Here is a 46,868-nt window from a genome sequence, read left to right on the forward strand (position 1 = left end):
TTCATTGGAAAAGAGTAGTTATCAATAACCTCTTTTTGAAACTCTTCATACTTTGATTTGATTGTATCTTCCTTTAAATAATTCATATATTTACTAGGTCTTGAAAGTCTTAATGCTAAATATTGACAAGAACAAGCCGATAATAAGTATCCTTTGTCCTTAAATTTCTTAGCCTCATAAATCCAATCTTCAATACCCTTTCCCATTATTTCATATTCACCAAAATAAACTTTGGACATTTTCCATTCTTTATTACTGTCTTTCAATAAATTAACCATTATGAGTATATTATTAGCACCATTCTCAATAGTATAGAATGATGTAAATGCATCCATTTTATTTGTAGGTAGTGTACATGCATATCCATCAAAATCTGGAAGGAAAACTGTAATATTATCATTGTTTGAAACTGTATACAATTGTTGTAATAAAATTGGATTATTCTTTTTAAACAAATCCTTTGTTTGCATTATGTAATCTAAACTACTTTTATCAAATTGTTGATTATCAGTAATTAAACAAATATCTTTGATCATATTTATATCCTGATTTATAATTCCTTTAAAGAATTTATCAATAGTTTTTTGTGCAGATGTTTTTATTTCAGTATCTATATCATCATTATTATATGTTTTCATCGTAGATAATGTACAACCTGTTAATAGTGAAATAGCCAAAACTAAAACTATAAATTTGATTCTCATATATAACCTCCTAAATTTCTAGAAATAAAACTGGATTAAACATTAATACCTTATGATAATATGAACTTACAACCTCTGCTCATGGCTGTGAGCTTGCAAACATCTAATGCAGTGGTAACTCTATAAGCCAAAAGCTGTGTTTGTGTGAAGGTACTGTATAAAATGTATACCTCTCTCTAATCTTGTATAGATTCCTAATTTATCTATTGATTCATTCTACTCAACTTATCTCCCTAACTATACATAATTTCTATAATTCTATCCAATAACGTAATATCTTTTTGCCTGAAGAATCAGATATAACTTCATTTTCTAATTTCCCACCATTGTTCTCAATTACTTTAGAAGATCCTATGTTATCACGATCACATGTTACCAAAACTTTATCCATTCCTAATTCTTTTGCCCTCCTTAATGTTAATTTTAATAACATACTGCCATAACCTTTTCTTCTAAGTGGAGGTGGAACATCATAACCAATGTGACCTCCTTCTTTCTCCAAATGAGATACTAAATATTGTCTTAATCTACTTACTCCAAGGATCATTTCATTATCATCAATTAACCAAAATGTAATTGAAGGTACATGTCCTGTTTTTAAATTTTCTCCTTTTGAATATCTTTCTACCTTATCCATATATGCTTCAAATGTTTCTTGATACCTTAACTCTTGAACCTGTTTGTAATCTTCAACCATATAAGAAAATGCTATTTTCATATCATCAGTAGGTTCTATTAACCTCATTTAATCCCTTCTTTCTACACATCTTTTGTTATTAGTTGTCTCTACTCTCAATATATCAAAAGGAACTGTCCCTAAAGATTACAAATTATCAATTAATTTTTTTACAGGTTTTATAAATCCTAAAGCAAAGAACAATATAAATATAATACTAAATCCAACTGAAATTATTATACTTATTGAAATAAATTCTGCTAATATACCACCTATTGCCATTGCCATAGGAACTAGTGACGATGATAAAGTTCTTCTAAAACCAAATACTTTTCCTCGCATGTCATCTGAAACTGCCGCTTGCATAGTTGATTGAATTATTGAATTAATAATAGCAACAGAAAAACCGTTAATGAATAATAAGATTACAATAATAAAATAGTTAGGAACGTGTGGAAGTATTCCCATAGCCAAGCCATTAATTAACCCTCCAGCAATAAAAATCAATGACTTCTTAATATTACTCAAATCAACAATAGACAGGATTAAGAATCCTAAAAACATTCCTCCAGTTGAGAATGCCATTGCTACCCCGTATCTCTCTGGTCCAAGATATTGTTTTGAATTGAACAATGGGAGCAATAAAGTAATACCCATGATAGCAAAAAAGTTAAGAATAGCAATAGTAATATATAAATACTTAATACCTTTATTACTCTTTACATAATTGAACCCTGATTTTAAATCTTCAAAAAATTTAACTTTATTTATATCCCTCTTCTTATTTGGGATCTTTATAAACAACTCAGTACAAGCAGAGAAAATATAACTTATACCATTGATTAAAAACATGATAGGTGCACCTATTAAATGAAATAAAAATCCCCCTAAAGTTTTTCCTATAATATCTGTGCCTGTGCTAGCTAACGAAAAAGTTGAATTAGCCTTTACAAGCTTATCCTTTGGTACTAAGTCAGGAATAGAGGATTGTACAGCTGGATTAAAGAAAGAACCACAGATTCCAAGAACTATTCCACCCATGAGTACCATCCAAATCTGAATAAAATTCATAACTGCTGCTACACCAACAAAACTTATTACTATCCCTCTAATAAGATCTGTTACAATAAGTATATTTTTTCGATTATGTCTATCTACATATGTACCAGCAATAGGTGACAAAAACACTCTTGGAATAACTGCCGTTGCCATTAATATTCCCATCAAACCAGTAGATCCTGTTTTAGCTAATATCCAGAATCCTAAGGCTATATCGTATATTGAATCTCCGAAATTAGAAACAAACTGACCTTGCCATAGTAATATAAAATTCATATTCCATAATTTATTTTTTGTCTTAACTATTTTCTTTGAATTACAATTATTAGATTTAGCACTTGCATTATTGTCCATCTTTTCTCTCCTTATAACTTATTTAAATAATATGATTATTTCACTTTTTCTGTCTACTATACTAAGATGTCTCATAACTCATACATTCAAGAACTAAAATTCGTGAATGCTTCTAATATTGTTATGATTTTACGAACTTTAGTTCGCGAAATCTTTCTGTAGTACAATTCCTACTTAATCATTTTATGCAATGGACTTTGTATATTTCTAAGATTATTTTTTTAACATGTGCATATTATCTTCTTAGTTTAAAACTGGCATAACTATAATTTCATATGTTCTATGTATCTAACATGTAAAAAATGATTATAGACAATCCCACAATAACATTATACTCTTATTTACCATAACAGTAAACTGTTAACTATATAACCTTCTTTTTCTGAGAATAAGAGTGACTTAGCCACGTTAAATTGGTTACTCATATATATTTTCTAATGACATCTACCCTAATCAAACAGTAACCAACTGCTCCTAATAACTACATAAACCCATAGGGTAACCTAACTATTTTAATAATTTATTATACAAAAGTATTTATATTATATAAAAAAAATTACAGTAAATTATCTACTGCAAAGATTAAGTAATATATTATATATCAAAAGGAAATGTCAGACTGCATTAAAATTATTAAATGTATTATTTTGTCATTGTAATACTATATTTGTACAGATATTCATTTTCCTCTTCATCAAAAATAGTTCCTAATAATTTTCCGTTGTTCTTTTCTATAATTTTCTTTGAGGCTGTATTGTCTATATTACAAGTTAAAATTACTTCTTCTATTCCTATCTTTATAGCCTTTTCTAAAGCCAATTTTAAAATCTGAAAACCATAACCTCTTTTTCTACAATCTGGTGATATATCATAACCTATATGACCAGCACAATCTACCTCTTGTTGTCTAATTCTCACTACTCCTACAACTGCTTTTTTATCAATTAACCAGAATGTTGAAGTTGTAACATCCCCTTGAGGTAGGTTTTTACCCTTGGAATAATTGTGTAAGTCGTTCAAATAATCTTGGAAATTTTCCAATGCTTTTTTATATTTATTAAAATAATGTTCATCATTTATTTTTCTGTATGTTAGAGCATAATTTTCAAAACTCTTTTGATATTTTTTACTAGGCTTAACTAAAAATAAATCCTTCATAATTTATCCTCCATTTTATATATACAAATCCTTCCCTCAAGCTTTTCAATGTGTTCTTTCATATAGCTCTAGCATTTAAGAACTTTGATTCATGAAATCTTCCTGTAATAGAACCCCCTAACTTCATTATTTTATTCAATGCTTTGTATATTTCTAAGACTATTTCTTGTTACATGGGATACATCTTTGTAGTTCTTTGACTTGAACAACTATAATTTTCTGTGTTTTATTTATCTGACATAAAAAAACTATATAAAATAACACCTAATAACATTGTACTCTCATTTACCATGTCAGTAAACATTTAACTGAATATCCTTCTCTTTCTGCACAAAAAAATTGCAATAAATTAACTATTGCAAAAAGTTAAGTAATATATTAAATAAGAATACTTTAATTTCGTTTTTTATTTGATTTCTTTCATTACACTTACTAAATAAACACAACAATCAAATCCAATGATTGTTGCTTGGTTTTACTCAGTTTGCCGTCCTATTGATTTTAATTTTAGTTCTAATCTCCGATAACTTCTTTTATTTATTTTTTGTTATATTTGTCAGTTTTATGCCTATCATCACAATTCCGCCTAAAATACCAAGTAGCATATCTAGTAATGTATCATTTAAACTAACTTGCATATGCATTTGAAACAATGCATCTAAAATCCATTCGATAAATTCCCAGAATATAGTGGTCGTACAGGTTAATAAAAATACCAATAGAATTACCACTAAAAATGATGGTTTACCTAAAATATCTTTTTTTATAGCACAAGTTATACACTGTATAAAAAAATAGGTTATAGCAACACCACCAAGAAAATGCATTGGTATATCAAAAGATGGAAAAACATTATATATATTCAGTAACAAACTTGATATTACATGGATACTAAATACAGCTAATGGAGCCCAAGCTCCTTTTTTAAAGCTACATATAATCCAATCTTTAATTTGGTATTTTGTTATTTTTAAATTTTTTTTAATATTATTATAATCATAATTTCCTGATAGTTTATTCATAAAAATGCTACCTCCAACTACTATACGCATATTAATAAAAAACAATTAATCTTCAAATTATTAATTATATATCAAAGGAAACAGTTCCTAAGATTATATCTAATAGAGAAGTTAATATTAAATATTAACTTCTCCCAGAAGGTTCATTAACTATTTATTCTCTCATCAATACGCCTTACCATACTGTATGTATAGGGAGTAAAATACTTTAACCAAAATTTATTTGCATTTGGATTAATACTCTCAAAATCCACACCACAGCATTTATAGCCTTCTTTCTTTATTTTTTTAATCATGTAGGCTATTAAATTTTTATATAATCCTGTACCTCGATACTCAGGATATATATAAGCACCACAAATATTAACAGTCCCATCATCATAACATGTAAAATTCTCACCAGATGACATTATTTCTACATAACCAATCAATTTACCTTCAATATTTGCTGTAAAAAACCTTGAATTTCGCTTTCTAGATTGTTCTCTAAATTTTACAATATCAAAAAGTTGTAATGGCATAAAAGTTGGGCTGTTTTCAAGGTGCTTAACTAAATTATTTTTCAGTTCAAGTATACTTTCTATCTGATTCATAGGTATTTCTCTCATTGTAACATTGCTTTTAGCTTCATATGATATCATTTCATTATTAACTGATGTAATAGCATCAACACATCTCATGCCAAATCCATTGCGAAAATATGAATCAATCGCTATTTGATTATGAGCATATACTGCAATAGCATGACTGAATATTCCTTGTTCTACCCAAATCTTTGCAGCTTCTTGATATAACATTGAATAAATGCGTTCTCTATCTTCTTTAATAGCTCCATGCCCATGAATTGGAGAAAATACCCCTTGTACTGTTCCAAAGAAATTTTCTATTGGTCCATAACAAGTAATGAATCCAACTATCTTCTTCTTATCAAGTGCAACGACTCCAAGATTGTTACCTATCATATCAGATAACATATTACAAAACAAATCCTTATAATCTTTTCTGGGTAACTCAATAACAACATTACATTCTTCAGTATATTCAGCTAATGCAATACTAGCGGCTTCTTCAATATGATTACAATTAATTTTTTCAAATATCATTTATTAATTCTCCTTTACTATTCTATTTTCACCTCGATATACAATTTTTTATTATATAAACTTAAACTTTTCATCACAATCACTCCTTTCATTTTCCACATATTTATTTATACAAACTGCTACTTAAATAACAGATTATATTTATCATAAAATCCATTCATTCTTAACTAACCTATAGCTAGGTCAAACCCAATAACATTATACTCTATATTTAATCTAGAACATATTGGATATCTTCAATGAATTTCAATACACCCATTTCAATTTGATTCGTTAACGAATTTAAGTCATCAAAATCTGGATTATCTACCAATACGGACTCAATAATTAAATCAACACCTTTTTCTTCAGGTGAAATTTTGTATTTATTCCAATTTATATCCTGAAGCAATTGACGATATTTTGCTTGAATCTGTCTGTTATTACCTGCAAACCAAACCTCAAATCTACACTTTTCATGAATAAATACTATAGCAATTTTCAGTTTTTTATTTTTTAATGATTGAGGTGTAAAATAAAAAAATGTAATATCCATGTAGCCATGGTATATACTCCCTGATACAATATAATCTGGATGCCTATTTTTTAAATGAATTCTTAAATCCATGATAAAATCCATCAAACCTTTGTATGCTTTTTTTATATCACCATTTTCAATTTGTTTTTTATATTCATTAATATACTTATTTAAAGATTCCATGTAGAATCCCCTTTCTTAAAATACACTTTCCACAACTATCGTCCCTAACAATTTTGCAACCGTCATGATTAGACATTATTAACAGGTTTTACCTTGCGTGTCACCGCAAAGACTTGTCCTAAAAAGCATTATTGTTATAAATAATATAACAGCACAAATGCTTACACAAATCCAAGCACTTATTTTATCAAATAAAAACCCAATTACCATTTGACCTAAAGGTATTGCTCCCATACATATCGATGAATTTACAGTTCCTACTCGTCCCATTATTTCAAGTGGTACTTCCTTTTGAAACATTGTGTTTACAGCTACATTACCAATAATATTTATTACTGCTATCATAAAAGTAATAATTATCAAAGAAATATATGGTATGGTATTGGTATTAAATAAATTCAAATAAACATTTGAAGAAATTACACCAATAATTGCAATAAGTAAAGATGTGATTAGAATATCTAAGTATATAACTTTTCCTATACTTAATCTCCTACAAACAAATCCTGTTAAAAGCGGAGCAATTATCATACCTACTACCTGAATTGACTCTAACATACCGTACTGAATATCAGTTATAAAAAGTATTCTTTTCGAGATATATGGTAAACCAACAGTAAATATTGGATTAAATGCACAATTTATTATTAATCCTAAAAAGATAATATTAACCATTATTCTTTTACTCTTAATAAATTTAATTCCTTCCTGAAAATCTTTTAAAAATCTATTTAAATCTATTTTGCTAGGTTTTTTGTTTGATTTTGGAAAATCTATGAATGTTTCACTAATGGCAGATGCAATGAAACTTATTGAATTAATAACTAAAATTATAAATAAACCATAAAATCCAAATAATACTCCTGCAACAGCTGGAGCCAATAATTGTCCTATACTTAATATAAAAGAATTAACCGCATTAGCATCAACCAATTCTTCTTTTTTGACTATACTTGGAATAGCTGTTAAAATAGCAGGTTGAAATAATAGTGATGCTAATGATGTAATAATTACAAGTGTATATATGCTACCAAGTGTTAAACTTCCATTAATTTTGAATACTACTGCATAAATTGCTATAATCATTCCTCTAATTACATCTAGTAAAACAATTATTCTTTTTCTATCAAACCAATCCACTAAAACTCCAGCAATTGGACCTAAAATAATATTAGGTATCAATGTAACAGCTAAAACAGATGCAAATTTCGTAGCAGATCCTGTTATTTTTAAAACATACAGTGAAAGTGCAAAGTTCTGCATTTGCGTCCCTAGTAATGATACTAATTTTCCAAGCATTAATAATAAAAAGTCTTTTTTCTTTAGAAGCTTTAAATTCATATAATTCATCCCTTTGATTTATCATTTTAATTTATATCCACTTTATTAAACTTAATATAATCTATTATGATTTATATAAAATAGTTGATTGCTGTTATATTCTTATTATTTTACCGTAGTGCTTACGATTAGAATCATATTCCTACCAGTTACTCTTCTTTCATTAAATCGTGTTCTTGCTTCTTTTTCTTATGCCATACTTCTCTTTAGCAAAACTTTCCATAACAATAAATTTGAATCCACAATCCTCACAGTATTCATCACATTTTTTAAAGCCTAATTTACTAAATAGCCTTAACGCTGCTGTATTTTTTTCACCAGTCTCAATATGTATTCTAGATAATTGCAACTCTTTAAAAGCATATTCTATTACAGCTTTAACACTTTTGTAGGCTATGCCCTTATTCCAAAATGTCTTGTCACCAACAACTACTCCTAATTCAGCATCTGTTTTATCTTCATTAAATCCAAATAAATTTACAAAACCTATTTGCCTTTCTTCATTGTTTTCTACTATAAAATATTTATACTCATTAAGTATAGAAGTTTCATTCATTATATTATTATCAAATTTGTCACAAAAACTCTTACATTCCTTTAATAAAGCACTACTATTCACAGGAATCGGTTTTGGATCATATTTATTTAAATCTTCACTAATTGACCAAACAAATAATACCGCAGCATCATCCTCACATATGTCACGAATTTTAATTTCTTTATCTTTGTAATAATATATGATAATCTCCCCCTTATAATATTGTTTAAATTTACTTACTCCAAATAATTTTTTTCAAATTCATCCAAATCTTTATAATACCTAACCTTAGCATTAATTCTATCATAGTTCTTTTTATATTCTTCCATTGCATCATCAAATGCTTTTGCCGACAAGATTAAATTATCCACTTTAATATTTTTCATAAGATCTACTTTGTCAATATTGAATTCGCTATACATCTCGTCATAGAATTGCTGACAACTCGCAGCTGCCATCAACGATAAATAAACATCATTTTTTTGTGCAGCATAATACATTTTATTTTTCCAATTAGAAAAGATTTCTTCATAAGAACCATCAATATTAGTTTCTGAGATTTCCTTCTTTGGAGTAACTTTATCTTTCATTTTCTTTGCAAAATCTTTTACTGCTTGCATTAATGTTGTTGATGTTTCTTTAATCTCTACAACACTCTGTGCTTTGATTAATTTCCAATACACTTCATTAAACCCTATCGGAAGATATTTCATCACAGAAATTTCTTCTGGAATTCTTTTAACACCTCTTTTTATATATGCCTTATTATACATATAAACAGCAAACTCAATATTATTTAGCATCCTTGCTACTGCATATCTGCATTCTCCATATTTATTACTCAGCATTATATCAGCATATTCTTTACTTGCTTCATCAACAAATTTTTCTGCCTTATCATTATCTTTTATTGAATATTCCGTATTTAGCTTACTAAAAACATTCGATCTAAATTCCATATATCTGTTAATGTACTTTTCATCACTGCAATAAACAATATCTAGCTCAAATAATTTTGTAATATAAGGATTATTGTATTCTGCCATTTTCTCTAATTTACTCCATGGAGTACAATATATATCAAAAGCTACATCATCTATAATAAAGCATGATGCTATCTTCCAAGCACTATCATCATTAATAACAATACATAAATCCAAGTCAGATTTTTCATGTATGTCGCCCGAATAAAATGAACCTGCAATTCCTATTAATGCAATTGCACCTGGACAGACATTTTCTGCCTTTTTGATAACCGCTTTAATTATTCTATCATTTCTTTCTTCTAATTTCTTTTTTATATGCGCTTTCATAGCTGTACCTCCAGTAATTCAGGTATATTTTTTCTCCCTTTTATTTTATAATTTATAACCAAAGTAAATCTCCAATGAGATGTTATTCTACCAAATTCTTTTATGCTAGAAGAAACATTGTCATTTCCCTCGGTTTTTTAAGTAAACTATAGTTTAGTACCCCTTCATATATCAAACTTACTTTATTTAATGTCATATAAATCATCTTCCTTATATAAATATATCTATACCAAGACGTAAGAGACCCTCATCTCTATAGGTGGAGGGTACCGATTAGATTAAACAAATTAATTGACTATCTAATAAAAGTATTAAGCATCTTAACTAAAACATCCTCATTTATCTCTATATTGAAAGCTATATGATACAAAATACCTTCTTTGTATGTAAGAATTTCATCTCCAACAGTATATACTAATGTAATACTATCATCTAGATTATACTTATAATACATATAAGTAAGCGATTCACAAGTAGTATTTTTAAAGTGAATATAACTCATATCATCTTTCAATTTTAGAATTTCAACTTCATTTCCAAATAAATCTTCTTTTTGTTTTATGTATTGTTCTTTTAAGTTCTCAAAGTTATCCTTAAAATTTCTTACCTCATAAGCAGAAAAAATTATAAAATTTCCTCCATCTTTATGATATTGTATTTGCACATGCTGATATGTTTCATCTTCTGTTTTTCCTTTATTCTCAACTACATATATTTCTTTACTACTATAATCAAAAATTTTTTTATCTCTTATTGGCATAAAATTAATTTTTTCATATAGATTTCTTGATATTTTTTGTATGTTGTTCATATCCTCAACTGGCTTATAATAAAAAAACTTATTATCTTTGCTTCCATACAGAATAAATTCTCCTAATTGTCGAGGACTTGCAAACACATCTTCCTTGATTTTCTGTACCTCTTTATTTTTTTGAATAGAAACAACTAGTATAACCATTACTAAAGTCAATATAAAAACAATAAATTTTTTCCTCATTATTTTCATCCTTTCACCCTGTCCACTAATTAAGTTGAATAAATATCTTATAACATTAGGATTTACGAACCCATCTACTTAATCATTTTATCCTCTGCCATCTCTTTTGTTTCAATGTTCAGTTAAGGTATTTCAATTGATATACTATCAGTTTCGAGTATCTTTATGCCATTTTTTTTATCACAGCCTACCGCAATCATGATATTGAATTTCTCTAATTGCTGTATTGCATTTTCATCTGGAACTAAATCAATCACAACAGTTCCTGTACCACCTCCTGTCGGTATATAACTATGATCTCTTCCTATTTCTATAAACTTGTGCCATTCATATAACTCAGAATCAGTAGTATGCCATGTCGTTACATACTCCGCAGGTAATGCTTGAGCTTTGTTTTCAGGATAGCTGCTTATTATGTTGGAAACATTCCACTTTTTAGGAATATAGAAAACAACTCCACCCCAATCATCAGGGTCTACCTCAATCCAAGCAACAATATGTATATGTTCAGGAATTTCCTCAGTACCTTCTATAAATATCGTTCCTTTTACCGACGTATTCATTTTCGTAGAATCGGAATTTACTCTAAAATCTTTAATCTGGATTATATTTTCATTGACTATTGTCTTATCAGAAGTTTTTTTATTTTGATGACAGCTAGAAAAAAGTATAGAAACCACTATTGTGATTAATAAGGCAAGCGGTATATATATGGCTTTTTTTTTCATATTTACCTCCCTATTATAAGTAGAACATTGTATATACTCATATTATATATTAACTTCGTTTTTTGTGTTAGTTTATTTGATATTCTCCATTCTCATAAGAAAGTGGAGTTTCTTTCAAAATATCTTTGAATTATATGCCATATACGAGAAAACTTATCAAAAAGAGCCATGATTAATGATTTGCTAAATGTAATGTAAAGATTACTACTTATCGTGTTGTTTTGGGTATCATTATTGTTTTAACTACAAATGCATATTCGTATTCATAGTTATCCCATTCACAACTCAATCTTAACCCCCTGTATTTATACCCTCTCAAATCCGATTCTAATAACTCTGCAGAAGTTCTTCCGAGTTTAAATGAATAAACATTGCCATCAGATTGTATTTCTCTATAATCCGCTTCACCAAACTTATTTGTACCATCAAGCTCATGTATATAATGGTCATATAGAGTGATCCTTTTAGGTGGTATGTTGTTGAACTCTATCTCTATAGTTTCATCCGCTTTGACTAGAACAAGTTCCGATTGTTCGTCTAAAAGCATCTTGAAAATGTTAGCTATTTTTTCGTTGTCGTTAAGATTATCTTTTTCAATTATTGTCTTATGATATCCAATTGTTTTACTACTACCTGTTATCGTCACATCTGATATATCAAGCCTTCCTTCGCTTTGGCACCCAAAAAATGAAATAATCGCAGTCAAAAAAAATAAAATAATTAACATCCTCTTAAACATAGCCATCCCCCTTCGGCCATCACCAATATAAATATACATCTGACATCATTTCTACAACACCTATTATCTGTAAATTTGTATAGTTATATTTTAACATATTGTTCATTTATTTTTAATGGGCATTTTTGTAGTTTAAACTTTTTTATAATCAAAAGTGCCGGTAAACTTCGTAAAAACAGTCTATTTTTGCACAATCTACCTTTTCAGTGGTTGTTCAACTTTAATCCAACACTTTCAGTTGTTTTCTATAAATGTAATTTTCATGATCATCTTTAATTTCAGTTTTACCAAAACCGTTAGTTTTCCAGAAGTTCTCGTTGCGATGATTAGACACATTTAAATTAATATATACTGCTCCTTTACGAATAATTTCTTGCTCCAGTAATTCAAATGCTTCTTTCCCAAAACCATTATTTCTATATCCTTTATGAATACAGTAATCAAGAATAAAGCATTTCCCATCCTCAGAATTATAAATTACAAAATCTACAAATCCTACATTAATATTTTCTTGATAAAAAAATATAATGTAGAGCGGATCAATAGAACGCTTATATAGATTCATAATGTGATTTTTGTAATTATCCGAAAAAAACCATTCAATACCTTCTTTGGTTAGGGAAGCTCCATATTCAATATTAGGAATGATATCCTCCAGCATATATTCATTTCGTTTCTTCCAAAAATAATCTATATCTTCTATCGTTTCTACATACTCAAATTTAAGTTTATTTTTCATCCTTCTCATCCTCCAAGTATATAAATGATTTCTATTACACTTTAAGTTCTGTGTATGGCTTATCATCATGCTTAGGCATTATTAATTATCTTTATATTAACACTTGTCACTAAAATCAGAACCGTCCCTAGAGGTGTTATAACTATCAAATACTTAACTGCTCTTTACCCTTCAATATAATATTAGCTAAAATCTCTGCATTTTTATAATAATAAGTAAAACATTCATCTCTTTCAATAGATTTATCGTTCAATTCATTTTCTATAAACTCAATACACTCATTTAGGCATGAAAGTATTACATCCCATATGAATTGTTTGTAATCAGGTTTATATATCAATTTATCATAAACATCTCTCAGGAAAATCGTTCGATATTCATCCGTCATATAAAATGGAAATGGAAAAAACTTTTCTGAACCATGTGCTATTAAGCGTGCAACATCCAACGAATATGGCATAATACCTGCAAAAGTCCAATTTATTAAAATAATGCCCTCATCACTTTTTATTGCATTGCACTGCAAAAAATCTCCATTACATAAAGTACGCGGACATACTAACTGTCTGTCTAAAAAAATACGATAAGCGGAAGCTAATGTTAACTCGTTTTTAAGACATTCTCCCCTTTTATTTATTCTTGTCCAGTATCTTTCAAAACGGTTGTCTAGCTTATTTTCTTTAAAGTCACCTTCCTGCCAGTATTGATTAAAAATACGAGAAAGACTGTCAGCACATCCATAAGCCATGTCTTTATTAAACATTCGCAAATCCGTTCCAGCAATATATTCAATTAATATCCACTTTATATTATTAACGCAAGTCCATCCTTCCAGTTTTGGCACAGGTAAGTTTTTATCTGCAAGAAAATTTTCATAAACTTCTATCTCTTTGTCATCAGACTTTTTTAGAATGTATGTCTGCTTATCTACTGTTATTTTATAAACATTATAAGTCCTATCAACACCTTCTCCATTATCGTGAAAACGTTCAATATATATTTGTCCTGCAAGTCCAGGTTTAATTGTTCCCAAAACTGTTTTTAGCATACTTATATGATTTTTATCTGTGATTGTTTCTGTATATACACCTTTCATTGAATATCTCCTTTATGATATATTATTATTATTTAATCAGTAAACACTATATTACAATGCATATTAGAAAAAACAATTTAAAACCTTCTTTCAATCGCTCTCTTTCTTCAAAGTTACGCATAACTCTTGCATTTACGAGCCAAAGTTCGTAAAATTCTCCTTAGTAGAACTCCACCTACTTCATCATTTTATCCAATGGCCTTTGTATATTTGTAAGACTATCCTTTGTAACATGTGTATATATCTCCGTAGTTTTTAGATTTGAACATCATCATACTTAGATGCTATTAATTATCGTTATATCGACATACTCGTCACATAAATTAGAAATGTCCACAGTGGATGCGTGCCATAACATTCATTATTATCATATTTCTTTTCCAACAATAGCCATATATATTACAAATTCATTATCACCATCAACTTTAACTATTTTGTCAATTGTCCTTTGTTTATACGCTGAAATGGCACAACACCCACAACTTATTGCTTCTGATGCTAAATATAGATTTTGACATGCATGTCCAGCTTCTATTGCAATCATCTTGTGAGATACAATATAATATCTATATTCCATTTTATATGGCATTGCTGTCCAAATAAATGTAATCGCACTATTATACATCTGATTAAACATTGCTTTATCTATTTTTTCAACTAAATTTGATTTTGAGTCTATTAATACTAACTCCTTATTATCAGGTAAATATAAATACAAACCTTCTTGTATGTCCTCTACCCTATTAATAAACATGTATGTATTTAAACAATATTTTCCTCCCGCAGATGGTATAGTCCTATGCAAGTAACCATCCTTGTGTTCATTAACTCCACATGTTTCCCATATTAAATATGATAGTTCTTTAAACGATAAGAATTTATTACTAAAATCTCGCGTACTCTTCCTTCTTTCTATACATTCAGAAAGTGTTTTCTTACTAATTAGATTCAACCCTTCTAGGTCTAATTTTATTCTCATATTCTTATCATTTAAACTCTTTTTTAAACCTTGAAACTCTATCCCCAAACCCTCATCTGACTTTTTAGGATTCCATAAGTTCCAATCAGGTTTCAGCATATTTCTTCCGTTTTCAATCAAAGAGTCCAAATATTCTTTTGTTATTCTCATATTTTTACTTCCTTTCTATAGAATAGTGTTTGATTTTAGCTAACTCTTGCTTTCACGAACCAAAGTTCGTGAATACTACTAATATTAGTAGATTATATAACCTATATCTTTACCTGTTAATTCTATTGATGTCCCATCCATATAATCTATTTCAATTTTTTCTATAGTTACACTTTTTATAGTACTATTATACCATGCACACTCCCAATAAGTATTTGTACCAAACCATTTACCAGCTTTAATAGGTCCTGTTTCTTGACCTCTGAAAACTGTTGTCCCTCTAATCTCACAAGACACTTTATCTTTAACTGCATTATATGCTACTACATCGAAGTATATATATTTTATTTCTTTTTTAGATTTGTTTTGACCTTTTATATATAAATCTACACCACCTGCACTATTAGGCTTACTTGGATAAACAGAAGATATTCTAAGTATACCTCTTGCTTTTTCTTTAGCTGTTTTTTCAGCTTCAATTCTTTTTCTTTCTTCTTCCTCTTCAATTTTCTGTTTTTCCTTTTCTTCAATAACTTTTATCTGCTTAATAATTTCATTAGCTTTATTAGTTTCTTCTTTTTCAGGGTGATACTTTAATAATACTTCATATAATGATTTCACTTCACTATATTTTTTTTGTTTAAAAGCATTTTTAATCTCTGCTAAAAGTTTAGGTGCCCCATTTTCATATTTATCAACTAAATCTAATAGCTTCTTATTTTCTTTCTTTAACTGTTCTACCTCATCTTTTAATATACTATTTTCTTTTGTTAATTTACTTTTCGTATTCACATTTTCATTTTTTAAATTATCAACTTGTAATGTGTATTCAATAACTTGATTACTTTTTGAGTTCAAATTTATAATTAAATATATTATTAATATTGCTATAACCAAAAAAGAACAAATAATAATAGTTTTATGTTTTTTATTAATCATAATAGATTCCTCCTTTACCTATGTTCTAATTTAAACTAAATTTTAGCTTTGCACCCCAACTACTATCGTTAATAAACTCTAATTTAAAAGGAACCGTCAGGACATTCGTCACACAAATCTAAACCATCCCTAGTTATTTGAGTGTTAATATTTACTTTTAAATTCAAAATAATCTTTTAACCTTGAATTACAAATAATAAGACTCAATACATTATCTCTACATAATAAGGTATACTCTCTATCATTCGCATATTCTGTTGTAGGTACAATTAAATCATTAGATAGTTTATTAATAAGACTAATAGTTTCGTCTCTATCCATTAGCATGTTATCAGCTTGTATTAATGAAGCTATATATGGTACTATTTCATTCCAATCCTTTTTATCTGCCTCTTTAACAGTTAAAAATAATTGTTGGATGTTCATATTTAAATCGAACATACATGTTAATTCAATGTGTTCTTCATCATCTAGGTAAGTTGAAAAAAAACATGATTCTTCTACACTCAGTTTATTTTTCATTGCTATGCCATTGTTAGAGGAACTAATATAAAGATTTTCAAAAAATAATTGGGGATCGGTATGAAGTACAGGTAATACTGTGAATGATTCCATATTATATAAATCACTATATGGACTATTAATATTTATTGATGGTTTAAAGTAATGTATAGTTGAGTAAGCAAAGGCAACTATCATAGCTATTATTAATGAAATCGTTATAGCTTTAGATTTAATACATAATTTACCCTTAAGATAAATATTATTTATTGGATAAGAAATAGATGGAACACTATTTATTTGTTCTACAAAAATTTTTTCTTTTTTATTTAATGCTTGTCCTCTCTTCATTCTATTAAGTTTATTTTGAATATCAGGTATATTCCTTACCTGAATTATCTGTTGATATAAATTTATTAACATTAATTCTCCATAACTCTTATATTTTTTTTCATAAAATTTCAAATGATTTAAGTTAGTTTCTATATTTTCCATATTACTTATTGCCATATTTATTTCAGATATATTAAATCTTAATTTATAAATCTTTAAATGCGTTTTTGATATGTAATATTCTATATTTGTAATAAATAATAACGTTTGATTATTTGCTTTAGCTTTCAATTTTAATTCTGATATTAATTTTAAAATATCATCAAGATAAGTAGCTTCATCGGTTATAATATTTGCTTTAAACAACAAGTTAATTCTTGACATCGTATAATTATTATAGCTAATAAAATCTAAATATTGAAGTGACGATGCAGTTATGTCATTAATTCTTTTTAATGCTATTTCAAAATTTTCAATATCTGTTTGGTTTTTTCTTTTCTCATATAGTAATAAATAACTTTCCGCTACCATAAAATTGCAATTGAATTCAATTTCTTTTGCACAGTTATCTATATCTTCCATATATAGCTTGATTTCTGTAAGGTTTGCTTCTAGCTGATATGTTGTGGTACTAGTCATTTCTTTAATTTGATAGTAATTGATAAGAATCTTATAAAAATCATAAACTTTCTTTTTTTTGCTATTTGATGTATTATACCTCTTGTTTATTATTCTATTTGCTTCAGTAAATTGTTTATTTCTTATTAAATTGGATAAATTATTTTTCTTATCTAATATCGAATTAATAAACACAATACATATCTTTATTAATATCCAACCGATAATTGGTGTTATAGTTATAGCAAATATCTTTAAAATTTTTATCATTATCACGGAATCCGAGTAAAACCCCAAAGCTATAAACATACTAATATACACTACTTTAAGTAATTTTGATATTTTTGATTTTTTTCTATTTTGTGATGCCATTATTAATATCCTCTCTTTATATCTTGTGTATGACTTATCTTCATGTTTAGAAACTATTAATTATCATTATATTGACACACACTCATTCAAATCAAAACTGTCCCAGTGGATGCTTATTTTAAAAAAACACTCAAAATATCTAAAACAAATATAAATGCAAATAAAAATAATTGTACTTTTATTTTAAAGAGTTTACTTCTTTTATACTCAATCATACCTTTTCCGAACGTAATAAAATCCAAACTCATACAAACTTGTTTTTTGTTTAACAATTTATATCTAGTTTTATAAATTCTTTCAGACAACAAATATAATATTAAATTATAAATCATAAGAAATGGTAATAAAAAAAACATAAGAATCTCCTTAGTTTTAAATTTCAAATAATAAAATTCCCTACATTCCATTCAACTAACATAAAATAAAAATATTATAAGATAACCCCCAACAATATTATACTCTCATTTACCATAACAGTAAACCTTTAACTATATAGCCTTATTTTTTTGCAAAATAAAAGTGGTTTACGCCACTTTTAATTGTTACTCATATATATTTTCTAATGACATCCACCTTAATTATACAATAATCAACTGCCCTAAATCAAAAAGAACTGTCCCTAACGATTTGCAAAAACCCTAGCAAATTTTCTCTTTTCCTTCAACTGTAGGAGTTGCTCTAAACCGGCAAAAGTGAGATTAGGTACCCTCCAGCAATTAAACTTATTATGTTTGCTACAAGAGTATATATCCTTATAATCCTTTTTTTATGCTCGTTAATTAAAATTGGGAACACAACCATTTCGGTCAAAAATACAAAAAATTCGCCAAAAATTAAGCTCAATATCAAATAACTTGGCATAAGGGAAGTTTCACTATTTAACCAAATATTCAATATACCCTGAGTAATTAAATTGATGCTAATAAATACAATCCAACTCCTTTTTCTTCTGAACCTAAAGAGCCAAAAAATAAGACCTTCAAGCAAAATCGTAAGTAATAACCGTATTGTCACCAAAAGTACTGAGCGAAATGGGTATTTACCACGCGTAAGTTCCTGAGTAGCTATGTCTAATGTCAGCACCTCATTATATCTTCTTAAAGGTTCGTTAAACGTACATTCAAAGCTCTCACCATTTGATGTAACTTTGAATACATAATTACCATTAACCTGCATGTCAGACGAATAAAAAGCAAAATAACCTTCCCATGCAACTCTCCGAACCTTAGCTTCTGGTTGATTTTCATTAGACATCATTACAATTGAAAGATCATCTGGAGGATTATTAATGAGTATTACCAACGATGGCGGTTCCGCAGAGTTTGCATACGTTGTTACAGAAACTAAAATCATCAGATTACATAATATCACTGCCAATATCGAACATTTACAACTCTTTTTCATACTAATACACCCCATTAAAACTATTATCGTTTTTACCTATATATTCTAAAAAAACCTACGTAGCCAAACCAAATAAAATGTCTCTAAGTTCTGTATATGGCTTATCATCATGCTTAGACACTATTAATTGTCATTATATAAACACACAAGTCACCCAAATTGGAAACGTCCGCGTTAAGCGTTAAAGGGTTAAATACAGATTTCATGTAAAGTGAAAATTTAAGACTTACTCAAAAAGCTCTCAATTGTTATTCCAGATTCATTTATCATGCTTTTTAGCTTATTACGCATCTCATTGAAATCTGCTTTGGTGTTTTTAACAAACTCATCAGCTCCATCCCCACTTATTATTATATTACCTTCTCTATTTACAATATAGTATTTATCACCATAACTATCACCATATTTATCACCAGCTGTATGAATCTCTATTTGAGAATAATCAAGGAAGTTTTTGAAAGTTTCATTCTTTAGAATTGAATTTACTGTAGGTTTAATACCCCATGCCATAAAATCTTTAACACAATTATAGTCAAGCATTTTTTCAAATAAATCAGCTGTAATTTTTGCTTCTTTAGTTCCAACAGAGTGTAAAATCTGCTTAGAGAGCATTTCAATTCTTTCATTCATATTTGTTATCATACTAAGTGTATCTGATATCCGTTTTTCTTCATTTTGCTTAGTAAGGAACGAATACATCATTCCAGCTAACTGTTTTTTCATATACTCTTCAATATCATTGAAGTCTTTAAAAGGAACTAATGCATTATTAACTGAATTTTTTCTTACTTCATCTATAAAATCAAATATTTTTATATTATCTACATTTGGGTAAACTATTTTTTTCTCATTTACATGTTCATTTTCTTTATTTTTTAAATATATGAGATGTTCACTATATACAGATTGTTCTACTAGAGTAAATATAGGAATTCGCAATTTAACTGCTTCCTTAAACTCTGCATTTGTAACTGAATATTCTTCGTTTTTGTATTTGCCTCCAAATCTCCCACCTATAATTAAAATAAAGATTTGGCAGTTAGGAACTTCAGCTAAACAAGCATCATGTGTGTGCATACTTGGATTGTAGAAAATTTCTCCATCTTCACTCAATACATGTTCATAGCCTATAGTTTTAATAAAGTATTTAATATTTTCTCTTATGTATTTCAAATCATAACATGTTGAACTAACAAAAACTTTTGGAATAGCCATTTATTATCCACTCCTAATACTAGTGTTTTAATACCAATAATATTATTTTCATTTTTTTCATTTAGAAATCCTCCTTTTATCTTTATTTATACAATTGGTATTATAACGAATATTACATTTTTAAAAATTTTTTAATATTTACACCTTAATCCAATTGTAAATCTTTTGAATACTAGGTTGATGACATTGCCCCGTTGGGTATTTCAATTTGTTTTGGTATCCAATGTAAATATTATCCTATTCAGAAGTTATGAATCAAAGAGGATATTCTTTTATCTGTTGAAATCCTAATTTTATGGCAAGCTTCTTTGAAGGTTCATTACTTACTGCACAATCCCACTTTGGTATTAAATCCCTTTTAATACACTCATTTATTAAACATGATGCTAAGTATGTTGCTACTCCCTTACCTCTATAGGATTTATCTGTTTGAATATCAATCTCCACTTCACCATCTTCAACAGATGCACTATAAACATGTCCCACTATATTACCTTTATCTAATAGAATAAATCCGAAGCCATATTTCATGAAGTTTTCTTCTGTTCCCCAAAATCCTTCTATTTCTTCATCGGATTCAAAAACTTTATTGACATTTTCCTTATTAATTGACTCTAATAGATATGTGGGTATAGCAAATGAATTTATTATATATTTGTCATAATTAAACTCATACTGAACACGAGGAAACTCTCCTATTCTCAATAATTCATAAGTTTCCAGTCTTTTTTTCCAACTTTGAGATATCCCAAACCATAATAATGGCTTTTTTTGTTTTATCGTTTTTTGAACAATAAAATTATCTAAATTGTTATTAAAATGTTCATCATTCTCAGTACCTAATAAATAAAACCATCCGTCTTCACTTATAATAGCTGCTACGGATAATTTTTCAAGGCTATTAACATATACTCTACCTTTTTTCTTCCCAGATAATATTGATTTAAGTAATGGAAAGTGATTATTATCTACATTTAGCAAAGGTTTTATAAAATCTATTTTCCCATTTTTCAACTCTAGCATATCTCTCCACCTCATTGTCTTTTGAAAATATTTCAATAAAAAAGTTTAAATGATTTCGTCTAACGCACCTTGTTTCTAACGTTTCTGAACCGAACCCTCAGAACCCTTCTTCGTAGGCAGTGCTTGCACCTGTTGAAGGAATGTGCGTTGCGAACAGAAACATTTTGTTATGTGAAGTACGCTAGTTTACCAACTAGTTTTTATTTATTTCTATAACTTCATCTTTAAAATAATCAAATTCATTTGCTATGATTTTTTTGTCTTCGTTAAAATTAAATAATACAATATGTATTGGATTATTATGACCATTATAGTCCATATAATAATGCATTTCTTCGTTCGTATTAAAGTAACCTAATGACTGTGCATATTCACTAACTTTTCTAATAGGTTTTATTTGTTTATCAGCTTCGAAATTACCCAAAAATAATAGCATTATAATCATAGTTATAATCCCACTTAATCTTACTTTAGATTTATTTATTTTAATTTTATACATAGTTGAACCAGTGAAAGCTCCACATATCCCAAATAATATACTCTCTGGAATATAGCTCAAAACATAACGTAATATAAGAATATAAATTATTGTAATAATAGTAAATTCTATAGGCAATACAAAATAATTATATTTTATCTTTTCTAATAATGTAAAAGATAATTCTCCAATTAGTACTAAAATCACACACAATATTGAGATTAATGTCCACTCCCAAAATACATCTGTTTGAAAGTAAAAATAATTAATTAACAAAAGTAATACTGGTATATTAATTTCAATAGAACTAATTATTTTATACTCTCTGGAATTTTTTGCTATTCTTCTAGTCCTTAAAAATATCTCTATAACTATAATTACTACTATAATTATACAAATAAGAATCCCAAAATCCATATTCCACCCCTTTTAAATACAAAGTATTTCACATAACTCTTGCATTCACGAACTTTGGTTCGTAAAATCTTCCTGTAGTAGAACTCCACCTACTTCATTATTTTATCCAATGGACTTTGTATATTTCTAAGATTATTTTTGTAACATGTGTATATATCTTCTTAGTCTTGGAACTTGAATGTCCTGTAAATTCCTGTATATAGTAATGGATTTGACCTTAAAAACTTTCTTCTACACCCTTGTAGGAATACATTATTAGATGATGGTGAAACAACTATCACTTTAGAGCTATATTTAACATTTTTTGTGCATTTTTGTATTTATCATATATTAGCGTTTTTCCTTCATCACTTAGCTTGTTCCAACTTCTTTTTATTTTCTTACTCACCCATTCCGCACCTTCATCAATTCCTAAACCTTTTTTGCAATAAGCAAAATATAATAATGAAGGTATATTTTCTATGTGTGCCATTGCGTCTGCATTAGCAACACAAATAGCTTCTTTTGAATTTTTTTCTTTTTGAATACTTCCTCTATGTGAAACAATACAATCTTTTACCTTTTCAATTTTATCATTAGGATAATCAAGTTTTTTCAACATTCTTTCAGCTTCTATAGAACCATATATATGATGTTCTTCATGCTTAGAATAGTCCTTTATACCTGCATAATCATGTAATAGTGATGCTATTTCCACGATCTCAACATCTGCTTCAATTTCCTTAGCAAGAAGTTTTGCATATTTAACAACAATTACAATATGATGACTCCATATTCCATATCCAAAAACATTATTTTCACCCTTGCATTTATCTTCTACTTCTTCTTCAATGAACTTTATAATATCCATTTTTTCACCTCACAATCCTTCATCTCATATCTGATTTTCAATTCACTGTCCTCTAACTCTTGCATTCACGAACCAAAGTTCGTAAATTCTTAGTATAGTAGAACTCCTCCTACTTCATCATATCCAATAGACTTTGTATATTTATTTCTAAGACTATTATTTGTAACATGTGTATATAACTCCGTAGTTTTTGGACTGGAATGCCCTAGAAGTTCCTGTATATATCGGAAGATCAGTCTTCCTTCCAATAAATGTGTTGTTAAAAATGTCTTTAAGTTCTATCTGTGGCTTATCATCATGCTTAGACACTATTAATTTTCATTATATCAATACACGCGTCACCCAAATCTTAACTGTCCTAATGAATAACCATTAATCATCATCTACACTTAATATCTTAGTTTGACTTTTATAATATTCTACTTTTATTATACGACTAAGTTTATAACCGCTTTCAATTTTAAAAATTGACAATTCTATTGGTTTATATCTGTTTTTATCTTCCTGCAAAATTACTATATTATCCTTATCTGTAATTTTATATCCTTCTGACTCAACTTTAGTTATTGTATATCTGATAGGTTTACTGATATGTGATAATTCAGTGTTGAATTTTGATGATATCACTAAAACTATTAAAATTGATAATATACCGCTAACAATTAACTTTCTCTTGTTTTTAATATTTTTACCTATACTTACAAAAGCACCTGCCCAAGCTCCCGATAAAAATGCAGTATTATTTTGACATAATAAATACTTACAAGCAAAAATATAACATCCATATACCACGAATATAACAATAGAAAATATCAACCAATTATACTTTTTTTCATTTATTTTTTTAACATATAAATATATAACAAGAACTGTTAATAAAGCTGAGCCTAATACGCGAATATTATCTAGTACTGTATCAGTATAAATATGAGAATATATTATTACTACAGCACTCATTGGTATGTATACTCCAAGCAAATATAATATACGAAATGAAAATGATTTGTATTTGATTTTTTTTATCTTTACCATTGTTTCTATGATTATTATAATTCCAAAAATAACAAGTGCCGCTAATAACAATATCTCTTTATACATATTAATCCTCCTGAATCATCCCCAGTGGTTGTCCTAAAATCATCTCTACCTTTAAGCTAAACGTTTTGGATACTTAAAATTACATCCTCATCTATTATAGATATACCATTTTGAAGTCGTTTTTTACTTTGATTATAAAAATCTTTTTGCCACTGTGAAAGGTTATTGAAATTCCATCTTTTTAAACATCCTAAGAAAACAATCAATTCTCTTAATCTTAAAAAATATGGTATAAGTTTAAACTCTTTAACACTAATAATGTTTTCTTGAAGATATCCATGTAAAAAATGATTCATAAATTCTTCTGCCTTTTGATTTCGCTTTACTATGTCATCATCTCCAAATGGATAAATTGTATAGTAGAGTGCAATAGCAATATCTTCTATGTACCAGCTATATTGACATTCATCAAAATCAAAAACAGTTATGCTACCATTATCAACAGTAAAATTTCCAATATTAAAATCTCCATGAATAAGACCATAATTATCAATATCTTTACTCAATGTTTTTAAAACATTCATTAATTCTTTTTTTACACTGATTAAATCTATTTCACTAATAGATGCAATATTTTCAATCTTTTTAATGTAGCTATTATCTATATAATCATTTCTTTTATTTTTTTTAGGAATAAATTTTTTTGTTGTTTTATGAATACTTCCCATAATTTTGCCCATTTGCTCAAATATAAAAGTATTATTAAGATATTCTTTATAATTCAATTTAATCCCTTTAGCTTTATTAAAAACAACAATAAATCCATAGAAATCATTTAACTTGATTTCCTTTATGTAATTTCCGTATCTTGATAAAATTGGAGTTGAAACACTTATATTGTTATTGTATAGATACTGTATCCATTCTAATTCACATTCTATCATTTCCTTTTTTCTTACTATAGAATTTGAAACTCGAACAATATAAGCTTTATCTTTATAAATATAAGAATATATAAAATTTTGGTATCCACCTTCAATAACATTAATATCTGATTCACTTATGTTATGATTGAATTCATTTATTATTATATTCGTTAAAATTGGCACTATAAATCTACTATTTTTCACATTATTACCTTCCTTTATATGCTTTCTACTAAATTTCAAATTCACTATTCCTTTTACTTTTAATTAAAAACATTTTGTATTAGCTATAAAACTGATTGTTCTGTTTCTTCAATTTTGTTAGGAACTATCCCTAATAATTTATAATGATTTTTAGAGTCCAAGCATTTCAGCAAGGTCACCCACACCTAACGTTACCCAGAGAATAATAAATCCTAGAATGATTTTTGTTAAGAGGTGAATAGAGAAACCTAACCTTTTCTTGAGAATGGCATTTGACTGTGGAAAATAAACGAAAGAAAGAAAAATGTAAAAAATTCCTGGAACGAAGTGCACCAAAAACACATTCAATACACCAATTGCAAAAATAGCTATGCCAAATATCCAACTGATAATATTCCAAACATTTGATTTGTTATTCATTATAATTTCTCCTTTTGTTCGTTTTCCATATGATTTATAGTTGTTATAAACCATTATTAATCGACTCTTGTCCAATATCTATTTCTATCATTACTTACTCAAATTAAAGTGTACATCTATAACATCTATATTTATCTTTAATCTCAAAACCAGCAGCCAAAACTGAATTTAATTCATCAGTACAATCTTCTTCAATAAAATATGCAATTTCCTTTATTGCACCAAATTCATTGTATAATTGCATTAACATATCATTAATTAAAATACTTCCAATACCCTTATTTTCATATTCTTTATCAACAAATAAGCCAACAACCTCTGCTGTATCCCTGACAATCTTAACGAAAATGCTTCCATGAATCGCTTCATCCTGCCTGAAAACAAATATTCTAAAACGCTCCATATCCTTTCGTAAATTTTTACTATTATAATACATTCCTAATGAATATTTGTCATGAAATATAGCATATTCTGCAAAATCACTTTCAGTAATTTTTTCTACACACTCATGTTTTTGATTTATTTTTTGATTTATATTGTATTCTAAATTATACAATTTTGTAACAATACTAGCTTCGATACATTCAATATTCTTTTTCTTAAAATATTGATTTGCATTTTTATTAGTAAAAGGTACACCTATTAATAGTTCATATCCAGCTAATTGATTACGTATATGACTAATGAATTCTTCTGCAATTTGGTCATGATCTCCTCTTAATAAAAATGCTCTTGTTTGAGCATATTTTTCATCACATATCCAATAATAAATACAAACTCCACATAATACATTTTCATGATAGGAAGCTACTATATTATAATTTTCTTCACGAATAGCTCTTTCGATCTCTCTTTTAACTTCTTTCATTGATTCCATTCTTGCATAACTAGCATGCAAATCATCCTGACTTAATTCCCATGCAAAATCAATTACTTCCTCAAGTTTTTTAACTCGTTTTATCATTGTTTACACCTCATTTATCATTAATGTTTTAAGTTTTTGTTTAGCTTATTCTTTTTTAGTACGTAATTTTAAACAATTGTGCATATCTGGTCTTTTAAAAATAATCCCTAAAGAACAGCTCCGATATCACTATTTCCTATTAATCATAATATCCCTTATAATAAATTTCTCCTTCTATTTTTCTATCATTCATATTTAAATTATCAATAAAATAAGTCGTTCCTCCCCAACCAGACTGTTTTGATATTATTTCCATTTTATTATCATTATCAATATCAATAATATAAATAATCTGTGAAAACAACTTTCCATACTCCTTAACATCTTCAATATTAATTATATTATGTATATAATCAATTAGTTGGTAATTATCGTCGAACAATGTTGTTATTGTATAATATTTACTATAATTAATGTCACTCCAAAAATCACATATATGATTATAGTCTTTATATGCATTGCTATAATTAACTATCTTTTCTAATTTACCATCTCCATTCAAATCACATTCAATAATCTGAGTTATAACTATATCCATATTATTTGGAACTATATTTTTTCCTAATTTGTAAAATTTCTCAATTATTTTAGGATTTTCTGTTAAAATATGCTTTTCAGTATCTTGTGAAGTAACATCTAATATCGTATTAACTTTTCTTGGAATATGATTATAGTCACCAGAAATATAAAAACCTTCTAAATTAGGATTATCAAAAACTAGTATTGGTTCATATCTATCATTAATTGATAACCTACCATTTATTTTACAAATAAATTTATTATCATTATAAATTGAATATTCTTTATTAAATAATTGTTTTATATCATCAAATTTCTTTGATTCTTCGACTTTTTGCATGAATTTAGGACTAAAACCATTTTTGAATTTATCATAATCTTCAACCTTAATATAGTCTTCATTATCAAATATGTTTCTATAAAAACAGTTATAAAAAAATTCTTCAGGTACACCTATCAATATATCATCACACCCAAAAACAATATTTCTATTATCACATGTATTTTCAACAGAATTAATTAGAGCAATTTCTTTTTGGCTTTTCTTAATTAATTTATCATATTCTTGCTTATAAACTTCTAGTTCTTTCTCTAATGATAATAAATCTTTATCCTTCTGAACAATTTTTAAATTAAGTGCATTATTATCAGATTCAATAGATTTCAAGGTTTCTTTTAATTCTTTATGTTTAATTACTAGTTTATCGTAATCAAAACTCAATTTAATGTATTTTAATTCTAGTTCGTTTGAACATCCTGTAAGTAATATTACAATAAAAATTACACCAATGAACTTCTTCATAATTTCTACCCCCAATTCAAAATAATTTCGGGTAACTCTTGCATTCACGAACCAAAGTATGTGAGTACTAATATTAGAAAAATATACGAACTTTGGTTCGTGAAATCTTCCTGTAGTAGAACTCTCTAATTCAGCATTTTATCCAATGACCCTTTATATCGCGCAATTTCAAAACTCAAACAACTAAAATCCCTACATTCAATTCATCTAACATAAAATAAAAAATATTATAAAACAATCCTCAATAACATTGTACTCTTATTTACCATAACAGTAAACAGTTAACTATACGTCCTTCTTTTTCTGTGCAAGAAAAAATGAAGTGATTTAACTACTGCAAAGGTTAAGTAATATATTAAAATGAGGATAAACTTTAATTTCGTCTTTATTTGATTTCTTTCATTACATGTACCATATATCCGTTTACTTGTTGATATTCCTATAGCACCCCGGTATAATGCCAAAAGAAATCAAAAGGAACCGTCCCTAGCGATTCCTTGATTGTCATTATATAGACACGAGCGTCACCCAAACCAAAACTGTCCCCATTACAATCGCTATTTGATCCCCTACGATATAAGTGTACACGACGGCTTTAATATATACACTGTATCTTTATTATCTAATACATGGTCACATATACTCGCATGACTATCAGTAAAAATTTTAGCTTCTCCTTTTGTAAGACCTCTGTCAACAAGAGTCTTCATCATTTTTTCTTTATCCTCATATGATAATCTTTTATTCCAGTCCCATGCTGTTGTTATTTCGTCATATTCCTTATTATGTTTAGCACTATCACCATAAGGATTGATAAATTTCACTCTGTCATTAAGACGAACATCTACATTCTTCAAACCTAGTTCTTGCATATATATTGGTATCTTTATACCAACTCTATAATCTCTACCGCCTTGATTCAATTCGCTTCTATATATCTTTCTATATAGGGGTATCATTCCAGTACCAATGTAATCAAAATCGCTAAAATATTGGACGGTCTTTTCAATCTCTAAATCACCTTCCATACAGATGACCATACCACCTTTTATGACTGAATGTATCATTTTATTGAGAATATTTTTTGCATTAGGAATATGTCGTAGGACTGCTTGTGAAATCGCTATATCGTACCTTTCTTCTGGTAAAAACTCATTCAAATCACACTTAACAAAATTAGCATCATACTTGAGTTCAGTAAAAATATTTCGTGCGTCATTCAATAATGTATCGCTAATATCAATTCCTGTATATGTACTACCCTCTGGTAAAATTGGTAAAAGCAATATACCCATATAACCAAAACCACAACCAAAATCAATTATCTTTACAGGTTTATCAATCTTCCATACTTTGTCTACAAGAAATTCAATGTAATCATCATTGCACCATCCACTGCGAATTGCTTTTAAAAACTCTAACTTAACATTCCAATATGAATCATTCATGTTCTATCTCCCATATCTATAGTTTGACTGTAACCAATACATAAACTTTATCTACTCAGAAAGAATTTATGTCATATAACTCTTGCATTCCGAACTAAAGTTCGTGAATGCTACTAATATTAGAAGAATTTACGAACTTTGGTTCGTGAAACCTTCCTATAGTAGAACTCCTCCTACTTCATCAAATTATCAAATGGACTTTGTATGTTTCTAAGACTATTTTTACAACGTGTGTATATAACTCCGTAGTCTTTGGACTTGAATGCCCAAAAAATTCCTGTACGTATCTAAAACAGTCCCTTCTTCCAGTAAATGTGTTACAAAAATGTTTAAGTCTTGTGTACGGCTTATCACCATGTTTAAACATTATTAATTATCATTATATAGACGCACACGTCACCCAAAAAGAACCGTCCGCAGTGGGTGAAAATTTAGAAATAATAATTCAAGTAAATTTATATCACTATATCATTTTACTATGACGTTATTCTCATTAAATCTTTGCAGAATCAACTCTTTACCTATTGCCTGTGAATCAATAGAAAAAGTTTTTTTATCTGTCTTTATTTTCAATGAATTTTGAGTCAATTTTACATGCTTTATTTCTGTATATTTAAACTCATATTCTCGACCAAAAACAGTTCTATATATAATATAATTCTTATAAACATGGACTTGCCACTTAATCGATGTATAAACTAAAAACAATCCTAAAAGTATGAAAGTTATAAAAACAACCCCTACCCATATTTCAGCTGTATCATTAGGGAAAATAAGCATTAAGACAAAAAAAACTGTGAAAAATAATGCACATATGGCTCCTATCCAGATATAAACTTTAGGAAGGCGTATTATAAAAGAATCACCTGTGATATTTTGAATAACTTCTTCATTTTCTTTTTTTGCAATTAAAAATACAAAACTTATGATTATTGCAATAAGTACATATGATAAACTTCCCACAAAATCACATCCTTTATTAAAATAGAAAATATTAATAATAACAATTATTCTTATTTACATTATTCAAAGCTTTTTAAATTCATTAATGTATTTAAAATATGTATTTCGTCTAACTCCTACATTCACGAACCAAAGTTCGTGAATACCACTAATATTAGAAGGATTTACGAATTTTGGTTCGTGAAATCTTCCTGTAGTAGAACTCCACCTACTTAATCATTTTATCCAATAACTTTGTATATTCCTAAAACTATTTTTGCAAGATATATATTATCCTTAGTCTTTGAACTTGAATGCCCTAGAAATTCCTGTATGTATCTAAGATCAGTTCTTCATTCTACTAAATGTGTTGCAAAAATATTTTTAATCCTTTGCATGACTTATCATCATGCTTGGACACTATTAATTATCATTATATAGACGCACACGTCACCCAAAAAGAACCGTCCCCAGTGGGTGTCTATAGTCCCCAGTGGGTGTCTATAGCTATATCATAAAACACCATCTAACTCCAAACTTATCCAGAAAATCGACTAGACAGGTACTATAAAAAGTTGGTGCCATCGGAATTATCGTTTGACTTCCAGTTTTCATAATCTCATAAGCTTCTTTTAGTTCATTTTCATTATCGAAAATAACAACAATTTGTAAAGCTGAATCAACAGATAGATTTTTGTTGCCACCCCAATCACTTAACATTACTCTTTGGCCATGAATGTGCATTTCTGCATGAATTACAAATTTCTTAGGTTCTTTTTCTGAATCATATAGAATTGAATCTAACTTTGTATTAAATGCTTTCTCATAAATCTCGATGGCTTCACAACAGCTTTCATTCAAATATAACTGTTGAACTATCATAGTTATCCCTCCATTATTCATAATATAGATTAAATATAATCTAAGTAATTCAATATTACCTAGAACGTATATCCTAATAATTCCATGACTTTTTCAAGATTAATAGTGGTGGCTATCCTATTTCAAGTTGATATGCATCAAATGACCAAAAAAATTAGTAAGGTCTTTCGTATAACTCTTGCATTCACGAACCAAAGTTCGTGAATGCTACTAATATTAGTAGGATTTACGAATTTTGGTTCGTGAAATCTTCCTGTAGTAGAACCTCATCTACTTAATCATTTTATCCAATAGACTTTGTATATTTCTAAGACTATTTTTTGCAACGTGTGATATAATTCCGTAGTCTTTGGACTTGAATGGCCTAGAAACTCCTGTACGTATCTAAAACAGTCCCTTCTTCCAGTAAATGTGTTACAAAAATGTCTTTAAGTCTTGTGTACGGCTTATCATCATGTTTAAACATTATTAATTATCATTATATAGACGCACACGTCACCCAAAAAGAACCGTCCCCAGTGGGTGTCTACTATTAACAAGCTCTCCTTACAATTTATTTATTTCAACAAATAATATTGTACCACCATCCATAAAATAAAGATTATCATCATTTATAGTCATATTCCAACTTGCTTTTTCTATTGTTCTATACAAAGAATGATTAGCTGTATCCCAAATTTTCATCTCTCCACATGGAACACTTGCTGTAAAAATGTAATCATTCCATATTCCTACTAGGTAGAACATTTTTTTATGACAGTTTTTATATCTGTCAATACTGTTAAGAGTTTCTTTATCTATAATTACAATTGATAAATCTTGTGATGCGGTATATATATTGTTTTTTTTGACTATCATGCTCTTTAAATTCTTCTTATGTATTTTCGTATGTTGAACTAACTTAAAAGATGTTTTATCAACTTTTAACAATTCACCATTTACATTTCCTGCATATATGAAATCTTCTGCTTTTATTGTCCATATACTGCTATCAGAAACATTATAGTATTTCACCTGGTTTGTTTCTTTATTGATGACTGCTAATGGACCATTTCTTATTCCTGCATAAAGATTGCTATCATCAGAACAAATACCACATATATCGGAGGTCAAGTCATTACCAAGTTGCCATTCATTAACAATTGTCAGACTATCAGTATCAATCTTATAACAGGTGCAAAACTCCCTAAAAAACATAAATTTACCATCAATAATAAAATCTCTTGACTTTCCGTTCTTAGGAAACACTTCTTTTGAAGCCATAACTTTATTAGTGTTTTTATCCACTTGTATGATGTTTTTATCCGAACAAACATAAATAATGTCATCATCTATTTTCATCATATTGTTTATACCGTTTGTTTCAAAAACACTTCTAAACATAATAATCCCCCCAAATTAAATTAGATATTTGTGCTTGATAATTAAATTCATTTATTATAAAAAAATAGTAGATTACTTTTTGCATCCTCCTGCTTTATCTCTCTCAATTTTAACCTTTCTGTACTGATTTCTGGAAACACACTAAATATTTTATCCACCATAATTTTATCCCTCATTTTAATTATTATTTTGCACTATAAAAGAAGTACAAAAAAGACCCCAAACTCCATCTCCGATATTAAGGTGTCCTCTAACGCTTCGTATTTCCTACGTCTCTGAACCGGAACCGCAGAGACTTTCTTCGTAGGTGGTTGCTCGCACCCGGTGAAGGGATGTGCGCAGTTAACGGAAATATATTATGACACTACTACCTCCTATAATCCTTCACGTAATATAAATTGTGTATTAATCCAATGTACTAATATTCATAATAGAACATTATAGCGAAAATTCTAATTGATAGTCTCTTGGATCACTTTCATATAACTCTTTATTTATTTCCACTGCCTCTTTACAGCCTATCGCAAAATAAAAAGCACTTGTTTCTTCAGCCGACCCAGCACAAATATAAATTTTATCTGCTTTCCACTCTCTTGCTACATCTGTAGAAAGCATGAATAATTTTTTACCTAATCCTTCACCTCTATATTCCAATGTGATAAAAAGTTGGTCTAATAAAACGTAATTATACTTTTCACCAAAGAACTCACGATTTATGGATGCAAAGCCTAACAATCTATTATTGCTATCAAAAGCACCAATTGCGCTACCTCCATTTAAAATAGTTCCTTTCAAATTGTTGTAATGATGTTCATATCCATTTGGCCAATCTGAATCTTGGTAATTAATTTCAACTAATTGCCGTTTCCCATCCACTTCTCTCCATGCTTTTTCAATATATTGAGATGGATTCATTCCATTTATACACTCACACTCTTCTACTGTTAATTTTCTATATATAATATTTTCCATACATTTGTTTCCTCCATGTCCCCATAATATTTTTATGGTAATATTATGCAATTACATAACTTTTTACTCTTCATTAAACAATACTTAAATAAATAGCCCCGATATCATCATTTCCAATAACTCTTACATCCACAAAGTTCGTGAATACTATTAGAAGAATTTACGAACTTTGGTTCGTGAAACTTTCCTATAGTAGAACTCCTCCTACCTCATCATTTTGTCAAATAGATTTTTATATTTTCAAGACTATTTTTTGTAACATGTGATATATCTCCTTAGTTTTTGGACTTAATGCCCTAGAAAATCTTGCATCTATCTAAGATTAGCATATTCTTCTAGTAAATGTGCTACAAAAGTGTCTATAAGTCCTGTATATGGCTTATCATTATTCTTAAACACTATTAATTATCATTATATAGGCATACACGTCACCCAAAAAGAACCGCCCCTAGTGGGTGTTTAGACTCTTCTCCAACAACTACACCAGGTTACTTTATTTTAATTCGAAATCTACACTCACTATTACCACCCAATATAGTTGATAACTTATCTACCTCAAAAACTGCGTCATTTTTTAATGATTGCATAATATGTAATATACTTTGGCGTGAACATTCACAAATACAGTCTGAGCTAACATATCCAAGCTTATTTAATTCACATGTACACTCTGAAAACACCAGTTCATACGTATTTTGTGGTTCAATAACATAACCACTTCCATAATTTTTATCAGACAGACTTTCAAAAAAAATATCAAGGTCATTTCCACATTCTGAGTAAAATTCTCTATACATACCTAAAACACCTCGATTAACACAGTTTTCAGCACATTTAGAAAAAAACACAGATACTTGCGCTTCATCTAATAATTCAATCCCTTCCTCAAACCAACTAAACCATTCTTTCATGAATTCATTCATTTTATCTTACTCCTTTTTGTCTAATTATTATTCAGTATAATAAGATATAAAATCCAACACTTCTTCTTTATATCTCTCAGATTCATTAAAAAAAGCTTCAACATGGTTAGAATTCTCAAATGTAATCATTCTTTTTTCATTATGTGGTATAGCATTATGTAAATCTTTCCCCATATAATAAGGGCATACCATATCCGTTTTACTGTGTAATATCAGAGTGGGTACCATATTATTTTTCATAGCCTCCAAAATACTAACTTCCTCATATGTATACCCAAATAATATGAGGTTTGCCATACTACCCAACTTTAAAAAATATGTTGTAGGAAGTTGAACTTTTGTCCCCATTTCAATATTCCACTTTATTTCTGAATACATACTACCGAAAGAACTATCCATAATTGCAAAATCAAGATGCTGTGAAGCATGAAAACTACCTAAATAATAACCAATAGTAGCAGCCCCCATAGATTGTCCTAATACACCTATTATATTTTCTTTTGACATTTGACTTTCAATATATTCAATTACATCTTCTAGATCATCTTTTTCATAATATCCAAATGTAACTGTTTTAGCAGTATTCTCTCCATGAGCCCTCTGATCATAAAGAACAACATTATACCCATTCGCCAAGAACATTTCTGCCAGTGGAATCATTGCAGTATGATTCGTTTCATGCCAATGCACTAAAACTATTGTAGAATTGTCAAAAGAATTATCACTAAAAATATATTTGACAGGTATTTTATGCCCATATCTGGATGAAAGTTCAATATCTCTTATTTTATTACCATATTTATTATTAAAATCTAATAAATCATAATTCATATCATTTAAAAATAATTCTACTATTTCATTGGTATGCTTTTTAGTCATTCTTGAAGGAATGTACGCTAATAAAATACCAATCAATATTGAAATCATTAAAAATACCACAAGTACCATAGAACCTTTCTTAATAATTTTTTTATGTCTCATCGCTTCCCCCTTGAGTTAAATAAATAATCTGGATTTTAATCCTCTAGTGCTTAACTTGTATAATTTATTCGTGTTCCTAACGTTCCTGATCCATTGAACAATACTTAAGAACTCCACCTACTTCATCATTTTATCCAATGGACTTTGTATATTTCTAAGACTATTTCATGTAGCATGTGTATTATATCTGCGTAGTCTTTGGACTTGAATGCCCTAAAAATTCCTGTATGTATCATGCTTGGACACTATTAATTATTATTATATTGACATACGTATCACCCAAAAAGAACCGTCCTCAGTGGGTATGACATCTTTTAGATAATAAACAGTCAAGTCATACTTTATTAAAAATATTCACGCCATCTACAACCCAAAATCTATACTTTTCATCAATCATATTCAAAAAATTCTCGTACCTACCAGTCCAATTATCTGGAATATAATTTTCATATGATACTGGTTCTGGAAAATATGATAACAGCAATTTCATATCAAAATCAATATATAGAGATGGTATATAGTTAATTAACTCATTCTCCCCTATGTTTTCCACCTGTTTTCTTAATAACTCAGTTGTTATTTTATTATCATCCAACTTAAGTAAAAACTCATCTGCATTGCTTTCATTTACTATATCTATGTTAAAACGATCAGAAAAATCTTCTTCATTCGGAACTGCATATCCTTTACTAATATAAGCTAGTACAAGTTTTCTCAAATCCAAAAACCATACTTCTTTATCCGTTATGTACCAACTATATTTATTATTATACTTAACCAATACGATTATATCCTCAGCATATTTTGGCTTTAACTTCATAAACTTATCCCCTTTTCGTAAAAAAACAATATCTTTACAAAACTCTATAACCACTACATAATATTTTTCTATTTTTTATTTCAGGCATTTTACTTACATCCTCTTTCCATTCATCAAATGAATCATATTCCTCTTTTGAAATTGGATAGTACTCTGGGGTATCACAAAATCCAGTTAAGATTTCAAAGGCAAATTGTTTTCCAAAAATCCCCACACTTAAATAATTTCCTGCTTTTTTCCTTTCGTAGTCCTTATAATTCATTATGCACTTAACATCTCCTCTCACTACCTATAGATGAATAACTTCTCAAATCTTTCTCTACATAGCCAACTAAATATGGCTTATAAATCTTTTAAATCTCAAAAGATTGTAAACATGTCATATAACGGTTCCATATTTCCTCCCAACGAACGGAAATACATTGTTAGCTGATGTTGTGACTATTTAGCCGAAAATGTATTACCATATATTCAGGAACCTTTTGGTTAAATATCCGCCCAAAGAGACCAGTATGAATTCGAATTATCTTATTTAATCTGCTTTTTACATGGTGTATAAAAATCTAAGATTACATTTCCCCCTCTTTCTTCAGGAACATTAAATCTCTCATAAGAATAGTATTCCATCTCAAAAAAACCATGTGTACTGTCATATTCATATCCATTCTCTTGTATAGCTTTTGAAATATGTTCAGAAGCGTTTACGTGTATATCTCCACCATTGTCATCTTCAGTTCTTTGTATCCACCCAATAGCCATTTCACAATTTGCAATATCCCTATATTCATATCCTTCTGGGACAGGAGTGTTGTGATTTACCAATACACCTGCAAGGTAAGTATATTCTTCATCTCCTGGTTTAAAATCGCCCATCCATCCTACTCTATCAGGAGTTTTCGTAGATCGTTCAGGTAAAGTAAATAAGAAGTCTAGGCTACCATCATCAGTCATACCTGCCCACAAATCTTGTATAGTACTATCATCAATCCCTATATCTAATTTTTGAACAACTTTCTTTCCTATTACTCTTGCTTTTGCAAAAGTTAGTATATCAAATTTAACTAGTTTAGAACCCATTTTTTATCCTCCTTAAATTGTTTTGCTATCCAAATACAACTATAAACCTTTTATGTGGAATACCACGATAATACAATTATCATCTTCGATATATAACAATTTCAACTAACTCTTGCTTTCGCGAAACAAAGTTCGTGAAATCTACCTATAGTAGAACTCCACCTAATTCATCATTTTATCCAACGGACTTTGTATATTTCTAAGACTATTTCTTATAACATGTGTATATATCTGCGTAGTCTTTGGACTTAAATGCCCTAGAAATTTCTGTATGTATCTAAGATCAGTTCTTCATTCTACTAAATGTGTTGCAAAAATGTTTTTAAATCCAGTGTATGAGTTATCATCATGCTTGGATACTATTAATTATCATTATATTGACACACGCGTCACCCAAAAAGGACTGTCCCTAGTAGGTGTTTAAATTATTTCTGTCATTAAAGCTTTTTACAAATACGATTTCCTGATTTTTTGCCAAATTTAATAGTTCTTTTGCATCAATGTCTTTTTGAAAAATATCCGTAAATTTATAAACAGTAACATCTTTATCTCTTAGATAATCAAAATTATTATAGCACCAATTTATTATCATTTTAAATATATCTTCAATATGTTTTTCTACATATATATTGGCATTTTGCCTAAATGAATATTCAAATAGAACTACATTATTTTCTCTTTCAAGTATGGTAAAACAATGTGAAGGGTTATTCTCTATATCATCATCAAAAACTAAGTAATAAATATTACTTCTTAACCCCAATTTATCAAATATACTCTTTTCTAAATTTGCATAATCCCAACATATAGCTATTTTATCTTCAATAATTTTTTCTGGATCTATCAAAGTCCAATGTTTTGAATAAGTCTTGGGTCCTATATTGTTTTCTTTTTTGCCATCAATAACCATACCCCATTCAAATTTATTTTCTTTAAAAAAATTAAATAAATCTTTTTCATCTTTAATACTAAAATTTTTTATTAATTCATTTAATTTCATAATAATCTCCTTTTTGTCACCTGATTTACCTTTAAAATAGTTAATAGTTTAATACCAGTCCCCAGTGGGTATATTATTGTATAATTTCATTATAAATTCGCTGAATATCTTCACCCATGTGCTTATGTCCAGTGAAACTTAAGACACGAGGATGTCCTTTTTCAATGATATGGTCAAATTGTTTTTTGAAGATATCAACACGTTCTTCTTCTGAAAAATTTTCTTTAAAATCTTCATGAACCCTCATACCATAATCAACAAATAGTTGGTACAACTCTTTATCTGACATAGTTTGAAGGTCTTCCAACGAATAATGTTTCTCATTAACCTCTTGATTAATAAATACCATGTAAAGAACCCCTGTAAATAAAATAATAATAGTTAACAATAAAAAAATTTGATTTTTTTTCATAGAGCACCTCCTTACGATACGATGGTTTTGTCAAAGATTTAAGCACAATCTTTGGCTATACCCATTGATTTTACTTAATACATATATCAGAACTTTGCCACCCCTATCCGAACTTTGGTTCGTGAAATCTTCCTGTAGTAGAACTCCACCTATTTCATCATTTTATCAATGGACTTTGTATATTTCAAAGACTATTTTTGTAACATGTGTACATATCTTTGTAGTTTTTGGACTTGAATGTCCTAGAAGTTCCTGTATGTATCTAAGATTAGTCTCTCCTTCCAGTAAATGTGTTGCAAAATGTATTTAAATTCCGTTTATAGCTTATCATCATGCTTAGACACTATTAATTATCATTATATTGACGCACACGTCACCCAAAAAGAAGCGTTCCCAGTGGGTGCGGCAGTATATTGTTATATGTAGTAGCTTATGCATTATATATAGCGTCTTACTCGATTCATATAGTTTTTATACTCTTCTTCAAATTCTTTTATACACCATCGTTCTTCAGATAAAATAAGATAATGTACAGAAATTTGAAATATAATAAGTATAACCAATAATAGCCATGAACCCGTTAACATACTACAACCTAGAAAATACAAAAAGAAAGCTACATACATAGGATTGCGGGAAATTTTGTATAATCCGTTTATATTTAATCCATTTTGATTTGGTTTAGCGAATTGTACAATTGATATAATATATAAAATCATGCCTAAAATATATATTCCTAATCCTATGTAATTTAAAATATCAATAAGTTTAATTTTCAAAAAAACTAAACTTATCATGAGAGACAACGTTGTTATTTGATAAATCCAATAAGCTACCTTTTCTTTGCCTTCTGTTGGTGGAAAAAATGCAGCACGTCTGGCTACCTCTTTACTCAGAAAACTTAGTAAACCATAACGTATAAATATTATAGGTAGTACTAATATAAAACCATTCAAATTAAATCTCCTCCATTACATTTAATATTTGCTTAAATTGCTATTAAGTATAATGTTTGGTATTGTCGATGTTCACGCTCATGTCAGTAACATCTCTCTTTAATATATTATAGTATATATCACATTTTTTAAGAAATATTATTTTTACTTATTCAGTTTTTAATGTACGGTTATTTCTTATTAACTGCGTAATATTAATCAAGTGTGCATATTTTTTTACCTCAAAGGAATACCCTGATATGAATAAGTCAATGTCATATAACGGTTCTTGTTTGCGACGTCTTAGAGCTTTACAAGGAGTCACTCATGGCTGTAAGCGTGCGAACGCCTAATGCGTCGACTGACTCGGTTAGCGAGAAGATGTGGCGCTCACTATCCGAGGCTTCTCATGCCCCAGAGCGTCCTTGTGCAAATACAGGGTTATACGCTGTCATTAAAACCATATTAACATGCTGATTAAAACGTTTGTTTTTATCACATTGATATTTTAATAATTTTACAATTTCTTAGTCAGTTTATATGAATCAAATCCTTTTGGATCATTTTCTTTTATCATAACTACTTCATATCCTTGCTTTTCGTAAAATTCTTTTGCTTGAAATTCTACAGTTCCTGTACTTATACTATAAACACCTAGAGACTTTGCTTTTTCTTCGATAATATTCATCAACTTAGTACCAATTCGATTTCCTCTATATACTTCATTAACAACAAGTCTATTTATGTACATTGAATCTTCAGTTATGTTAATTTGTATACCTCCAGCAAAATCACTATCTTCTATTGCTACAAAAATCATATCTTTTTCTTGTAAATTATTTATATTGTTTTCTTTATTAAATTTATCTATTTGCTCTTGTACTATGGAATCATAATAATTTATTTTTTCTGTAGCATAAATAATATCTTTCTGATTATTATTTTCTACTTCAAAATTTACATTTCTCATATGAAAACTTCTTGGGGTTTTTGGAGTACCTTCCATTTTTCCAACTAGCTCAAATCCAAGCTTCTTAAAATTTTGAAAATCTGATTCAACTTCTGTAATAAATTTTATTCCTACAGCCCTGTTTAAATAAAAAAGCTTTATTTCTGAAATAAGTTTTTTTAAAGCTTCTTTATCTTTATAAAATAAGCTATCAATATTTACCCAATCCCAAAATAAGTTTGTATATATGGCACCAACGAGTACATTATCTTTTATAGCATAAAAATATTCACTTGAAAATTCTCTATTTCCTGTATATTTTAAATTATAACTTCTTAAATGTTTACCAAGAATATCATGATACTTATAATCTTTATCTTCAATGTACTTCATTCTATTCCTCCATTTAATCGTGAATACCACTAATATTAGAAGGATTTACGAACTTTGTTTCGTGAAATCTTCCTGATGTAGAACTCCTCCTACTTCATCATTTTATCAAATGAGCTTTGTATATTTCTAAGACTATTATTTGTAACATGTGTATATAACACTGTAGTCTTTGGACTTGAATGCCCTAGAAGTTCCTGTATATATCTAAGATCAGTTCTTCATTCTACTAAATGTATTGCAAAAATGTTTTTCAATCCTGTGTGTATGGCTTATCATCATGCTTAGACACTATTAATTATTATTATATTGACACACTCGTCACTCAAAAACAACCGTCCCCCAGTGAGTGCAATACTACATATTCTGTGACCGATAGATTGCAGGTATTTCTACATTTTCCTTAAATCCTAATTTCTTTGCGAGATTAATGGATTCCTTTCTAAATGGCCAACAAGACCAGTTAGGTAATATATCATTATCAATACAATAATCAATGAATTGAAAGATAACACTAGTTGCATATCCTCTACGTCTATAATCCTCTTTTGTAGCTATTCCTATTTCTGCCTCACCTGCTCCTACCGCAACAGAGATGCATTCACTTATTATCTCTTCTTGATTAACAATACAAAATCCAAACCTTAGGGGATAATTTATCAATTCTTTAAACTTGTGATATTTATTAACTAATTTTATATTGATTTTTGTAATATCATATTTGTTTGTAGTTATATTACTTTTACTTCTGACTTCTTTATATTTGTCTACATCAAAGTTAAAAGTTTTCCTATGAATGGTGATACAACCATGATCTTTGAGTGTTCTTTTAATATCCAACCACTTATCAGAACATAAAAATAGTATTAATTCCTTATCCTTTGATTTTGGAATTTTAATATCGAAAATATAATTGATAATTCTATTATTAAAATCGATATTACTTTCATGACCAACTAGATACGAAAAATCAGACTCAATAAATGCTGTTTTGGGTGTCTCAATATTATCAACAAAAATTCTACCTTTCGAGTTACCTTCAACAACTGAAAATAATAATGCTCTACTATGGCTTATATTCTTAATCAATGGTATAATTCTATTAAAATCTTGTTTCTTTAATTCAAACATTATATGTCTCCTCCGTTTGTATATTAATTTTTCTATGTGATATTATGTGAGGAAACAACCATATTATTGTCCCTCAATTAAATAGCTTTTACCAATGGAATCACCTACCTTATAAATAAGCTACACCCTACTCATCTAATACCAAAAAGGATTACCCAAGAGCGATATGTTATCTAACTCTTGCATTCACGAACCAAAGTTCGTTAATTTCACTAATATTAGAAGGATTTACAAACTTTGCCCCAGTGGATGTTCATATAAATGTCCACCTGTCATATAACGGATTTGGATTTGCGAAGTTCATGAGCATTAGCGAAACTTGGCTTGGCGAATGAATCCTTCAAGAAGCTTTTGATTTTCTTTCCATTCTCTATGATTACCCTCAGAAAAAATAAATTTATAGTAATTATCTACATTATAACTTTCAACTAAACATTTTTCTTCTTCAATTGCTTTTACTGGAGTAAGTGAATCATTTCTACTTCCAATCACATATAGCATTACATCATTTTCTTGTAGTTTATTACACAATATCTCAAGATTAATAGGGTCAGTACTAAAGTTTTTTCTTTCAAATAGGTTATCAAGTTCAATAAAATTTTTTGATTTACTAACGATATTTTTTGATAGCCGTATCGTTGAAAATAATTCATCATTAATATTAACACCATCTTGAAGCAAATTTTCTTCTGTTATTTTATATAATTCTTTATCTGTTAGACCATCTACCAAATCTATATGTGCCACAACAGCATTTAAAACTCCAGAATTTAAAATTAGGTTTCCTAGATACCTGATTTCCCCTAAAAACTGTTTCTTCATATCTATTTCATTAAAGCCTTTAACTATTTCATGTATTTTATTATATGTATATAACCCAAAATAAAATGAAAAAACATCCATAATATCTTTTCCTTTAAGATAACGTTCATTGTTACCAATAACATCACTTTCAAATAAATTTTCTTTTATTTTAATAAACACTTTTTTATCTTCTGGATATTCCTCAAAATACTCTTTAACTTGTCCAAATAAGACCTTTTCAATGTTTATTTTCATAGTTAAAGGAGAACATTCACCATATCCATGAGAAATTCCTAATAGAGCGCTTTCACTATATAGTTCTAGATATTTTCTTACTATATGTCCACCGAAACTTTGTCCAAATACCACCCATTTAGAAGTTTCACATAAAAGATTCTTTCTAATTTCTTCTGCATCATAACAAATATACTTTGACGTGAAATATTTGTATTCATTTAAATTTTGAGATGGTTTGTCAGAAAATCCTGTCCCTCTTTGATCCATAAAAATAATATTATAATTTGGTAAAAAATCACTAAATCCATCATGTTCAAAAAACTGTTCCGAAAATCCAATGCCTGGACCCCCATTAAAAAATATTATATATGGAGACTCTTCATCTAACCCTTTACGAATTAAATAAAATATTTTTAGCCCCCTATTTCTAATACCAAATTCATCAATTTTCTTATCTTCGTCTGCAAATAAATTAGATTCTATTATTCCAAATTCCACATTATATTTCTTCTTCCTTACTTTTTCTTTAAACTCTGAAAATTCCATCCAATTAACCCCCTCTGATTTTTATCACTTAGTCTATGACATAATTATTTTAACTAACGTCTAGCATTCAAAACGTCCTTGAACCAAACCCAAAGTAATACTCCCTGATGGTGGTTTACATAAAGAAACCGTCCCTTGTGATATGTATGCAACAACAAAATCTCCAATTAGCGCTATTATTAATAGTATCCAACTCAATTTAGAACGAACCCCATAAACTCATAAACTTCACCTCTTCTTTTTAATAATCTAGTGTGTGAGTTTCGTATTTCCGATGTGTCTGAGCTGAACCCTCAGCGCCCTTCTTCGTAGGCGGTGCTCATACCCAGTGAAGATATGTGCATAGCGAACGGAAATATATTGTTATATGACGCTACATACGAAAGCTTGCCAATAGCCATCAGAAAAAATGATATTTACAAGTAATTTAAACTACTTATCTTCGTATTTCCATATTGTATTAAGTCTTTTTTCGGAGTCTGCAATAAAAATTTCCTTTACTTTGTATCCTGCATGGTGGCAACCGATAAAACTACCATCAGGTAATTGATAATACGAATAAAAACTTGTATCTACTGTTGGTGGACCAATTTTATCATGCAGTTCTTTTAAATCTCTGCTTGTTTTTACAAAAGACAAAAAGACATCTTCTGTAAGCTCTCTGTCAACAAAAGTATAGGCATTATAACTTCCATGTACTTTAATCATATCGTCTGGAATCCAAAGTGTATAAAGTTCTTCATCCTCATTTGCAACATATAGATATTTTATTTTTTCATCTTCAACGTTGCATACAACAATCAGTTTGTTAGAGAGTTCAAAATAATAAAATCCAAAGTTGATCCAATCAGCATTTGCTTCCCCAATTGTGCTTATCAAACCACTAAAGCTATCATTGTTTTTTACATATTTTAAAAAATCGGTTTCGGTTAAGGTCCTGTTAACAGGTGTATATTTTACTTTCCTTTTTTCAACCACCATTACATCATTTCGTTTTTCAGGTGAAGTTTTAACATAGACTCCATGTATGTCATCATCAATAAAATGCCAAGAGAAATATTTGCTTTCATAAGCTTCTTCAGTTGCAAATTCTAACATACGAAGTCCTTCTTCATCTCTGTTTTCCTCGTTTATAGCAATCATTTTCATAGAAACATGATATTTTATTCCCCCAGCTGTAACAGTAAAACTGTTATATATTTCTAATCGATCTTCTCCAGGTCCCATGTGCTCTGAAGTGCTTATAAGTCTTACACCTTCATCACTTTCTTTCGGACCTTTGTAAAATTCCATAAGTTCATCAATTTGTGCGTCAAGATTTTCATTACTATCAATAACACTAATCGCAAAAAGGCTCTTTAAATCTTCTTTATGATTATTATCAAGTGCTAAAAATAAATCATCTACCATTTGTTGATTGTATCTACTATCTCGAGCAGCTACTAAATTTAATAAATCAGTTCGCGAACAACCTGTTAAACTCATTATAAGCAAAATAATAACTAAAAAAAAGCAAGTGAATTTTTTTATCATCTATATTATTTCCTTTCATTAAGACTATATAAATAATTTTTTCTTGGTTTTCTTTTTATTATATCATGTATTTAAGCTTTTTTAGCTCCCTCCATATAGCTCAGTTTATGAATCTATACTAGTATGTAATGTCATATAACGTTTCGTGTTTACGACGTTCCTGAATCGGTCCTCAAAGAAATACCGCCTTGGCAGTGCTTACACCCGATGAAGGAATGTGCGTAGCGTACGGAAATATATTATTAGGCTATGTACAGAGCGGAATATGCCTCTATACTCCTGTTAATCAAGTACAATATAAATCTAATTGCCTCTTCAAAAAATCACTCAAATTATCAGCTATTTTCTTCTTTTCAATCTGCCATTCAACTGGATTAAACAAATCCCACACTAGTAGCCATAATAAAATCATCTCTCCTGATTTAAGGTCATAACAAAGCACATCAATCGGAGATTCAATATTATTTACTGCAATAGGTAAAAAATTATTATTAAATATACTGCTATACATCTCATCAGTACTTAATTTATTATATAAACAAACCACATCGTCTAATGTAAGAAATCTAATTCTTGAAGGTTTTCCATAGCTAGAATCGATCTCAAAAATTCCCTCTTCATTTCCCATTTGTCCGTTACTACTCAAATATATATTTTTTAATTCTCTGGGTAATGATAAATTTAGTGAATTTTCAACTTCTAAAATATAATTATGCTCACAGGTCTTATTCAACTCTTTACTACTTACAAATCTTTTCTTTACTTCATTCAACAAATTATCCCAACTTGTCATTCATCTCACCACCAACCCTAATCTTTCATAAAATAACATAGCTCTGAATATTGCCTATAAATGATACAATAAGAATGTAAGAAAGTGATCATTTAAGAATGTACAAATTAAGTATACGTATAGTATAATTACCCATATTTAATTTGGAGGTAATTATGATTATACATGTAGATGTTCATTCCGAAATAAAAATAAATAAGTTAGAAGATCTTCATAAACTAAAACCACTTATGGAGGAAAATAATTTGAAAGTAAATAAAAGCCAAATAGCTAGAGAACTTGGTGTTGATC

General features: G+C 28.6%; 48 protein-coding genes and 1 pseudogene (1 of these 49 only partly in view). 1 reads left to right on the plus strand and 48 read right to left on the minus strand.

Annotated features, from left to right (window positions below):
* The 48 genes from AYC61_RS06045 to AYC61_RS06275 all read right to left on the minus strand — a co-directional run.
* Positions 1-704, minus strand: partial view of a polysaccharide biosynthesis/export family protein gene (locus AYC61_RS06045; RefSeq protein WP_066498205.1) — the 5' portion only. Its footprint begins 283 nt before the window's first position; the window shows 704 of its 987 coding nt (coding positions 1-704); its start codon is at positions 702-704; the stop codon falls past the left edge of the window.
* Positions 705-954: 250 nt separating this feature from the next.
* Positions 955-1,449, minus strand: a complete 495-nt coding sequence (locus tag AYC61_RS06050; RefSeq protein WP_066498207.1) for a GNAT family N-acetyltransferase — start codon at positions 1,447-1,449, stop codon at positions 955-957.
* A gap of 78 nt (positions 1,450-1,527) precedes the next feature.
* A complete protein-coding gene (locus AYC61_RS06055; protein ID WP_066498210.1) occupies positions 1,528-2,793 on the minus strand; it encodes an MFS transporter in 1,266 nt (421 codons plus the stop codon).
* Between the two features lie 642 nt (positions 2,794-3,435).
* Positions 3,436-3,951 carry a GNAT family N-acetyltransferase gene (locus AYC61_RS06060; RefSeq protein WP_066498211.1) on the minus strand — a complete coding sequence of 172 codons (516 nt, stop codon included), beginning with the start codon at positions 3,949-3,951 and terminating at the stop codon, positions 3,436-3,438.
* A gap of 533 nt (positions 3,952-4,484) precedes the next feature.
* Positions 4,485-4,973, minus strand: a complete 489-nt coding sequence (locus AYC61_RS06065) for a DUF2238 domain-containing protein (protein WP_066498212.1) — start codon at positions 4,971-4,973, stop codon at positions 4,485-4,487.
* Positions 4,974-5,119: 146 nt separating this feature from the next.
* Complete coding sequence (locus AYC61_RS06070; protein ID WP_066498213.1) at positions 5,120-6,076, minus strand: GNAT family N-acetyltransferase; 957 nt, start codon at positions 6,074-6,076, stop codon at positions 5,120-5,122.
* Between the two features lie 211 nt (positions 6,077-6,287).
* Positions 6,288-6,776 (minus strand): DUF7000 family protein, encoded by a 489-nt coding sequence (locus AYC61_RS06075; protein WP_066498214.1) that lies wholly within the window; start codon positions 6,774-6,776, stop codon positions 6,288-6,290.
* Between the two features lie 78 nt (positions 6,777-6,854).
* Positions 6,855-8,117 (minus strand): MFS transporter, encoded by a 1,263-nt coding sequence (locus tag AYC61_RS06080; protein WP_066498215.1) that lies wholly within the window; start codon positions 8,115-8,117, stop codon positions 6,855-6,857.
* Between the two features lie 163 nt (positions 8,118-8,280).
* Positions 8,281-8,862 (minus strand): GNAT family N-acetyltransferase, encoded by a 582-nt coding sequence (locus AYC61_RS06085; RefSeq protein ID WP_338026024.1) that lies wholly within the window; start codon positions 8,860-8,862, stop codon positions 8,281-8,283.
* 29 nt (positions 8,863-8,891) lie between these two features.
* Positions 8,892-9,968 carry a hypothetical protein gene (locus AYC61_RS06090; RefSeq protein WP_066498218.1) on the minus strand — a complete coding sequence of 359 codons (1,077 nt, stop codon included), beginning with the start codon at positions 9,966-9,968 and terminating at the stop codon, positions 8,892-8,894.
* A gap of 295 nt (positions 9,969-10,263) precedes the next feature.
* Positions 10,264-10,965: a hypothetical protein gene (locus tag AYC61_RS06095; protein ID WP_066498220.1), complete on the minus strand. Its 702-nt coding sequence runs from the start codon at positions 10,963-10,965 to the stop codon at positions 10,264-10,266.
* A gap of 122 nt (positions 10,966-11,087) precedes the next feature.
* On the minus strand, positions 11,088-11,693 hold the full coding sequence (locus AYC61_RS06100) for a hypothetical protein (protein ID WP_066498221.1): 606 nt from the start codon (positions 11,691-11,693) through the stop codon (positions 11,088-11,090).
* 208 nt (positions 11,694-11,901) lie between these two features.
* Positions 11,902-12,432, minus strand: a complete 531-nt coding sequence (locus AYC61_RS06105) for a hypothetical protein (RefSeq protein WP_066498223.1) — start codon at positions 12,430-12,432, stop codon at positions 11,902-11,904.
* A 220-nt stretch (positions 12,433-12,652) separates the two neighbouring features.
* On the minus strand, positions 12,653-13,171 hold the full coding sequence (locus AYC61_RS06110) for a GNAT family N-acetyltransferase (protein WP_066498230.1): 519 nt from the start codon (positions 13,169-13,171) through the stop codon (positions 12,653-12,655).
* 145 nt (positions 13,172-13,316) lie between these two features.
* The gene (locus AYC61_RS06115; RefSeq protein ID WP_066498232.1) at positions 13,317-14,267 is read right to left on the minus strand and encodes a phosphotransferase; all 951 of its coding nucleotides are present in this window, start codon (positions 14,265-14,267) and stop codon (positions 13,317-13,319) included.
* 367 nt (positions 14,268-14,634) lie between these two features.
* Positions 14,635-15,396 carry a SagB/ThcOx family dehydrogenase gene (locus tag AYC61_RS06120; RefSeq protein WP_066498233.1) on the minus strand — a complete coding sequence of 254 codons (762 nt, stop codon included), beginning with the start codon at positions 15,394-15,396 and terminating at the stop codon, positions 14,635-14,637.
* 84 nt (positions 15,397-15,480) lie between these two features.
* Positions 15,481-16,335, minus strand: a complete 855-nt coding sequence (locus AYC61_RS06125; protein ID WP_066498234.1) for a hypothetical protein — start codon at positions 16,333-16,335, stop codon at positions 15,481-15,483.
* 144 nt (positions 16,336-16,479) lie between these two features.
* On the minus strand, positions 16,480-18,159 hold the full coding sequence (locus tag AYC61_RS06130; RefSeq protein WP_066498235.1) for a hypothetical protein: 1,680 nt from the start codon (positions 18,157-18,159) through the stop codon (positions 16,480-16,482).
* Between the two features lie 678 nt (positions 18,160-18,837).
* A complete protein-coding gene (locus AYC61_RS06140) occupies positions 18,838-19,578 on the minus strand; it encodes a hypothetical protein (RefSeq protein ID WP_242866754.1) in 741 nt (246 codons plus the stop codon).
* Positions 19,579-19,782: 204 nt separating this feature from the next.
* Positions 19,783-20,778 (minus strand): DUF4062 domain-containing protein, encoded by a 996-nt coding sequence (locus tag AYC61_RS06145; RefSeq protein WP_066498240.1) that lies wholly within the window; start codon positions 20,776-20,778, stop codon positions 19,783-19,785.
* Positions 20,779-21,033: 255 nt separating this feature from the next.
* On the minus strand, positions 21,034-21,801 hold the full coding sequence (locus tag AYC61_RS06150; protein ID WP_066498246.1) for a GNAT family N-acetyltransferase: 768 nt from the start codon (positions 21,799-21,801) through the stop codon (positions 21,034-21,036).
* Positions 21,802-21,994: 193 nt separating this feature from the next.
* On the minus strand, positions 21,995-22,696 hold the full coding sequence (locus AYC61_RS06155; protein WP_066498247.1) for a hypothetical protein: 702 nt from the start codon (positions 22,694-22,696) through the stop codon (positions 21,995-21,997).
* A 277-nt stretch (positions 22,697-22,973) separates the two neighbouring features.
* Complete coding sequence (locus AYC61_RS06160; RefSeq protein ID WP_066498248.1) at positions 22,974-23,546, minus strand: HD domain-containing protein; 573 nt, start codon at positions 23,544-23,546, stop codon at positions 22,974-22,976.
* Positions 23,547-23,918: 372 nt separating this feature from the next.
* Complete coding sequence (locus AYC61_RS06165) at positions 23,919-24,644, minus strand: hypothetical protein (protein WP_066498249.1); 726 nt, start codon at positions 24,642-24,644, stop codon at positions 23,919-23,921.
* A 56-nt stretch (positions 24,645-24,700) separates the two neighbouring features.
* Positions 24,701-25,714: a phosphotransferase enzyme family protein gene (locus tag AYC61_RS06170; RefSeq protein WP_162265444.1), complete on the minus strand. Its 1,014-nt coding sequence runs from the start codon at positions 25,712-25,714 to the stop codon at positions 24,701-24,703.
* A gap of 150 nt (positions 25,715-25,864) precedes the next feature.
* Entirely contained in the window at positions 25,865-26,134 is a 270-nt protein-coding gene (locus AYC61_RS06175; protein WP_066498259.1) for a hypothetical protein, read from the minus strand.
* Between the two features lie 103 nt (positions 26,135-26,237).
* Complete coding sequence (locus tag AYC61_RS06180; RefSeq protein WP_066498260.1) at positions 26,238-27,098, minus strand: GNAT family N-acetyltransferase; 861 nt, start codon at positions 27,096-27,098, stop codon at positions 26,238-26,240.
* A gap of 139 nt (positions 27,099-27,237) precedes the next feature.
* On the minus strand, positions 27,238-28,419 hold the full coding sequence (locus AYC61_RS06185; protein ID WP_066498261.1) for a hypothetical protein: 1,182 nt from the start codon (positions 28,417-28,419) through the stop codon (positions 27,238-27,240).
* Between the two features lie 569 nt (positions 28,420-28,988).
* Entirely contained in the window at positions 28,989-29,867 is an 879-nt protein-coding gene (locus AYC61_RS06190; protein ID WP_066498263.1) for a class I SAM-dependent methyltransferase, read from the minus strand.
* A gap of 468 nt (positions 29,868-30,335) precedes the next feature.
* Entirely contained in the window at positions 30,336-30,830 is a 495-nt protein-coding gene (locus AYC61_RS06195; protein WP_066498265.1) for a DUF6560 family protein, read from the minus strand.
* Between the two features lie 486 nt (positions 30,831-31,316).
* Positions 31,317-31,691: a VOC family protein gene (locus AYC61_RS06200; protein WP_066498267.1), complete on the minus strand. Its 375-nt coding sequence runs from the start codon at positions 31,689-31,691 to the stop codon at positions 31,317-31,319.
* 546 nt (positions 31,692-32,237) lie between these two features.
* Entirely contained in the window at positions 32,238-33,074 is an 837-nt protein-coding gene (locus tag AYC61_RS06205) for a hypothetical protein (protein ID WP_066498268.1), read from the minus strand.
* A 438-nt stretch (positions 33,075-33,512) separates the two neighbouring features.
* Positions 33,513-34,046 (minus strand): GNAT family N-acetyltransferase, encoded by a 534-nt coding sequence (locus AYC61_RS06210; RefSeq protein WP_066498270.1) that lies wholly within the window; start codon positions 34,044-34,046, stop codon positions 33,513-33,515.
* Positions 34,047-34,534: 488 nt separating this feature from the next.
* Complete coding sequence (locus AYC61_RS06215) at positions 34,535-34,969, minus strand: hypothetical protein (protein WP_082759821.1); 435 nt, start codon at positions 34,967-34,969, stop codon at positions 34,535-34,537.
* Positions 34,970-34,996: 27 nt separating this feature from the next.
* The gene (locus AYC61_RS06220) at positions 34,997-35,950 is read right to left on the minus strand and encodes an alpha/beta hydrolase (RefSeq protein ID WP_066498271.1); all 954 of its coding nucleotides are present in this window, start codon (positions 35,948-35,950) and stop codon (positions 34,997-34,999) included.
* A gap of 334 nt (positions 35,951-36,284) precedes the next feature.
* The gene (locus tag AYC61_RS06225; RefSeq protein ID WP_066498273.1) at positions 36,285-36,770 is read right to left on the minus strand and encodes a hypothetical protein; all 486 of its coding nucleotides are present in this window, start codon (positions 36,768-36,770) and stop codon (positions 36,285-36,287) included.
* Positions 36,771-36,804: 34 nt separating this feature from the next.
* Positions 36,805-37,032: a hypothetical protein gene (locus tag AYC61_RS06230; protein ID WP_066498275.1), complete on the minus strand. Its 228-nt coding sequence runs from the start codon at positions 37,030-37,032 to the stop codon at positions 36,805-36,807.
* 266 nt (positions 37,033-37,298) lie between these two features.
* Positions 37,299-37,847: a hypothetical protein gene (locus tag AYC61_RS06235; RefSeq protein ID WP_066498276.1), complete on the minus strand. Its 549-nt coding sequence runs from the start codon at positions 37,845-37,847 to the stop codon at positions 37,299-37,301.
* A 409-nt stretch (positions 37,848-38,256) separates the two neighbouring features.
* Positions 38,257-38,847, minus strand: a complete 591-nt coding sequence (locus tag AYC61_RS06240) for a hypothetical protein (RefSeq protein ID WP_066498279.1) — start codon at positions 38,845-38,847, stop codon at positions 38,257-38,259.
* Between the two features lie 73 nt (positions 38,848-38,920).
* Positions 38,921-39,259, minus strand: coding sequence for a hypothetical protein (locus AYC61_RS06245; protein WP_066498282.1), 339 nt, complete (start codon positions 39,257-39,259; stop codon positions 38,921-38,923).
* A 165-nt stretch (positions 39,260-39,424) separates the two neighbouring features.
* Complete coding sequence (locus tag AYC61_RS20625) at positions 39,425-39,565, minus strand: tyrosine-type recombinase/integrase (RefSeq protein ID WP_082759822.1); 141 nt, start codon at positions 39,563-39,565, stop codon at positions 39,425-39,427.
* Between the two features lie 131 nt (positions 39,566-39,696).
* A complete protein-coding gene (locus AYC61_RS06250) occupies positions 39,697-40,215 on the minus strand; it encodes a methyltransferase family protein (RefSeq protein WP_066498283.1) in 519 nt (172 codons plus the stop codon).
* Between the two features lie 496 nt (positions 40,216-40,711).
* Positions 40,712-41,536, minus strand: a complete 825-nt coding sequence (locus AYC61_RS06255) for a GNAT family N-acetyltransferase (protein ID WP_066498284.1) — start codon at positions 41,534-41,536, stop codon at positions 40,712-40,714.
* Positions 41,537-41,890: 354 nt separating this feature from the next.
* Positions 41,891-42,664, minus strand: a complete 774-nt coding sequence (locus AYC61_RS06260; RefSeq protein ID WP_066498286.1) for a GNAT family N-acetyltransferase — start codon at positions 42,662-42,664, stop codon at positions 41,891-41,893.
* A 309-nt stretch (positions 42,665-42,973) separates the two neighbouring features.
* Positions 42,974-44,251, minus strand: a complete 1,278-nt coding sequence (locus tag AYC61_RS06265; RefSeq protein ID WP_066498287.1) for an alpha/beta fold hydrolase — start codon at positions 44,249-44,251, stop codon at positions 42,974-42,976.
* 60 nt (positions 44,252-44,311) lie between these two features.
* Positions 44,312-44,449, minus strand: a complete 138-nt coding sequence (locus AYC61_RS21110) for a hypothetical protein (protein ID WP_156456370.1) — start codon at positions 44,447-44,449, stop codon at positions 44,312-44,314.
* Positions 44,450-44,683: 234 nt separating this feature from the next.
* Positions 44,684-45,736, minus strand: coding sequence for a DUF5104 domain-containing protein (locus AYC61_RS06270; RefSeq protein WP_162265422.1), 1,053 nt, complete (start codon positions 45,734-45,736; stop codon positions 44,684-44,686).
* 334 nt (positions 45,737-46,070) lie between these two features.
* Positions 46,071-46,577 carry an SMI1/KNR4 family protein gene (locus AYC61_RS06275; protein WP_066498291.1) on the minus strand — a complete coding sequence of 169 codons (507 nt, stop codon included), beginning with the start codon at positions 46,575-46,577 and terminating at the stop codon, positions 46,071-46,073.
* A gap of 155 nt (positions 46,578-46,732) precedes the next feature.
* Here AYC61_RS06275 and AYC61_RS06280 point away from each other — a divergent pair.
* Positions 46,733-46,868, plus strand: a pseudogene (locus AYC61_RS06280) (IS21 family transposase); the annotation flags it as partial.

It is taken from the genome of Abyssisolibacter fermentans, from assembly GCF_001559865.1.
Lineage (GTDB): Bacteria > Bacillota > Clostridia > Tissierellales > MCWD3 > Abyssisolibacter > Abyssisolibacter fermentans.

Bases quoted from the DNA above. Each gene is read 5' to 3' on its own strand.
- AYC61_RS06220 (WP_066498271.1), bottom strand. From the start codon at position 35,950: ATGAGACATAAAAAAATTATTAAGAAAGGTTCTATGGTACTTGTGGTA.
- AYC61_RS06255 (WP_066498284.1), bottom strand. From the start codon at position 41,536: ATGAAGTACATTGAAGATAAAGATTATAAGTATCATGATATTCTTGGT.
- AYC61_RS06125 (WP_066498234.1), bottom strand. From the start codon at position 16,335: ATGATTAATAAAAAACATAAAACTATTATTATTTGTTCTTTTTTGGTT.
- AYC61_RS06245 (WP_066498282.1), bottom strand. From the start codon at position 39,259: ATGAAAAAAAATCAAATTTTTTTATTGTTAACTATTATTATTTTATTT.
- AYC61_RS06130 (WP_066498235.1), bottom strand. From the start codon at position 18,159: ATGGCATCACAAAATAGAAAAAAATCAAAAATATCAAAATTACTTAAA.
- AYC61_RS06120 (WP_066498233.1), bottom strand. From the start codon at position 15,396: ATGAGAATAACAAAAGAATATTTGGACTCTTTGATTGAAAACGGAAGA.
- AYC61_RS06090 (WP_066498218.1), bottom strand. From the start codon at position 9,968: ATGAAAGCGCATATAAAAAAGAAATTAGAAGAAAGAAATGATAGAATA.
- AYC61_RS06180 (WP_066498260.1), bottom strand. From the start codon at position 27,098: ATGATAAAACGAGTTAAAAAACTTGAGGAAGTAATTGATTTTGCATGG.
- AYC61_RS06200 (WP_066498267.1), bottom strand. From the start codon at position 31,691: ATGATAGTTCAACAGTTATATTTGAATGAAAGCTGTTGTGAAGCCATC.
- AYC61_RS06150 (WP_066498246.1), bottom strand. From the start codon at position 21,801: ATGCTAGAGTTGAAAAATGGGAAAATAGATTTTATAAAACCTTTGCTA.
- AYC61_RS06080 (WP_066498215.1), bottom strand. From the start codon at position 8,117: ATGAATTTAAAGCTTCTAAAGAAAAAAGACTTTTTATTATTAATGCTT.
- AYC61_RS06055 (WP_066498210.1), bottom strand. From the start codon at position 2,793: ATGGACAATAATGCAAGTGCTAAATCTAATAATTGTAATTCAAAGAAA.
- AYC61_RS06175 (WP_066498259.1), bottom strand. From the start codon at position 26,134: ATGAATAACAAATCAAATGTTTGGAATATTATCAGTTGGATATTTGGC.
- AYC61_RS06100 (WP_066498221.1), bottom strand. From the start codon at position 11,693: ATGAAAAAAAAAGCCATATATATACCGCTTGCCTTATTAATCACAATA.
- AYC61_RS06230 (WP_066498275.1), bottom strand. From the start codon at position 37,032: ATGAATTATAAGGACTACGAAAGGAAAAAAGCAGGAAATTATTTAAGT.
- AYC61_RS06060 (WP_066498211.1), bottom strand. From the start codon at position 3,951: ATGAAGGATTTATTTTTAGTTAAGCCTAGTAAAAAATATCAAAAGAGT.
- AYC61_RS06160 (WP_066498248.1), bottom strand. From the start codon at position 23,546: ATGGATATTATAAAGTTCATTGAAGAAGAAGTAGAAGATAAATGCAAG.
- AYC61_RS06155 (WP_066498247.1), bottom strand. From the start codon at position 22,696: ATGGATTTTGGGATTCTTATTTGTATAATTATAGTAGTAATTATAGTT.
- AYC61_RS06185 (WP_066498261.1), bottom strand. From the start codon at position 28,419: ATGAAGAAGTTCATTGGTGTAATTTTTATTGTAATATTACTTACAGGA.
- AYC61_RS06105 (WP_066498223.1), bottom strand. From the start codon at position 12,432: ATGTTTAAGAGGATGTTAATTATTTTATTTTTTTTGACTGCGATTATT.
- AYC61_RS06225 (WP_066498273.1), bottom strand. From the start codon at position 36,770: ATGAAGTTAAAGCCAAAATATGCTGAGGATATAATCGTATTGGTTAAG.
- AYC61_RS06075 (WP_066498214.1), bottom strand. From the start codon at position 6,776: ATGGAATCTTTAAATAAGTATATTAATGAATATAAAAAACAAATTGAA.
- AYC61_RS06070 (WP_066498213.1), bottom strand. From the start codon at position 6,076: ATGATATTTGAAAAAATTAATTGTAATCATATTGAAGAAGCCGCTAGT.
- AYC61_RS06235 (WP_066498276.1), bottom strand. From the start codon at position 37,847: ATGGGTTCTAAACTAGTTAAATTTGATATACTAACTTTTGCAAAAGCA.
- AYC61_RS06265 (WP_066498287.1), bottom strand. From the start codon at position 44,251: ATGGAATTTTCAGAGTTTAAAGAAAAAGTAAGGAAGAAGAAATATAAT.
- AYC61_RS06115 (WP_066498232.1), bottom strand. From the start codon at position 14,267: ATGAAAGGTGTATATACAGAAACAATCACAGATAAAAATCATATAAGT.
- AYC61_RS06095 (WP_066498220.1), bottom strand. From the start codon at position 10,965: ATGAGGAAAAAATTTATTGTTTTTATATTGACTTTAGTAATGGTTATA.
- AYC61_RS06165 (WP_066498249.1), bottom strand. From the start codon at position 24,644: ATGTATAAAGAGATATTGTTATTAGCGGCACTTGTTATTTTTGGAATT.
- AYC61_RS06140 (WP_242866754.1), bottom strand. From the start codon at position 19,578: ATGGGGTGTATTAGTATGAAAAAGAGTTGTAAATGTTCGATATTGGCA.
- AYC61_RS06240 (WP_066498279.1), bottom strand. From the start codon at position 38,847: ATGAAATTAAATGAATTAATAAAAAATTTTAGTATTAAAGATGAAAAA.
- AYC61_RS06275 (WP_066498291.1), bottom strand. From the start codon at position 46,577: ATGACAAGTTGGGATAATTTGTTGAATGAAGTAAAGAAAAGATTTGTA.
- AYC61_RS06210 (WP_066498270.1), bottom strand. From the start codon at position 34,046: ATGGAAAATATTATATATAGAAAATTAACAGTAGAAGAGTGTGAGTGT.
- AYC61_RS06260 (WP_066498286.1), bottom strand. From the start codon at position 42,664: ATGTTTGAATTAAAGAAACAAGATTTTAATAGAATTATACCATTGATT.
- AYC61_RS06270 (WP_162265422.1), bottom strand. From the start codon at position 45,736: ATGAGTTTAACAGGTTGTTCGCGAACTGATTTATTAAATTTAGTAGCT.
- AYC61_RS06215 (WP_082759821.1), bottom strand. From the start codon at position 34,969: ATGAATGAATTCATGAAAGAATGGTTTAGTTGGTTTGAGGAAGGGATT.
- AYC61_RS06190 (WP_066498263.1), bottom strand. From the start codon at position 29,867: ATGAATGATTCATATTGGAATGTTAAGTTAGAGTTTTTAAAAGCAATT.
- AYC61_RS06065 (WP_066498212.1), bottom strand. From the start codon at position 4,973: ATGAATAAACTATCAGGAAATTATGATTATAATAATATTAAAAAAAAT.
- AYC61_RS06110 (WP_066498230.1), bottom strand. From the start codon at position 13,171: ATGAAAAATAAACTTAAATTTGAGTATGTAGAAACGATAGAAGATATA.
- AYC61_RS06145 (WP_066498240.1), bottom strand. From the start codon at position 20,778: ATGGCTATTCCAAAAGTTTTTGTTAGTTCAACATGTTATGATTTGAAA.
- AYC61_RS06050 (WP_066498207.1), bottom strand. From the start codon at position 1,449: ATGAGGTTAATAGAACCTACTGATGATATGAAAATAGCATTTTCTTAT.
- AYC61_RS06205 (WP_066498268.1), bottom strand. From the start codon at position 33,074: ATGTTTAGAAGTGTTTTTGAAACAAACGGTATAAACAATATGATGAAA.